This window comes from Paenibacillus sp. IITD108 (assembly GCF_036541265.1).
Taxonomy (GTDB): Bacteria; Bacillota; Bacilli; order Paenibacillales; family Paenibacillaceae; genus Pristimantibacillus.
In genome coordinates this window covers 1-57671 of the sequence record NZ_JAZHCT010000028.1, presented here as the reverse complement: position 1 = coordinate 57671, position 57671 = coordinate 1, and the positions used below count along the sequence as shown (strand labels likewise).

The 57671-nt window shown below is 44.9% G+C and carries 47 protein-coding genes (1 of these 47 running past the window's edge); 38 read left to right on the top strand and 9 right to left on the bottom strand.

All coding sequences use genetic code 11. The features are described from left to right. Positions 1-265, top strand: the end of a protein-coding gene (locus tag V1L65_RS21265; RefSeq protein ID WP_331701266.1) for a sugar phosphate isomerase/epimerase family protein. Its footprint begins 560 nt before the window's first position; only the last 265 of its 825 coding nucleotides appear in the window; the start codon falls outside the window, past its left edge; the stop codon is at positions 263-265. Between the two features lie 119 nt (positions 266-384). Here the strand turns inward: V1L65_RS21265 and V1L65_RS21260 are convergent, their stop codons facing one another. Continuing rightward, positions 385-1308, bottom strand: coding sequence for a DMT family transporter (locus tag V1L65_RS21260; RefSeq protein WP_331701265.1), 924 nt, complete (start codon positions 1306-1308; stop codon positions 385-387). Between the two features lie 972 nt (positions 1309-2280). On the opposite strand from V1L65_RS21260, the gene V1L65_RS21255 reads away from it, so the two are divergent. Beyond that, a complete protein-coding gene (locus tag V1L65_RS21255) occupies positions 2281-2712 on the top strand; it encodes an SRPBCC family protein (protein WP_331701264.1) in 432 nt (143 codons plus the stop codon). Then, a complete protein-coding gene (locus tag V1L65_RS21250; protein ID WP_331701263.1) occupies positions 2712-3065 on the top strand; it encodes an ArsR/SmtB family transcription factor in 354 nt (117 codons plus the stop codon). Before V1L65_RS21255 ends, V1L65_RS21250 begins: the two co-directional genes overlap by 1 nt. A gap of 19 nt (positions 3066-3084) precedes the next feature. On the opposite strand, the gene V1L65_RS21245 is transcribed toward V1L65_RS21250, so the two are convergent. After that, positions 3085-3702 carry an NUDIX hydrolase gene (locus V1L65_RS21245; RefSeq protein ID WP_331701262.1) on the bottom strand — a complete coding sequence of 206 codons (618 nt, stop codon included), beginning with the start codon at positions 3700-3702 and terminating at the stop codon, positions 3085-3087. A gap of 216 nt (positions 3703-3918) precedes the next feature. Between V1L65_RS21245 and V1L65_RS21240 the strand changes: the two genes are divergently transcribed. The 7 genes from V1L65_RS21240 (at position 3919) to V1L65_RS21210 (ending at position 11995) form a co-directional block, all read left to right on the top strand. Beyond that, entirely contained in the window at positions 3919-4377 is a 459-nt protein-coding gene (locus V1L65_RS21240) for an OsmC family protein (RefSeq protein WP_331701261.1), read from the top strand. A gap of 788 nt (positions 4378-5165) precedes the next feature. Then, complete coding sequence (locus tag V1L65_RS21235; RefSeq protein ID WP_331701259.1) at positions 5166-6920, top strand: cache domain-containing sensor histidine kinase; 1755 nt, start codon at positions 5166-5168, stop codon at positions 6918-6920. Then, positions 6917-7705: a response regulator transcription factor gene (locus V1L65_RS21230; protein ID WP_331701258.1), complete on the top strand. Its 789-nt coding sequence runs from the start codon at positions 6917-6919 to the stop codon at positions 7703-7705. The genes V1L65_RS21235 and V1L65_RS21230 overlap by 4 nt, the downstream gene beginning before the upstream one ends. Positions 7706-7841: 136 nt before the next feature. Then, a complete protein-coding gene (locus tag V1L65_RS21225) occupies positions 7842-9152 on the top strand; it encodes an extracellular solute-binding protein (protein ID WP_331701257.1) in 1311 nt (436 codons plus the stop codon). Between the two features lie 126 nt (positions 9153-9278). Continuing rightward, a complete protein-coding gene (locus V1L65_RS21220; protein ID WP_331701256.1) occupies positions 9279-10160 on the top strand; it encodes a carbohydrate ABC transporter permease in 882 nt (293 codons plus the stop codon). A 13-nt stretch (positions 10161-10173) separates the two neighbouring features. Further along, positions 10174-11055, top strand: a complete 882-nt coding sequence (locus tag V1L65_RS21215) for a carbohydrate ABC transporter permease (RefSeq protein WP_331701255.1) — start codon at positions 10174-10176, stop codon at positions 11053-11055. Positions 11056-11686: 631 nt separating this feature from the next. After that, positions 11687-11995 carry a hypothetical protein gene (locus V1L65_RS21210; RefSeq protein ID WP_331701254.1) on the top strand — a complete coding sequence of 103 codons (309 nt, stop codon included), beginning with the start codon at positions 11687-11689 and terminating at the stop codon, positions 11993-11995. Positions 11996-12503: 508 nt separating this feature from the next. Here V1L65_RS21210 and V1L65_RS21205 read toward each other — a convergent pair. Further along, complete coding sequence (locus V1L65_RS21205) at positions 12504-14111, bottom strand: glycoside hydrolase family 43 protein (RefSeq protein ID WP_331701253.1); 1608 nt, start codon at positions 14109-14111, stop codon at positions 12504-12506. A 211-nt stretch (positions 14112-14322) separates the two neighbouring features. Between V1L65_RS21205 and V1L65_RS21200 the strand changes: the two genes are divergently transcribed. Beyond that, on the top strand, positions 14323-15204 hold the full coding sequence (locus V1L65_RS21200) for an AraC family transcriptional regulator (RefSeq protein WP_331701252.1): 882 nt from the start codon (positions 14323-14325) through the stop codon (positions 15202-15204). Positions 15205-15358: 154 nt separating this feature from the next. On the opposite strand, the gene V1L65_RS21195 is transcribed toward V1L65_RS21200, so the two are convergent. Next, positions 15359-15625 carry a hypothetical protein gene (locus V1L65_RS21195; RefSeq protein ID WP_331701251.1) on the bottom strand — a complete coding sequence of 89 codons (267 nt, stop codon included), beginning with the start codon at positions 15623-15625 and terminating at the stop codon, positions 15359-15361. A gap of 227 nt (positions 15626-15852) precedes the next feature. Further along, entirely contained in the window at positions 15853-17001 is a 1149-nt protein-coding gene (locus V1L65_RS21190; protein ID WP_331701250.1) for a GIY-YIG nuclease family protein, read from the bottom strand. Between the two features lie 230 nt (positions 17002-17231). On the opposite strand from V1L65_RS21190, the gene V1L65_RS21185 reads away from it, so the two are divergent. The 8 genes from V1L65_RS21185 to V1L65_RS21150 all read left to right on the top strand — a co-directional run bounded on the left by V1L65_RS21185 (position 17232) and on the right by V1L65_RS21150 (position 31218). Next, positions 17232-19562: a helix-turn-helix domain-containing protein gene (locus tag V1L65_RS21185; protein WP_331701249.1), complete on the top strand. Its 2331-nt coding sequence runs from the start codon at positions 17232-17234 to the stop codon at positions 19560-19562. A 176-nt stretch (positions 19563-19738) separates the two neighbouring features. Further along, positions 19739-21349: an extracellular solute-binding protein gene (locus V1L65_RS21180; protein ID WP_331701248.1), complete on the top strand. Its 1611-nt coding sequence runs from the start codon at positions 19739-19741 to the stop codon at positions 21347-21349. A 107-nt stretch (positions 21350-21456) separates the two neighbouring features. After that, entirely contained in the window at positions 21457-22419 is a 963-nt protein-coding gene (locus tag V1L65_RS21175; protein WP_331701247.1) for an ABC transporter permease, read from the top strand. Between the two features lie 13 nt (positions 22420-22432). Beyond that, a complete protein-coding gene (locus V1L65_RS21170; RefSeq protein WP_331701246.1) occupies positions 22433-23311 on the top strand; it encodes a carbohydrate ABC transporter permease in 879 nt (292 codons plus the stop codon). Further along, complete coding sequence (locus tag V1L65_RS21165) at positions 23308-24921, top strand: amidohydrolase family protein (protein WP_331701245.1); 1614 nt, start codon at positions 23308-23310, stop codon at positions 24919-24921. Before V1L65_RS21170 ends, V1L65_RS21165 begins: the two co-directional genes overlap by 4 nt. Before the next feature lie 35 nt (positions 24922-24956). Continuing rightward, on the top strand, positions 24957-28541 hold the full coding sequence (locus V1L65_RS21160) for an S-layer homology domain-containing protein (protein ID WP_331701244.1): 3585 nt from the start codon (positions 24957-24959) through the stop codon (positions 28539-28541). Positions 28542-28632: 91 nt separating this feature from the next. Beyond that, on the top strand, positions 28633-29949 hold the full coding sequence (locus tag V1L65_RS21155) for a DegT/DnrJ/EryC1/StrS family aminotransferase (protein WP_331701243.1): 1317 nt from the start codon (positions 28633-28635) through the stop codon (positions 29947-29949). A 477-nt stretch (positions 29950-30426) separates the two neighbouring features. Then, positions 30427-31218, top strand: coding sequence for an alpha/beta hydrolase (locus tag V1L65_RS21150; protein WP_331701242.1), 792 nt, complete (start codon positions 30427-30429; stop codon positions 31216-31218). Between the two features lie 124 nt (positions 31219-31342). Here V1L65_RS21150 and V1L65_RS21145 read toward each other — a convergent pair whose 3' ends face one another. Next, the gene (locus tag V1L65_RS21145; RefSeq protein ID WP_331701241.1) at positions 31343-32257 is read right to left on the bottom strand and encodes an AraC family transcriptional regulator; all 915 of its coding nucleotides are present in this window, start codon (positions 32255-32257) and stop codon (positions 31343-31345) included. A 205-nt stretch (positions 32258-32462) separates the two neighbouring features. Here V1L65_RS21145 and V1L65_RS21140 point away from each other — a divergent pair, with 205 nt between their 5' ends. From V1L65_RS21140 to V1L65_RS21105, 8 genes are all read left to right on the top strand, one after another. Beyond that, entirely contained in the window at positions 32463-35372 is a 2910-nt protein-coding gene (locus V1L65_RS21140; RefSeq protein ID WP_331701240.1) for an S-layer homology domain-containing protein, read from the top strand. Between the two features lie 85 nt (positions 35373-35457). Further along, positions 35458-37038: an extracellular solute-binding protein gene (locus tag V1L65_RS21135; protein WP_331701239.1), complete on the top strand. Its 1581-nt coding sequence runs from the start codon at positions 35458-35460 to the stop codon at positions 37036-37038. A 12-nt stretch (positions 37039-37050) separates the two neighbouring features. After that, the gene (locus tag V1L65_RS21130) at positions 37051-37950 is read left to right on the top strand and encodes an ABC transporter permease (RefSeq protein WP_331701238.1); all 900 of its coding nucleotides are present in this window, start codon (positions 37051-37053) and stop codon (positions 37948-37950) included. 27 nt (positions 37951-37977) lie between these two features. Next, positions 37978-38853 (top strand): carbohydrate ABC transporter permease, encoded by an 876-nt coding sequence (locus V1L65_RS21125; RefSeq protein WP_331701237.1) that lies wholly within the window; start codon positions 37978-37980, stop codon positions 38851-38853. Next, complete coding sequence (locus V1L65_RS21120) at positions 38850-39746, top strand: amidohydrolase family protein (RefSeq protein WP_331701236.1); 897 nt, start codon at positions 38850-38852, stop codon at positions 39744-39746. Before V1L65_RS21125 ends, V1L65_RS21120 begins: the two co-directional genes overlap by 4 nt. Before the next feature lie 50 nt (positions 39747-39796). Next, complete coding sequence (locus V1L65_RS21115) at positions 39797-41113, top strand: DegT/DnrJ/EryC1/StrS family aminotransferase (RefSeq protein WP_331701235.1); 1317 nt, start codon at positions 39797-39799, stop codon at positions 41111-41113. Positions 41114-41736: 623 nt separating this feature from the next. After that, on the top strand, positions 41737-42138 hold the full coding sequence (locus V1L65_RS21110) for a hypothetical protein (protein WP_331701234.1): 402 nt from the start codon (positions 41737-41739) through the stop codon (positions 42136-42138). 20 nt (positions 42139-42158) lie between these two features. Then, positions 42159-42713 carry a DUF6155 family protein gene (locus V1L65_RS21105; RefSeq protein ID WP_331701233.1) on the top strand — a complete coding sequence of 185 codons (555 nt, stop codon included), beginning with the start codon at positions 42159-42161 and terminating at the stop codon, positions 42711-42713. Positions 42714-43270: 557 nt separating this feature from the next. On the opposite strand, the gene V1L65_RS21100 is transcribed toward V1L65_RS21105, so the two are convergent. After that, positions 43271-44017 (bottom strand): sugar phosphate isomerase/epimerase family protein, encoded by a 747-nt coding sequence (locus V1L65_RS21100; protein ID WP_331701232.1) that lies wholly within the window; start codon positions 44015-44017, stop codon positions 43271-43273. A gap of 186 nt (positions 44018-44203) precedes the next feature. On the opposite strand from V1L65_RS21100, the gene V1L65_RS21095 reads away from it, so the two are divergent. The 5 genes from V1L65_RS21095 to V1L65_RS21075 all read left to right on the top strand — a co-directional run bounded on the left by V1L65_RS21095 (position 44204) and on the right by V1L65_RS21075 (position 51509). Further along, on the top strand, positions 44204-45733 hold the full coding sequence (locus tag V1L65_RS21095; protein ID WP_331701231.1) for an ABC transporter substrate-binding protein: 1530 nt from the start codon (positions 44204-44206) through the stop codon (positions 45731-45733). Positions 45734-45878: 145 nt separating this feature from the next. Further along, positions 45879-46820, top strand: a complete 942-nt coding sequence (locus V1L65_RS21090) for an ABC transporter permease (protein WP_432503762.1) — start codon at positions 45879-45881, stop codon at positions 46818-46820. Positions 46821-46838: 18 nt separating this feature from the next. Next, complete coding sequence (locus tag V1L65_RS21085; protein ID WP_331701230.1) at positions 46839-47726, top strand: carbohydrate ABC transporter permease; 888 nt, start codon at positions 46839-46841, stop codon at positions 47724-47726. A gap of 539 nt (positions 47727-48265) precedes the next feature. Then, the gene (locus V1L65_RS21080; protein WP_331701229.1) at positions 48266-49957 is read left to right on the top strand and encodes a sensor histidine kinase; all 1692 of its coding nucleotides are present in this window, start codon (positions 48266-48268) and stop codon (positions 49955-49957) included. Beyond that, the gene (locus V1L65_RS21075; RefSeq protein WP_331701228.1) at positions 49935-51509 is read left to right on the top strand and encodes a helix-turn-helix domain-containing protein; all 1575 of its coding nucleotides are present in this window, start codon (positions 49935-49937) and stop codon (positions 51507-51509) included. Before V1L65_RS21080 ends, V1L65_RS21075 begins: the two co-directional genes overlap by 23 nt. A gap of 96 nt (positions 51510-51605) precedes the next feature. Here the strand turns inward: V1L65_RS21075 and V1L65_RS21070 are convergent, their stop codons facing one another. Both V1L65_RS21070 and V1L65_RS21065 read right to left on the bottom strand, forming a co-directional pair. Beyond that, the gene (locus V1L65_RS21070) at positions 51606-52964 is read right to left on the bottom strand and encodes a sensor histidine kinase (protein WP_331701227.1); all 1359 of its coding nucleotides are present in this window, start codon (positions 52962-52964) and stop codon (positions 51606-51608) included. Further along, positions 52961-53647 (bottom strand): response regulator transcription factor, encoded by a 687-nt coding sequence (locus tag V1L65_RS21065; protein WP_331701226.1) that lies wholly within the window; start codon positions 53645-53647, stop codon positions 52961-52963. The genes V1L65_RS21070 and V1L65_RS21065 overlap by 4 nt, the downstream gene beginning before the upstream one ends. Before the next feature lie 167 nt (positions 53648-53814). Between V1L65_RS21065 and V1L65_RS21060 the strand changes: the two genes are divergently transcribed. The 6 genes from V1L65_RS21060 to V1L65_RS21035 all read left to right on the top strand — a co-directional run bounded on the left by V1L65_RS21060 (position 53815) and on the right by V1L65_RS21035 (position 57617). Further along, a complete protein-coding gene (locus tag V1L65_RS21060) occupies positions 53815-54015 on the top strand; it encodes a DUF5957 family protein (protein WP_331701225.1) in 201 nt (66 codons plus the stop codon). A gap of 40 nt (positions 54016-54055) precedes the next feature. Next, positions 54056-54442 carry a DUF6220 domain-containing protein gene (locus V1L65_RS21055; protein ID WP_331701224.1) on the top strand — a complete coding sequence of 129 codons (387 nt, stop codon included), beginning with the start codon at positions 54056-54058 and terminating at the stop codon, positions 54440-54442. Between the two features lie 229 nt (positions 54443-54671). Continuing rightward, a complete protein-coding gene (locus V1L65_RS21050) occupies positions 54672-54989 on the top strand; it encodes an NUDIX hydrolase (RefSeq protein WP_331701223.1) in 318 nt (105 codons plus the stop codon). A gap of 62 nt (positions 54990-55051) precedes the next feature. Further along, positions 55052-55333 carry a hypothetical protein gene (locus tag V1L65_RS21045; protein ID WP_331701222.1) on the top strand — a complete coding sequence of 94 codons (282 nt, stop codon included), beginning with the start codon at positions 55052-55054 and terminating at the stop codon, positions 55331-55333. Between the two features lie 52 nt (positions 55334-55385). After that, positions 55386-56270, top strand: a complete 885-nt coding sequence (locus V1L65_RS21040; RefSeq protein ID WP_331701221.1) for a hypothetical protein — start codon at positions 55386-55388, stop codon at positions 56268-56270. A 390-nt stretch (positions 56271-56660) separates the two neighbouring features. Further along, a complete protein-coding gene (locus tag V1L65_RS21035; protein ID WP_331701220.1) occupies positions 56661-57617 on the top strand; it encodes an acetylxylan esterase in 957 nt (318 codons plus the stop codon). Positions 57618-57671: the final 54 nt, after the last annotated feature.

Here is a 57671-nt window from a genome sequence, read left to right as displayed (position 1 = left end):
AGTGCTTGGCAAGTGGATTGAATATGCACATGTGAAGGACTCCTTGCCAGCGCCGGATACAACGTTAGGCTTCCGTTATTGCTTGACGGGAGAAGGGGATGTTCCTCTTGAACAAATCTATCGGCTGCTCACACAAAACGGTTATGATGGCTATTACGCGCTGGAATGGGAGAAAAAATGGCTGCCAGACCTGGCTGAGCCTGAGATTGTCTTCCCGCAATATGTAAGCTTTATGCGTGCATTGCGCAGCGGACAAGTTGTATAAGTTTAGTTGAAAAAGCCTGCATTTTAAACCGATACATCGGCTTATATGCAGGCTTTTATAATTCGCAACAATGTTTTTTTCAGCGGATCTTGGGCAGCGTCCTTGCATTTATCGAGAAACTATACGTTTTTGGACAAGGTCGGTGTAACGCGTTCCTTTTTACGGTCAATCGTTATCCATATCAATCCTACAGCCATAAGCGCTGCGCCGGCAATTTGCATCATGGCGATGCTTTCATCGAACATAAAATACCCTGTAATAACGGCGCTGGCAGGAACGGCATAGCGGAAAAAGTTAGAGCGCGTCGCGCCTACTCTGTACATCGAAGCATTCCAGACAATGAAGGCCAGAACGGTACAAATCAGCACATTGTAGAAAATGATGCCGTACTGTTCAAATTGCAGCCGGCCCCAATCCGTTTCACCCCATCTGCCTATTGTAAATGGAACAATAAAGATCGCGCCGAAGAAGATCGTCCAAGTGCTTACTCTTAGAGCAGAAAATTGTCGCATAAGCGACATGGAGCTTAAGTTGAACAGCGGTCCTATTATACTAATGGATAATGCCATCGCATTCCCGATCATAAGGTCAGAAGATAGACTGAAGCCTTCCTCGCCGCCTAGTATGACAAAGCTGACTCCGAATAGACAAATAGCTCCGCCAATAATAAGCTTTGGCGTAATTGCTTCTTTTATAAATAGGGGAGACAACAAGGCCGCAAAGATGGGCCATGGCGCCACGTTAAGCAGCGAAGCATTGGCAAGCGTTGTAAACTTGATTGCATACATAACGATAATTTCAAGCGCGGTTACGCCCAGCAAGCCGACAAGCGCGATTTTTGGCACAAGCCGCCAAGGTATGCCGATGCTCCCTTCCTTCCATTTTAATAGAATAAAGAAAAAAGGAACGGCAAGACCGAACCGCAGCAAGGTGAATACGATCGGATGGAAGGATTCCATCGCCAGGCGCGATACTCCAAAATTAACGCCCCACGAAACCGCAACTAAAATAAGTCCACAATAGCTTAGCCACGCTTTATTCATTTCTGCTCTCTCCATCACTCAAATTATGTATCTGCTAGAACACTAGAGATGATTATACATCAATTCCAATAATGAGCAATGGGATAATTATGCGTGGACCTGAAAAGAAGTGTACAATTTTTTTCTTAAGCAAAATTTAGCCATGGTGAACGAGAGGACTGGGTATCAGATGCGGAATAACTATTTTTGCCAATGCACGTCTATATAGATATATTGTGCATTGTTACTCAGAGAGGAAGCATTAGGAAATGCGAATTTTGTTTATTGAAAAGTGCAAATTAAAGGGAGAAATTGAAATGAGATTTTAATTATTATATTAGTGAGTTCCATAGGATTAACGGGATGTGAAAAGAAGGTACTTTATTATTATGACGTCTAATCATTACCAAAAGTTTTAATATTACCTAAAATAAATGGTAAATACTTATTCAGAAGGTCCAGTTCTGCGACCAAACGATCTACAGACAGTTGTGCCTTCTTATGCTAAATTGCTCTGATATACCCCGGCAGTAACCATGAGTCTCCATCATCAGAGTATCCTTCACCATTTATTTTTTCAAAGGCTAACGGTTGCAGGAAGCGCTAAAGTGTGGAAATTTGCTCATTTTTAATTCTAACGGTTATAAGAGGCCTTATTTGCCTAAATCCCGTCATAAATAGGGCAAAAGTTCATATATAGCGCCTGTCGCAACCGTTAAAATTTCAAAGCCCTCTTTTTTCGCGAAATAGCGCTTCCCACAACCGTTACAGTGTTGATGTTGCCGATTCTTCGCGGTACCGTGCTGGGAGATGCACACTTTGGTGAAGAAAGTACGGCGAAGAGCAAGAGTGGAACTGGAGCGCAGATTCTGCCTTTACAGAATTGACTCCATGGCAGCATATGTAATATAATGGGCAAATGAAACCTTTTGGTTTCATTATTTCAGAAGGTTTTAGTCGAACTAACAATCTAACTAACATCGGAGGGCAATTATGAGCAACGATCAAAGCAATTTTCATGAAATTCGTCAAATAAATGTATTTCGCGCGCCAATTCAAAAGGTTTGGTCAGCTGTAGCAACTGCAGAAGGCCTTTCGGCATGGTTTATGCCAAATGACTTCAAGCCGATTGTCGGCCACAGCTTTCATCTGGATGCAGGTCCGTTCGGCCATTCGCCATGTACGGTAACTGAAGTCGAGCCGCCGAATCGTCTTTCATTCCATTGGGGCAAGGATTGGACACTTACATTTGAGCTGCGGGCAGTCAATGAGCAGGAAACGGAGTGCATCCTTATTCACGGTGGATGGGATGAAGCGAAGGTGACAGAGTTTGGACAATCGCATACGCAAATTCGCGGCAATATGAGCCAGGGCTGGATAGGTCTAATGAAAAAGCTTGGCGGCATGGTGGAGGAAGGGCAGTAATGAACGCTCCCTCCAAAAAGCCTGATGTTTTTCAAGCGATTGCCGATCCTACAAGACGCAAATTGATTCAAATGCTCTCTGAGCAAGAGATGGCCGTCAATACGATAAGCGGCCATTTCTCTATGACTCGGACAGCTGTATCCAAGCACTTGCGCATATTAACAGATGCCGGGTTGCTTCAGGAAACAAAGTTCGGCCGGGAAACAAGGTATAAGACAAGCCATGAGCCGCTGCTTGAGCTGAAGCGCTGGCTCTCCTACTACGAACGATTCTGGGAGAACAAGATGAATATGCTGCGCCATTATGTGGAAAATGACGAGCAGCGGGAAAGCAGCGAGCGCCATACGGAGTAGCTGCTTCTTAACTCCTTGATCAATCAAATAAAACTGCTTTATTGGGGTCCTTTAGATATTCAAACATTGAAATAATCTGTGACTTGGTGTTGCGCGATTGAGAAAGCTCGGGCAAGCTATGCTCGGAGAAAAATGCGACCTCGCTTGTTTCCAGCCCGCCAGTCAGCTCGCCGCCTATTATGGCGCAGTGAATAAATATTTTATAGACATGGAATGGATCAGGCGGGTGTTGATGGCATTTTTTATCCAGAACAGCAAGCAGCTTTATTGGCTCGACCAGCAAGCCGGCTTCTTCCTGAACCTCCTTCATCGCCACCTCGGCAGGAGAGTAGCCGATATCAGCCCAGCCGCCCGGCAATGCCCATGCATTGTCGGATTTTTCGCGTACGAGCAGGATTTGATCCTTATGAAAAATAACAGTTCTTACATCAACCTTTGGAGTAGCGTATCCTGTATCACTTGCGAAAGTAAGTTTAATTTTTTCGTGGCTTATTCCTGTATAGCTGGCAAGTATGTCAACGCTAATATCGCGCAGCTGTTCGTATCTCTCTTTGTCATACGGATCTTTGCAGTAGGTTAATCCGCTTTGAGCAATTGCCTGCAATTGCTTGCTCCACTCCAGCCATTTGTGTTCCATTCGATCCCTCCTATTATTCGTGCATCCCCAATAATTGTAATTCAAAATGGTAGTACTTAGGAAATAAAATTGTTTGACAGTTAAATTAGGCGATGATATAATACTAACTAATCCAAGTGGAAAGCTTTGAATTATCATGTGATACAATTATAGGTTCTTCTCATTTAGGTATATAGACAATAATATATGATTGAAAAATGGATAGGAGTGATTCAAATGGCAGCAGTTCAAACGTTTAAAGCGACAGCGCATTTGCAAGAGGGAGTTCGTGTTGTTACAAAGGCACGTCAATTTGAATTAATTATTGATGAGCCAAAGTCATTGGGAGGAACGGATACAGGAATGAATCCTGTAGAGGTGCTGCTTGCTTCTCTAGGCGCCTGCCAATCTATCGTTGCCCGCGTATATGCTCCAAAGTTCGGCGTTAATCTTGAAGATTTCCAAGTAGATGTTGAAGGTGATCTTGATTTGGACGGCTTCTTCAACCGCAGCGAGGTTCGCCCTGGCTACTCCGATATCCGTTATGTGTTCCGTATCAAGACGGATTCGCCGCAGGATAAGGTAGAAGAGTTTGTAGCCTTCCTGGAAAGCAAATGCCCGGTAGGCGATACGATTGCCAACGCCGTTAACTTGAAGCTTGACCGTATTGAAATTGAACGTCCTTTATTGAAATAATAATATATTTTATACTTATATCGGAGCTCCTTGTTGATCAAGGTCTCCGATTTTTACTTATTGTTAAGCGAGACGATCTTTTTATTTTTGCGACCTAAAGCGGTAAGCCGTCGATTCGTTGTAGTAGTTAAATGTAGATAAATAACCGAGCATAAGTTGTAATGCCTTCTGTTTAGAATTGTAACGGAACTGAGAGGCTCTATTTAGCAATAAAAAGGTGTTTTAAAACTGTAACGGAACTGTGGAGCGCTATAGGTAATCTTTTCCCCGTTCAAGTAGTGAATTTGAGTAAATAAGGTTTCTCAGTTCCTTTAGATTTTAGAATAAGCTGATTTCCGTACAATAGCGTGTCTTAGGAGACTGTCGATTCATTGTGGATAGTTGCAACAAGCAATAGAAAGGGGTATCACTGCGATCAAGATTGGGATTCCGACCGCTGTTGTAGTCTAATTTTTATGATTAAATAACCCCTGTAAAGGAAAAGGCGGACGCTGCCGCTTCTCCATTCCCATTCTTGCTCTCCGTTTCCCCTTTCTCATTGCTTATCAATAGTTGCCCGCAATGAATCGACAGTCTCCTCAGTTCCGTTAGCGTTTTTCAATGCATTTAGATTTCATTTTTCTTCGAGCTTACTAAGGTCGCAGATTCTTAGTTTGGAAGCACCGATATTCGCATCGCGGATAGCGGTGCTTTCTTTTTTTTAAATGAATTGTGTATAGTATAGCTAATTGAACAAAGCTATCCAATAACCTATAAATGTGACTCTGCACAGCAAAAGGGGGGATCATATGCTCAAGCTGGGAAAACTGAACACATTGCGCAATCAGATTTTTTTAGGATTTTTAACGGTCATGTTTATCGTCCTTGCTACGGTTGGCGTTGTCATTTTTGATCAGGTATCTGCCGTGCTGCGCAGCAATGCGGAAAAGCATATTCAGCAAACGGCTGTCCAGGCTACCGGCAAGCTCGATGCGCTGCTGAAGCAAATGGACACTTTAATGGCTCAAATCGCGACGAATGCTTCCACCCAGTGGCTGCTGTCTCAGTCCATGGACGGTATGCAAACCACCTTTCAGCAGCGCCAAGCTCTGCAGCAGGAGGTTCGCAAATTCGAGGCGTTTGCAACAGGCATTCGCTCCATTGATTTATATACACGGGATTATCAGGGCCTGCTTCCGCTCGATACAATTCCTTTGACGAGCCGGATGCCGCAAGAATGGATGGAACAAGTTGAACGGGAAAAAGGTCGGCTTGTATGGTTCGGAATCGATCCTTACAATTCGGATGTGGTTATAGCAGCCAGGAGCATAAGGCTGATGGATCGTTCTTTTTCTCATGGCGGGTATTTAACGGTGCGCATAGACAAAAGCTATTTTGAGTTTATTGATGCGAAAGCCGGTGAGAGCGGAACGAGAGAACTGATGGCGTTGTTCGACAGCGGCGGGCATATGATTGCTTCAGATTTTGTAGCTAAGGTTGATGCAGCTGAAATGTTCGATCAGGAGCAGCAAACGATTCAAGTCGAAGGCAAAACGTATATACCTATACGCCAGGAAGCGGCTACAACGGGCTGGACACTCGTTATTTTGACACCTTCGGATTATGCAGTGGAAGGCATTTCTGTACTGCGAACGGCCATCATCGTTGCGGGCTTGATTGGAGGCTTGCTGTTTTTAATTATGACCTTTATTTTATCAACGATGATTACAAGGCCAATATTGAATTTGATCAGGGCGATGAGAAGCTCTAAAATGGGGACGCTGCAGCCAAGCACCGTTACTACGCAGACGATGGAAATTAACGAGCTTAATAATACGTATAATCAATTAGTTGTTCATTTGAACGAGCTGATTGAAGTGGTGTACGAGAAGGAAATTACACAAAGCCGAACCGAGCTCAAAGCGCTGCAGGCGCAAATCAATCCTCACTTTTTATTTAATACGCTAGAAGCGTTTTATTGGTCGCTGGATGAGAAGGGCGAGGAGGAGCTGGCTGAAATTGTAGTCGCGATGTCCGGTATATTCCGCTACGTCATTAATCGGACAGATGAGGAAGAATGGGTTACGATCGGGGATGAGCTGGATCATGCAGAGCGCTATTTGAAAATTATGAAAATGAGAATGCTCGACCGCTTAACGTGGCATATTGATGTGGATGCAGCATGTCGGCAGACAGCGATTCCGAAGCTGCTTATTCAGCCGCTCGTTGAAAATGCGATATTGCATGGCGTTGAGAAAAGACGTGGTCAGGGCGTAGTAAGACTTACGGTCCGACGATCGGCTAGGGAAGGGTTTATTTATATTGCAGTCAAGGATGATGGTCCGGGCATGTCGGACGAGCAGCTTAAGCAGCTGGATGAAATCGTGAAGGGTGCTAGCAAAACAAGGGGAGAAAACGGAATCGGCATGGCCAATGTGCAGAAACGGCTGCAGCTAAGCTTTCCAGCAGAAACTGCAGGTTTAGTTATAACAAGCAAGTCGGGTGAAGGCACGACCGTATCATTTGAAATTCCAATAAATCGTTTGGGGGAACGGGAGCAATGAAAACCATTTTAGTTGTAGATGACGAGCCGCGTACAAGAGAAGGGGTTCGCAAAACATTAGAGGGCTGGTCAGCGGGCAAATATAATATCGTGCTTGCGGAAAGCGGGGTAGAGGCGCTGGAATGGCTGGACTCCAATCAAGCCAATTTGCTCATAACAGATATAAGAATGCCTGAAATCGGCGGCTTGGAATTGGTGGAGAAGCTCAGCAGCCTTGCTCATCCTCCAGTCGTTATTATTATATCCGGCCATCCAGAGTTTGATTATGCACAGAGGGCGCTGCAATTTGGCGTTGTCGAATATTTATTAAAGCCACTCGATAAGGTCAAGCTAGTAGAAGCCGTAGAGAAGGGATTGCAGCGCGAGCAGGAAATGAACCGGATTGTGCGTATGGAGAAGCTAGTAGATGTCAAACTAATGGAGACTGCTCAAGAGGAAAAGACGTACAGCGCGCAGGTGCGCGAAGCGCTGCAATTTGTGGACAGCCATCTTGGCGAAGCCATCACAATGCGGGAGGTAGCCGAGCATATTCATACAAACGCAAGTTACTTCAGTGTTTTATTTAAAGAGCAGACAGGATTGACCTTCAGTGATTATTTAACCAGACGACGCATTCAAAGAGCGAAGGAGCTGCTGACCAATACACAGTTATCCATTGCGGATATTGCCGAACAGGTCGGCTATCAGACAGCGAAGTATTTCGTCAAGGTATTCCGCTCGCATGAGAATTTGAGTCCTTCACAATATCGCCAAAGCAATAAGGATTCCTCCGCCAGCATCGAATAAGCTGTAAATGAAAGCGAAACCAAAATTAGTGGAATTATACCCAATCCCTATTACCTTATGGCATGCCGGGCATATTGATAAACTGTAAATATGCAGTGCAATGCTTCTTAACTTCAAATGAAATGGGGTTGTAAACGTGTTCAAAAAAAAGACAATGGTGACGTTAGCGCTTGCTTTATGCCTGGCTCTTGTAGTATCCGCATGCGGCAGCAAATCCAGTGAAAATGGCGGAAAAGCAGATAACAACACGGTGACGGTTAAGTTTATGCACTTATGGCCTGAGGGTGTATCCGCAGGACAAAACAAAATTGTAAATCAAATTATAAAAGATTTTGAAGCTGAACATACGAACATTAAAATCAAACAGGAAGTGCTTGATAACGAGCAGTACAAAAATAAATTAAAAGTGCTTTCTTCATCCAACGAGCTTCCGGATGTAGGGGTAACTTGGGCAGCTGGATTTTTGCAACCATATGTAGAGGGCAATTTGTTCTCGCCGGTTGACGACTTGCTAAGCGGAGAGCTTAACGGCAAATTCGTTGCAGGCACAACCGAAGCTTACGCGATCGACGGTAAAACTTATGCATTACCGCTTGAGTTCAATATCGCGCCTATTTACTATAACAAAGAAATTTTCGCTAAATACAATCTTGAAGTTCCTCAAACCTATGAGCAGTTTCAAGCGATTGTGAAAACGCTGTCCGATAATGGCGTTGCACCTATCACGCTAGGCAACAAAGACCGCTGGACAGGATCGTTGTGGTATATGTATATGGCTGACCGTATTGCAGGCCAAAAAGCATTGGCAGATGCGATTAGCGGCGCGGGCTCCTTTATGGATGAAGGTCTTGTCAAGGCAGCTGGAGATATTCAAACACTTGTTGACAGCAAGGCATTCGTGAAAGGCTTTAATGGCTTGTCCAATGAAGAAGCGAAGTCCGAGTTTCTAAACGGCAAAGCCGCCATGTTTATGATGGGAACTTGGGAGCTTCCTAACTTTACAACCAATGAAGATATTCCAAAAGAATTCCGCGATAGCGTTGGATTTTTTAAATTCCCTACGGTTGAAGGCGGAAAAGGCGATATCAATAGCTGGGTGGGCGGACCGGGAGTTGGCTTGTTCGTAGGTGAAAACTCCAAAGTAAAAGAAGAAGCAAAAACGTTTGTAGAATACTTCGTTAAAAAATGGGGAGAGCAGGCTGTTACAGGTGCAGGTGTCATTCCTGCAACGAAAGTGGACACTTCTACTCTAGAGCTGCCTCAGCTATATATTGATTTGTTCAATGAGATGAATCAAGCCAGCAGCATTACCTTGTTTGCCGACGTTCAAATGAAAGCTAATGCAGCAGAAACCCATTTGAACAACATTCAAGCGCTGTTCGGCAAAGAAGTTGCACCGGAAGCATTCTCGACAAATCATGATACAGCGATTAAAAAAGGAAACTAAACTTTAGCGCGCCCGAATCAAACGGTGCATGATGGAGCCTTATCTATACGCTTATAGGTAAGGCTCCGCTTTTAAAAAAGATGCTTAAGTTTTCTTCTTATGAGGTACGGAAAGGAGTGCTCGCAAGTGGATAAAGTAATGTCCAATAAAAAAGTAATAGCGTTGTATGTACTGCCGGCTTTGCTTCTCATATTGGCTGTTGTCTATATTCCAATCGTCTTAACCGGCTACTACGGCTTGCATAGCTGGAACGGCATTGGAGCGATGAAATTTCTAGGGCTCGATAATTATAAAGAACTGATCGTGGACGCCAAATTTTGGAGCAGCGCTTGGCATTCCTTTTTGCTCGCATTATTTTCAACAATAAGTCTTGTTATTTACTTAGCTATTGCAATGGTGCTTGCTTCGAAAATAAAAGGCGCCAATCTGTTTCGCAAAATTTATTTGATCCCAATGCTCCTCTCGTCGGTAGCCATTGCACAATTATGGCTTAAAATTTATCATCCGACCAACGGAATCGTTAACAATATTCTTGAATCTATTGGTTTCGCAAATCCTCCCGCATGGCTGGCAGAGCCAAAGCTTGTCATGTTTGCGCTGTTTGTGCCTATTCTGTGGCAATATGCGGGCTTCTATATTTTGATTTATTATGCAGCACTTAAGAACATTCCGGCATCCTTAGAAGAAGCAGCCAAAATTGACGGCGCGAGTGCATGGCAAATTGCTTGGAAGATCAAGCTTCCGCTTGTTATGGAAGTAGCCAAGGTTACGATCGTTTTGGCAGTAGTCGGTTCATTGAAATATTTTGACTTGATTTATGTTATGACGGACGGCGGTCCTAACGGGGCTAGTGAAGTAATGGCGTCCTATATGTACCATACGGCATTCCGTTCTTATGATTTCGGCTACGGCAGCGCGATCGGCTTCTTCCTGCTTGTGATCTGTCTCGTAGCTACATGGCTCATACGCAAATTTACAGCATCCAAGGATACGATTCAATACTCATAAGGAGGGACGCTTCATGGTAACTGGAACCGCTGGCCGGCTGCAGGACAATGAAAAGAGCGGCAAAAGTGCTCTTGGCAAAATAGGCATGCTACTGCTGTACGCCGTACTCCTAATTGTCGCGGTCCTGCAATTATTTCCTTTAGTATGGCTTTTGTTTTTCTCGCTTAAAAACAATCAGGAAGTTTTCAACATGCCGCCGCTTTCCTTGCCGATGAACCCGCGCTGGGAAAACTATGCCAAAGTATGGGATGTCGGCAACATTAATATTTACTTTTTAAATAGTGTGTGGATAACGGTAGCAGCTACTGTAATTACAGTTGTATTGGCAAGTCTCGTTACTTACGCGGTAACGCGTATGAAGTGGAAGGGCAGCTCGTTTGTGCTAGGATTGTTCATGGTTGCGATGATGATCCCTGTCCACTCCACCCTCATTCCATTGTTCAACATGTTTAATAAGGCAGGTCTGACTGACCATCCTTTGACGCTCATCATCTCATATGTCGCGTTTAATATGCCGATTACCATTATGATATTGCTGGGCTTTTACATCGCTCTTCCTCGCGAAGTAGAAGAAGCTGCTGTAATTGACGGCTGCTCGGTCAATCGCATGTTTGCTCAAATCGTATTTCCGATGACCAGCTCCGTTCTGGCTACGACCGCTATTATTAATATCATTTATAACTGGAATGAATTTATTTTCGTCAATACCTTTATTAGCTCAGATGTGTATAAGACATTGACAGTAGGCGTGCAAAACTTTATCGGCCAGTATTCTACGGACTGGGGTGCGATCGGCGCTACACTTATGATTAGTATTTTGCCTATTCTAGTTGCATTCCTGTTCCTGAGCGACCGTATCGTGGAAGGAATTGCGGCTGGATCGGTGAAGGGGTAAGGTCAATCCTGCAAAAGTACATGATTTTTTTGGGGGTTAAGATGTTTGCAGGAGAATTCTCAAATTTACAGGAATTTCAAGCTTTTTCGGCAAAAAGAGGTTTATTGCTCATAAATCCTGCATAATCCAGGCCGTTGAAAAATGCTAACGGAACTGAGACACGCTATTGTACGGAAATCAGCTTATTCTAAAATCTAAAGGAACTGAGGAACCTTATTTACCCAAAATCACTACCTAAACGGGGGAAAGATTACCTATAGCGCTCCACAGTTCCGTTACAGTTTTAAAACACCTTTTTATTGCTAAATAGCGCCCCACAGTTCCAATACAATTCTAAACAGATGGCATTACGAATCGACGACTTCCCGCTTACTGCTTTAGGTCTGTTATATTCATCGAGAAGTGGTACCTCCTTAGTCAGAACGTGCAACTTTACCCTCGTTTGTTTCCTTTTGAAGGACAAGCGAGGGTTTTTCGTATTTATTGCGGAGTTTCCTTAAATACAAGTTTTATTAAGCGTATTCTAACCATTAATCTTCGTCAAATTGGTGATATTAGCTATAGAAGTCTATTACTATAGTGAGAGGTATGTTACCATCAAGGCTGGAAGCAAATGGAGGTGAACCAACTGATGAAGAATCAAAAAGGTATCATCGTCGCTATCATTGTTGTAATTGCATTAGCAGGCATTCCATTATTAAGTACATCTTTAGAAACATATCTTATTACAGTTGCAGTCGCCTTGTTAGCGATCCTACTAGCCCTATTTATGAGAAAAAGGATAAAAAACAAACTGATTATGGGCCATCTAGGAGCAGTTATTTTATTTCTTTTTTTATGGTATATGGATCGATTTACAAACTCTAATGTGTCATATTTTGCTGTAGTTTTATATTATTTATTTATGTGGATGTTTTACTTTATGGGCAAGAAAAAGTGAAATCTAACGAAGCTGACAAGCGCTATTTCAACAAAAACAGCTCATTTGAAAATGTAACGAAGCTTAGCAGCGCTATGTGTGAACAAAACACGTTTTTAGGCATCTTTTACCTCAAATAAGGACGCATATCTTCGTTAAATTGTTAAAACGAGCACTTACTGTACAATAACGCTTCTGATGAGGGTAACGATTAATTGTGGATAGGGCAATAAGCAATCGAAAGGGATGTTACTATGATCAAGTTTGAGATTCCGACCGCTGTTGTAGTCCAATTTTTTTGATTACATAACCCCTGTATAGGATAAAGTTGGCCTACAAAGGCGGACGCTGCCGCTTCTCCATTCCCAATCTTGCTCTTCGTTCCCCTTTCTTTTTGCCATTAGTTACCCATAATTAATCGACACCCTCCTGCTTCGTTAAAATTTCTGAACAGTAGCATTATTCTGCACGATCGTATAAGTAAAAGCCTCCGTGAAAAGGAGGCTTTTTGAATATAGAAAAGTAAAGCCTATTTCTCTTTATAGATAAAATAATCAAAGTCTGCTGGCGCGCTTTGGCCTGACGTATCCTGGCACTGCATGCCGACGAAAGCGCCTGTAAAGAAGCCGCCGCCTTTAATATAATCATCGGACAGCTTATAGGACGGGAATGGAATTTCGATGCGAGTCCAGCTGCTGCCGTCCAATGAGTAAGAATAATGATATACATCGTAATCGACATCGACGCGCAAGTATACATATTCTGCACTGTTCGGCAATTCAATTTCTTTGCCCTGCAGCGGCTGCGCGAAAGAGAAGTTATCTGCTGCGACAAGCTCTAATATTCTGCCTTTCTCTTCATTCCACGAAATATGGCAGGCGGTCCAGTTCTGTGTGTTGTAGTAGTTCACAAGCCCAGCGGATTGCTGGAACGTTGTCGGCTGGAACGCGACCTTCGTTTCTGCTGTAAAGTTGAAATGCTGCCAGCGTCTTGCTACGAATGCTTGTGTAAATTTCGACGTTAGCGATTCCTTGCCGTACAGGCGCAAATGGCCAGGGCGATCCTTGAGCGATACAATATGCTCGCCAAGCGGAATGCGCAGGTTTTGAAAATGCAGGTTCAACTGCTCGCTATCGAAGTCATCCTTCTCCGGATAGTCGGGTTCCCATACCGTTTCAGGTATAGCAGGTCCTTCTATTGTCAGCGAAGGCTGATTGCCGCCGACTACGTAAGGCCAATCATTTTTCCACTCCAGGCGCTGAATAGCAGTTTCCCGTCCGAGCGGGCAATAACCGCGCGGATCAAGCAAAGGCTGACCCTCTCTCGATAAAGGTCTGCCCGTCAGATGCACGAGGAACCACTCATCGGTATGCGTATGAACGATGGACGCATGTCCTGCCTTTTGCAGCGGGTTGCGCGGATGCGCAAACGATGAAATAAGCGGATTGTCGGGATGTACTTCATATGGTCCGCGCAAATCCTTGGAGCGGGCAAATGTAGCGCAATGATCATATTTCGTGCCGCCTTCAGCCGTCAGCAAATAATAATAGCCGTTAAGCTTGTATAGATGCGGAGCTTCCGTCAGCATAATATCTGTGCCTTTGAAAATAATGTCCTGCTTGCCAACAAGCTTGCCAGCAGCGGCGTCAAACTCCTGCAATACAATGCCATAGAAGCTGTGGTTGCCTTCACGCTGATCCCATACCATATTGACCAAATACTTTTTCCCATCGTCATCATGGAATAAGGAAGGATCAAAGCCGGAGCCGTTCAAATAAGTAGGCTCAGACCACTCACCGTCAATTGTCGCACAGGTTGCGAGGTAATTATGGCAGTCCTTCCAGCGTCCTTCAACAACTTTTACATCCGTATAAATAAGCCAGAACATGCCCTCTGAATAGGAAAGCTGAGGCGCCCAAATGCCGCCAGAATCAGGATTGCCTGTCATGTTGAGCTGACTCAAGCGGTTAAGCGGCCTAGATACGAGTCGCCAGTTTTTTAAATCCTTGGAATGGTAAATACCTACGCCAGGAAACCATTCAAAGGTCGATACTGCAATGTAATAATCTTCCCCTACACGGCAAATGCTCGGATCAGGATTAAAGCCTGTCAAAATCGGATTTTGAATTGTAGCCATATCGAAGCTCCTTTTCTTTGAAAATAGTAGTATGAGAAAATGTGGGTAATTTTATAAAACATAAAATTTCATTTCTGCTGATTACCCATCTTGTGCACATACAAGAAATGCTTGTGTGGTATGATAATTATATTGTAACAATGGCTCATGACAGATCCTATATCCATAGCATGTCGTTATTTACCCAAATCAAGCAGGAGGGGGAGAAAGTGTGCTGGAGCAAGGCCCAAAACGCATATTCGCAGAATCCATGCTGCCGGACATCGATTCGACGTTTCGTGTATTTGCCGCGCATTGGAGAACGGTTGGCCAGGAATGGAGCTATCCTCTGCATCGCCATCCTCTGTTTGAAGTTAATCTTGTATTGTCAGGGCAGCAGCAAATGACGGTGAATGGAAAAGTATATTTACAAAATCCGGGAGATTTACTGCTGCTGCGTCCTGGCGACAAGCATGAGAGCCGAGCGGTGGGCGAAGCGGAAATGACCTATTATTGTCTGCACTTTGATGTTGATGAGCGGTCTTTTCGAGAGCTGCTTAACCGCAATCCAGACTGCTTTTATCCGTCAAGCAGCAAGCTTACAGGCACCATTCGTCCAGCTCTTGATAAGCTCATATCCTTAACCTCGCAAGAGGCAGTCGTACAGGTCGAGACAAGAATGAGCATTTTATCGGCTTTATTTGAATTATTTTCCGGACTTAGCGGCTCGCTGCCGCGCATCAATAAAGGGAAGTCATCTGCTTCGATCTCTTCAGCAGCTGCCCAGATCGCGTCGATGCTGGAGCAGGCTGTCGAGCAAGGGCCAGGAGAAGGCGGAGAGGAAGGCTCAAAGGAAACAATCGAATCGATTGCCGCCGAAATAGGCTATAGCCCATCGTCCATCAATCGCATGTTTACAAAATCGTATGGCATGTCGCCGAGGCAGTATATGTCCTCTTTGATGCTAAAGAAGGCCAAGCTGCTGCTGCTTGATCCAGAGCTGACAATCGAGGAAATATCGCTGCAGCTGGGCTATCGCAATATTGCCCATTTCAGCAGGCAGTTCAAGCGCTGGACGGGGGAGTCGCCCAGTTCATTCCGTGGGCGAGTCTAAGCTCTTATCGTACAGGTGAATTGCCTGTCTGGCTAAAAAAACAAAATAACAAAGCTCATAGGACCCACCGCCCCCTAATGTTAATTCCAGTATACAGAAAGGTACCCATACTCTAAACGCTTTTTTTCTAGTGTCTAGTGGTATGGGTACCAGTTTAGCGGTTCCTATTTTCTCTATCTTTGTTATGTTGATCTAAAAGCTTTTGTTTATTTGCTTTATACCTTTTTATGGAATAAATAAGACTGATTATTCCTGATGTTATCACAATGAATAGAAGAAAAAATTGAGGTGCTTCAAGTCCATTATTTCTAGGCACACCAGTTTGAGGTTTACTCATTTCTAGTACAACATAAACAACAGTTAATAATGGGATAGTGATAGCAATAATGCTTAATAATATACTCAACTTATCACGATTCATTAAAACTCCTCCTTAAAACCTAGTAGTCTCTCGGCATTCGCTGTGGTAGACAAAACAAGAGATCTCGTTTTCCCATTTAGCTTTCATGTCATGCTGTCAAATTGAATCGAACGATCTGCCCTGCAGGTATTCGGACCTCCATGTCCGACTTCGCAGCAACCTGCAACGATAACACTTATCTCCGCTCCATATATTCCATTCTTTGCAGTACGCTTTGGTACTAACTATCAACTTTCGTAAGCTGAGTTGCTGTTATAGGAATCGCCCAGGACTGTGAGCTTACTAGAATGCTGTTCTATATAATGAAAATAATTGCGTTCTGCAAGCTGCAGCAGTTCGAATTTAACACCCCGCTTGGGAATAGTAAGCGCAGGCTGGCGCTTGATCGCTTCCCGCTTGCGCAGCAGTTTCATTTTATCAAGCAGCAGCTGACGGTTGCCAATCCGGTTGACGATGATTTCATCCGGGCAATGCTCGGCATCATAATGAGCGATAAAAGCGTCTGATAGCTCCGTGCCGTCGTTAGGCTCTTTTTGCAGCTGTTCGATATGAATGCCAGTTATCAGGCCATGCTGAATAGCAAGGATACATACTTCATTTTCGCCAAAATAGAGCACAGCTTGTCTAGTATCCGTTTGGCGTTCGACGATTTGTTTCTCCTTCGCCGCTGCTTCCAGGCTTTGCGCCGTCAGCAGCAGCTTTTGCGCTTTTTCGAAATGCAGCGCATCGGAGCATTTTTGTATTTGCTCATATAAGGAAGCAATAATTTCATCCGCGGGCCTTGAAAGCAGCAGCGCAGCCTCTTCAGCCTGCTGCTGGTATTGCTCTTTGCCGATCAGCCCTTCGCAAATGCCGCTGCAGCGGTGGATATGATAAAGCAAGCATACTTTTTTTGGCATGGCTTCGCAGGAGCGCAGGCCGAATTGTTCCGTTATGTAGCTTGCCAGCTCGTCACGGTAACGGGAGCTTTTGAATGGGCCGAACTTTTTGGCGGCTGCCGGTCTGGAAGATGAATCATCACGATTTCTATAATAAACAGCTAGACGTGGAAATTCCTCCTCTGTCAGCTGCAAATAAGCATATCCGGTTTCCTCTCGTATCAAGGCGCGATTAAAGGGAGGCTTGTGCTGTTTAATGAGATTATTTTCGAGGAGCAAGCTTTCGGCTTCATTATTGACGAGCATTACATCTATAGAAGCAACCTGCTCAACCAGTTGTATTAACTTGCGCTCTGTGTGCTGACGGGTGAAATAAGAACGAAGCCGGTTTCTAATGTTTTTTGCTTTGCCGATATAAAGCAGCTCGCCTTCCTTATTTCTCATTAAGTAGCAGCCAGCGCTTGTCGGATATTGATCAGCCTGAAAGTGAAACGGCATCGAGCCTCCCCCCCTTGGTTATTGCTTAATAGCAGAGAGCCTCTAGAAATGGCCCATGCTTTTATCGTAATAAATAAGAGGATGCTTTACAATATGAATTATTTACATTTCTTGTCTTGCCTGGGCCCACGGCGGTTTGTACATCTACCGACTATAGATCCCGAGGTGGCTTGTCCAACTGATTGGAATTGAGATATGATGAAACTACTTTACGGCCGGAGGTTAATGTCATGAAGTTGTTCCGCAATTCGATGCCTAGAAGCGGTTTATTCCTTACTTTGCTATGTTCATATATTTCGATTTTCATGTTGCCCATGCTCATCGGTGTATTTATGTTTCAGCAAATCCAAGGAAATATGATTCGTGATTCCAATCGGGTGCATCTAGCCATGCTTGAGCAGGTGAAGATTGCTGCGGAAAGCCAATTTAACCAGCTGGATAAGCTCATGCTGCAAGTTGCTATGAATCCTAGAGTGCAATGGGTGCTAGGTGAAGGTATAAATGATTATTACGGCAGCAGACAGATGGATTTTTTAAGTGTAATTCAGGAATTGGGTACGGTTCAGAATCTGAACCTATTTGTCTGGGATGTATTTGTTTATCTGAAAAATACGGATAGTGTGTTAACGACAACCGGAAAAGTGGATGCGGATACATTTTTTAATGAGTTGATGATCTATGACGGTAAGAATGCCGAAACAATTCGTGCTGATTTATTCTCAGGAACGCGCTTTCGGCAGTATTATCCCAATGTATCGGTTGCGAATCGGGATGGCACGAAGCGAGTGTTAGCGTATGTGCAATCGCTTCCACCGGGTGAAGGGACTCAGCCCAAGGGCTACTTTGTGGCCTTCATACACGATCAGGAGTTGCGCAGCTTGTCCAAACAAGCTCAGCAGATCGACGATGGGGACATCTATATTGTTAATGAACATCAGCAGGTACTCTTCTCCACGGCCCCAAGTGATCAATGGGAAATGGACTTCATGATCGACTTGCCTAACGGAAGCGGATCAAGAGAAGAAATCATTAGCGGGGAAGCGAGGATGCTTTCCTATACGACGGATCAGAAGGGATGGGCCTATATCTCGGTGGTGGACAAGGAGTCATTACTGGCTGATGTCCATATTATTAAAGAACGCGCTATGTTGCTTCTGCTGTTATGTCTAGTAGCTGGCGCTTTCGGCTCATATGTATTGGCCTATCGCTATTACAGTCCCTTGCGAGAGATGGTTCGCTCGATTAGGCATTCAGACGATCAGATCAAGCAAGAGGGAGTCAATGAACTTGATATTATTCGCAAATCGATTGTTCGTTCGTTTGAGGAAAACAGCAGGTTGAGCCGCACCTTATCCCAACATATCCCTGCATTTAAGTCTAACTTTCTATCCCGGTTATTGGCGGGTCAAGTCACCCTGAATACGATAGACGATGAATCCTTGTCATTTATGGATGTTCGATTCGAACATGACTGCTATGCGGTAATAATTGTACATATCGATGATTGCCGACAGTTTGTAACAGAAGATACGGAGAAGGAATGGACACTGGTTAGATTCGTACTATCTAATCTAAGCAGTCATCTGCTTTCGGATGATGGATATACGATAGAGCTGGGGCGGAATCGCTTAGCGCTGCTAATTAACTGCGAAGAGCCTTTAGAAGATGTCGTGCAGCGATTGGATTCATTCATTCGTGAGTTGAAGCAAGCTGCCAATGAACGCTTTCGGATGCAGATTACGATCGGTGTGAGCGATATTCATCAGGGACTGGATGCTCTTCCTGCATGCTATCAGGAAGCGCTGGAGGCTTTAGACTATCATCTGATCTATGGACAAGATGTAATCATCTACTATCGGGACGTTGCCCAGCTTCAGACCCTATATTATCATTATCCTCCCGAGCAGGAAGCGCAGATGATTAATCTGGCTCGGAGTGGAGATGATGCTGCTGCAGACCAACTGCTTGACGATATATATCAAGTGAATATGGCCGCAGGAGCTTTATCTCCAGATATGGGGAAATTGTTGTTCTATGATTTAATGGGGACTTTGATGAAGATCGTCAAGGGACTGACGCTAAGCGAATCCGAGCGAGCTGAGTTAACCGCGGATTCATTGCGGCAATTAGCGGAGTGCTCTACTGCAGAGGACATGCTTGTTCACACGAAGCAGATGTATCAGAAGGTATGCAAGGTTGTGCTGGAAGCAAAAACCGATCGACGACATCAGTTATATAACAGTATGACAGTGTATATCGAACAACATGTTCAGGATAGCAATTTAAGTCTTACTTCCATGTCGGAGCATTTTCAGTTAACGCCGCAATATTTATCTACCTTCTTCAAAAAATACAGCGGCCAAAATGTAACAGATTTTATTAGCCGGCTTCGAGTGCGTAAGGCGAAAACATTATTGCTGACGACCACGTTGACCGTCTCTGAGATTGCTCAGAAGATTGGTTATGCGAATGAAGTCGGATTTATTAGGTTGTTTAAAAAAATGGAGGGCGTAACGCCCGGCAAGTATCGCGATATGGCTGAAAACGAGCCAAATCCATAGATTGTATAGGTGAGATTTAAATTGTATAGTCCGAATTATATAGATCGGACTGTGCATCCATAGTAAAGATTCTGTCTTTGCCAGGCTAGCGGAAGTATAGTTGAACCGTTGCCTGGCTACTTTGTATATTCAGGCTGCAAATTCAAATTACAAATTATACAAGGGAGGTACTAGTTATGCAAAAAAAGAGAAAGATTACCGTGACGCTGTTGGCGACAGTGGTAGTCGCGGCCCTGGCTGCTTGCAGCCAAAAAGATTCTTCGCCTGGCAACTCGGCAGCACCATCAGTTGATCCTACGTCGACAGGCGAACAGAATGCGTCGACGATTGGATACCCGGAAGCGTTTACCTATTGGGTGACGAAAGGTTCCACTACATTAATGAACAATAGTGAGATGGCGATGTATAAAGAGATGGAACGAATCACAGGCACAAAGGTGAAATTCGAGCATCCGCCAACAGGCCAGGAACTAGATCAATTTAATCTGATGATGGTATCCGGTAAAATGCCAGATGTTATTTTTTATGACTGGATCAATCATTATCCGGATAAAGCGATCACGGAGAACAAAATTTTGCGTTTGAATGAGTTGATTGAAGAGCATGCGCCGAATTTATCGAAATTATACGAAGAGCGTCCGTATATTAAGAAAGCTGTGATGAGCGCGGAAGGCAATATGTATGTGTTTCCACTGATTGGCGACGATCCGCGATTAACAGTCTTTAATGGTCCGATCATTCGACAGGATTGGTTGGATAAGTTAAAACTGGATGTTCCAACTACGATTGATGAATGGGAACATGTCTTAACAGCTTTTCGCGATGAAGATCCCAATGAAAATGGCAAGGCCGACGAGATCCCGCTATTGTACAATATCGTGAATACGGAGTACAGCTATGCATTTATGGGAGCATTCGGCATTACTTCTGGTTTTTTTAAAGATCAAGATACGATCAAGTACGGTCCTTTTGAGTCGGCTTATAAGGACTTCTTAACGGTCATGAATCGCTGGTATAAGAATGGTCTGATTGATCAGGATTATGTGACGGTCGATGGCCAACTGATGGACGCAAAAGTAACGGGCGATCAGGTGGGAGCATTTGTCGGCTGGTTGGGAGGCAACTTGGGACGGTATACGAATCTGATGGCGGATAAAGGTACAAGTTTTAAACTATCAGGGACGCCATTCCCTTCGCTGAGCCAAGGAGGGACCTCACTTGCTAATCATGATCCTATTTTCTACGGGCAAGGTGCAGCGATCTCGGCGACTGCCAAAGATCCCGAGAAAATTGTGAAGTGGCTGGACTATGCGTATGGAGAAGAAGGACATCTCTTGTACAATTTTGGGATTGAAGGAGAAAGCTACACGATCGTAGATGGAAAACCGACCTTTACAGATCTGATCATGAACAACCCGAGAGGGCTGAGCATTCCTGAGGCATTGGCGGAGTATACAGTAATGGGCACCCAAGGTCCATTCGAGTTTAATGCCGATGGATATGAGCAATACATGACGCTAGCGGAACAGAAAGAAGCTCAGGCCCAGTGGTCCAAGGCAGATTTTAGCAAATTAATGCCAACTCTGTATATGACGATTGAGGAGCAAACCCGATTTAGTGCTATTATGGCTGACCTGGAAACTTATCGTCAAGAAATGACGAACAAATTCATTATGGGCGTCGAAGCGCTCGACAAGTTTGAGGATTATATCAAGACCTTGGAGAGTATGGACATCAAAGAAGCGATTCAAATTCAGCAAGAAGCGTATAACCGATATCTGAAGTAATCATCTGCGATTCACGAAAACTATAGAGCTGACGCTTGCAGTTCAGCTCTATAGCGGCTCGTTTTAACAATGTAAACCTATATAATGGATTAAAAGGGGGTATTTCCTTGAAGGGTTCGGTAGAACAAACCCATAAATGGATAACAACGAGACGGGATACGTACCGAGCTCGACTAGTTCGGGATATCCGCTTGCATCGCTATGTTTATATGATGCTTGTGCCGGTTGTGCTCTATTATGCGATCTTTCATTATGCTCCGATGCTTGGCCTCCAGATTGCATTCAAAAACTATTCGCCGATGACCGGTATAGCAAAAAGTGAGTGGATAGGGCTTGCTCACTTCTACGATTTTTTCTCGAGCTTTTATTTTTGGCGACTCTTGAAGAACACCCTGTTACTTAGCTCGTACGATCTGGTTTTTGGCTTTACCGCACCGATTATTCTGGCGTTATTATTGAATGAATTGCGAAGCATAGCGTTTAAGCGGATCGTTCAGACGATTACTTACTTGCCGTACTTTGTGTCATTGGTTGTGATTGCAGGACTGATTGTAGATTTTCTGGCAAGAGATGGTCTGATTAATAATGTCCTAGGCAATCTGTTCGGTATGGAGAATCGCGCTTATCTATTGGAGGCTAGTTCCTTTCGTACCATATTTATAAGTTCGGGGATTTGGCAGACAGTCGGCTGGGGCTCGATTATTTATCTGGCAGCGATGTCTGCGATCGATCCATCTTTGTATGAGGCGGCCAAAGTAGATGGGGCCAATCGTTGGAAACAAGTCTGGCATATCACGCTTCCAGGTATTATGCCGACCATTATTATTTTGTTGATTTTGCAGATCGGCAATTTAATGGCAACCAATACAGAGAAGATTCTGTTGTTGTACAACACATCGACTTATGAGACAGCTGACGTGATTGGGACATATGTGTACCGTAAGGGCTTGCTGCAAGCCAGCTTTAGTTATAGCGCTGCTATCGGCATGTTCAATTCTGTAATCAATTTCGCCCTGCTGATAGCCGCTAATTCTGCCAGCAAGCGATTGTCAGGAACTAAACTGTGGTAAGGGGGAGGAGCGGATGCGGCATATTTCGTGGAGTGGAAAAACGTTCGATCTATTTAATTATCTAGCATTAACGTTACTGATGTTAGTCACACTATATCCCTTTTGGTATGTATTGGTTTCATCGCTAAGCGACCCTCTTTGGGTGACCGCTCAGCGCGGGCTGATTTGGTGGCCGGAAGGCTTTCATCTGGAAGCTTACAAATCCGTTTTTAAGAATCCGGTCATCAAAAGCGGATATGTTAACACGTTAGTTATTGTGCTGGCGGGCACCGCGCTCAATTTGGTACTGACTTCACTGGCTGCCTATGCCTTGTCACGACCGAATCTGATGCTGAAGAACGCGATCACGTTTTATATTGTGTTTACGATGTTTTTCAGCGGAGGCTTGATTCCATTTTATATTGTTGTGTCGGAGCTGGGGATGATCGATAGTCTATGGGCATTAATCATTCCGAATGCAATGAGTACGTTTAACTTTATCATTATGCGAACTTCGTTCCAGGCCATACCTGTCAGTATGGAAGAGTCGGCTCGCTTGGATGGAGCCCATGATTGGACAATCCTGCTCCGCATCGTCTTGCCGTTGTCGTTGCCGGTTGTCGCTGTGATGATCTTGTTCTACGGCGTAGCCCATTGGAATTCCTGGTTTAGCGCCGCGATTTTCTTGCGTAGCCGAGAGTTATACCCCTTGCAGCTTGTGCTGAGAGAAATATTAATTAACAACAATACAGAACAGATGATGAGCGGCATTTCCGCCAACAATCGTGCGATGGTAGGGGAAACCATCAAGTATGCCACGATTATTGTGGCAACGGGGCCGATCCTGCTTCTGTATCCATTTCTGCAGCGTTATTTTGTCAAAGGCGTTATGATAGGAGCGATTAAAGAATGAGCGACCATTTAATTGAAACGGACAGCTTAGCCTATTTCGATTGCAATGCTTTCGTTGGTCAATACGGCTATAAGCATCATCGTCAAGTATGGCGAACAGAGGATGTTGTCAGCGAGATGGAACGCTGCGGCATCGCCGGCGCGATTGTCCATCATGGACTGTCTCGCACGCATGCACCCGACTACGGAAACAGGCGATTGGCTGCGGAACTCGACAAAAGCCCGCGGCTATTTGGCTGCTGGGCGGTCTTGCCGGATCATGCGACGGATTTTGCATCACCAGCCGAGTTAATAGAAGCGCTGCGGGAACATGATATCCGTGCAGTCACGATGTTTCCGCGCACGCATCAGTTTGAACTGGACAACCGGACAGTCGGCGCTTTACTGACAGAGCTGGAACGTGCACAGATTCCTTTGTTTATTCAATCCGATGAGATTTCGTTTGCTCAACTTGACGGGATCTTAGACCGGCATCCCCATCTGTCGGTGCTTCTGCTAGGATGCTGTTGGGGACAAGAACGCCGGCTATTTCCGCTGATGGATGCTTATCCGCGGTTAGGGATTGATCTGTCCAGTCTGCAGAGCAATCGAATCATAGAAACACTCTATCAGCGTTATGGCGCCGAACGTATATTTTATGGAAGCGGCATGCCGTATAAAAGTCCGGGTGCAGCCCGAGCGATGATTGACTATGCCGATATCCCCTACCGTGCCAAGCAACTGATCGCTGGCGAGAACTTGAGCAAACTGCTGGGAATTAAGCCGCCAACGGCGGTCTTTCAGGCTGATGCCATTACATTCCAAGCTGCCAAGGGGGTTGCGATCGATGCAGTGAATGTACTTGATTCACATACACATCTGATTGAAGATGGCGGGCGTACGGGGAGCGGGCTGCCGATGCTTGGCGGGGATATCGATGCAATGATGGCGATGTATCGAAGGCTGGGGATCCGCTCTATGTCGATCGCTCCTTGGGCAGGCATCAACGGTGGTGATGCTGCAGCCGGCAATGTGATAGCCGAACAAGCCCGCAGCCGCTATCCGCAAGAGGTTAACTGCTACGCAGTGATAGATCCGAACTATACGCGTGATGTAGCCGCAGAAGCACGCAAGTGGCACTTGGAAAAGCAATTTGCAGGTATGAAGCCTTATTATTATTTGTCGCATACAGCGTATACGGACCCCGTATACAAGCCTTGGTGGGAACTTGCTAATGAACGGCACTTATACGCGCTGGTAGATCCTGCGTTGATTGCCGACCAGCAGTATGTCGAATGGATTGATGAGTTGGCTACTTGTTACCCGCAAGTCCAGATTTTCATGGATCATGCGGGACGCAGTTTTGAGATTGCAGATTTGTATGCCGAGGTAGCTCTGCGTCATGACAATGTAACCTTGCAATTAACCTATACATCAGTCCCACTGGGCGTAATCGAATATTTGACCGAACAGGTAGGCGCTCGCAAAATCCTGTTCGGCACGGATTCGCCTATGCGTGATCCACGGCCGCAACTGGGATGGTTGGCCTATGCCAACCTATCACTGGAAGATAAGCGTCAGCTATTTGGAGATAATTTTCGTCGGATTTTGCAACGTTGCAAATTGAAATAATCCATTCATTAGGACGGAAGGGGCGCTATATCACGATGAATTCAGGAAAACGAATGATCTCGATTTGGATGTCTTTGCTTCTGGCAATTAGTTTTTATCTCCCGTCAGGAATTGCATGGGCAGGAGAGGAAGAATTGACTGAACCTGTTATCCGAATGTCATTTGAAGGCGATCTAACGAATTCAGGCAGCAGCGGGCTGACGCCTGTTCTCGCAGGAGGAAATTTAACATACGAGACAGAGGGTGTATCTGGTCAAGCGGTTGCATTCGCTAATCGATTTCTGGATGGTGATGTGCGCACGGCCTATATCGATCTTGGTTCGGAGCTGGGATTTGGCGAGGACGTCGATTTTACAATCGCCTTCTGGATCAAGGCTGGCGAGTTGGATAGGTGGCCGGCGGTCATATCCAATAAACTGGCGATGGATGATACGGGACTTCAGCTTTTCCTAGATGTAAATGGTCAATTGAGGTGGCAATTGACGACAGAGGGAAACGAAAAGTTTACGGATGTGTATATGGGGCAGGTAAATGATGGGTTCTGGCATCATGCTGCGGTTACGCATGATCGGGATGGATTTGCTCATTTTTATTTCGACGGTGTCAAACTAGAGAATAAATCTGTGGATCTGTCCCAACGGCCAGGCAGTGTGGATTCAGAATATTCGTTCAAGGTTGGCGCGTCAGGTGCAGGCACAATGGTGAATTACATGGATCAGTTAAATATTAGCCTTGATGAACTGCAGATTTATCGCAGGGTGCTAAGTTCTGAAGAAGTGGAGGGATTGACCAAGTTGCCCGTTCAATTAGAGCTTGATCATCTTGGCGCCATTGCAGTGGGAGATCGTATCAAACAGGGTGCTGCTTTTCTGTACGGCGACAAAACTATGGCCTATGCAGCCGGCGGGGTGACCTTTCAAAGTAGTGATAATGCAGTAGCGGAGATCGAACCTTATACGGGAATGATTACGGCGAAAAGTGCTGGTGAAACAGTGATCTCAGCCCATTATGGCTCTTTATCAGCCCAGTATACGCTTGAAGTGAGCGTAGACGCAGGCAATCCAGATTGGCTGAATCGTCTATCGAGCCAGCATCCACGCTTGATGGTTACCGATGAACTATTGACTGAATTCAACACCAATCTGTTGACGGATGCGCATCTGCAGTTATGGTATGAAGATGTGGAAGGGCAAGCTCAGAATATCCTGGAAGACGAAGTATATGATCCTTTGAATATTAAGCGGATTGAACTACTGGCATTTATGTATCAAGTAACAGAAGATCAGGTCTATGCAGAGCGGGGATATGAAGAGCTTGCCAGTCTGGCTGCGAAAGCTGGATGGTCACCCGATTACTTCCTGAACCATGCAGCCTATCTAATCAGTGCAGCAGTCGGGTATGACTGGTTTTATCAGGCCTGGACGGAGGAGCAGCGAATGGTGATTCGAGATGCGATCATTACGAAGGGTTTACTGCCAGCTCGAACCATCTATCGTTATGAAACAGCATCGCCTTATCTCCAAGCTGAATGGCCAGGTAGAGTCGATAACTGGAACGTCGTAGGCAACAGTGGTGTGATCATGGCGGCTCTTGCCGTGGGCGAACACGCTCCGGCACTAGCGGATGAAGTGCTTGCCTATGCGTTAAACTCGCTTCCTGTCGCACTGGCTAAAACAACGCCGGATGGTGGTTGGTATGAAGGTATTTCGTACTGGAGCTACATGTGGAATATGCTGGTTCGGGCATTGGCAGCTCTAGATACGGCGCTGGGCGAGGGTTATCATAACCTGACTGAGATCGCAGGTATGGCCGATACAGGCAACTTCCCAATTTATATGACAGGCCCGACACAACGAATGTATAATTTTTCGGACAGCTACAGCGGGACGTCAGACTTTTATCAGATGTTCTGGTTGGCGCGGCATTATGACAAGCCGGAATTCACGCAGTATCAAGCGTTATACACAGATATAGCAGCTAATACCTGGGGTGTATATCCACTTTCATCGCTTTGGTATCAGCCTGAACACATGACACCATCGATCTTAGGCCAGGTGCCGCTCGATCGATTATTTTCAGATTCTCAAGTTGCTTCAATGCGAAGCAGTTGGGAGGATCCTGAAGCTATATTCGTAGCATTCAAGGCGGGCGACAATAATGGATCTCATGCCGACTTGGATCTAGGTTCTTTCATTGTTGAGGCGGCGGGGGAGCGCTGGGCAGAGGATATGGGAATGGGTCGCGATGATTGGACTTATTATTATAACAACGGTCCGAACGGATATCGTTGGCAATATTATATTAATCGTGCCGAGGGTCATAACACACTAGTTATCAATCCTAAAACGACAAATGACCCATGGCAGTCTGTCCCCGACCAGAATCCCTTGGCATCGACAGCCCTGACTGAATTTGAATCTAGATCGGATCTGGCATACGGCATCATGGATTTGAGCACGGCCTACAGTTTGCATGATGCGGTTGATGTGAAGCGAGGAATCGCACTCCTGAACGATCGAAAACAAGTGCTTGTGCAAGACGAAATCATGCTGGATGAGCCGGGAGAGATCTGGTGGTTTATGCATCTGAATGGAGAAGTGACGGCTGAGATAGCGTCAGACAAACAATCTGCCATCTTACAGAAAAATGGTAAACGGCTGTGGGTAGGGCTGGCCGAAGCGGTAAACGGCGCCGAGTTCGTTGTGCAGGATGCCAAACCGTTTCCAGGTTCGCCAAACCCATCGGATCAAATAACGAATCCGATTACACCTGATCAGAGTTCACACACACCTTCGCAGAAATTGTCGCTCCATCTGAGCGATACAAAGCAAGCGAGATTGCCAGTGCTGATGCAAGTGCTTCAACCGGGGGAATCGGCGCCGGCCAAGAAGGATCGGCTGACCGCTGTAGCGTTATACGACTGGGCGGAGGCGTTGGGTCAGCCAACTGAGGAACCAGGGGTTCCGGTGGAGCCTGCACAGCCGCCTCAGTCTGAAACTTCATCTGATCCGACGGAGCCCGCAGATGTGCAGGAAGAGAAGGAAGTGCGAGATGGGAGTCAGACGGGATATGAACAAAGCCGATTTCTGGATATTCGAGGACATTGGGCCGAGGAAGCGCTGAGCAAAGCACTTGAGTTGAACTGGCTCAAAGGATATGAAGACGGGCTGATGCGGCCAGATCAGGCAATAAATAGAGCACAGTTTGTAGTTTTATTATCGAGGGCATCGGCTTGGCCCAATGAAGCCGTCAGGCTGAGCTTTACAGATAAACAAAAGATTCCCGCATGGTCGGTTTCGGCGGTCTCCACAGCAAGTCGGTTGGGAATTGTTGTTGGTTATGAGGATGGCAGTTTTCGACCGTCCAACGCCATCACAAGGGCTGAAATGGCAGCGATGATCGCCCGTGCCATTAAAGTCCCAGCGGCCGGCAGTCCGACAACTGGATTTGCCGACGATGCTGCATTTCCGAATTGGGCTAGAGGCTATATCGCGGCTTTGGTTCAGGCTCATCTCATCCAGGGACGGGAAGGGAACCGGTTTGCAGCACATGAAATGGCTACCAGAGCAGAAGCAGTTGTTATGCTGCTTAGAGCACAGAGCGGCCAGCCAGTTTCATGATATATGCAGGTAATTCATTGAAACTTGTTCCCTTGAAATAGTATGGCGAAGGGCAAAATGCTATCTAAATGTATAAATGGAGGCGGAGAAAATGCTGGCTTTGCTAGGTGGTACAAAAACGATTAAAGAAGAACATGTGGAAATGTTCAAGTGGCCCATTATAACAGAGGAGGATGAGATTGCAGCTTTGGCGGTCATTCGCAGCGGAGCGATGTCTGGAACCGACATTACGAAGCAATTCGAGAAGGAATTTGCCCAGTGGCTCGGTATGCAGTATGCTCTTGGTTTTAATAACGGCACAAGCTCCTTATTGGCTGCCATGTATGGCTGTAAAGTGGGAGTGGGCGATGAAATTATTTGTCCGAGCGTCACCTACTGGGCTTCGGCATTGCCAGCCTATGCCTTAGGGGCGACGGTTGTATTCGCCGAAATTGATCCAACCACGCTATGCCTTGACCCGAATGATCTCGAGCATCGTATTACAGAGCGCACCAAAGCAATCGTTGTTGTACATTACTTGGGTCATCCGGCTGATATGGATGCGATTATGGCCATTGCCCAAAAACATAATATTAAAGTGATAGAGGATGTCTCTCATGCAATGGGAGGCTATTATAAGGGCCAAAGAGTGGGGACGACCGGTGATGTTGGAGCAATGTCGCTTATGTCGGGCAAATCACTTGCGATTGGAGAAGCTGGTATTTTTGTAACAAATGACAGGGAAATTTATGAACGTGCTATCGCATTTGGCCATTATGAGCGATTTAACGATGATATCCAGACGGAAGAGTTAAAGCCGTATGCCGGCCTGCCATTTGGCGGTTACAAATTCCGCATGCATCAAGTCAGTTCTGCGATCGGCAGGGTTCAATTGAAATATTATGATGAAAGAATTGCAGAGATTGACAAAGCGATGAACTATTTCTGGGATTGCTTGGAGGGAGTTCCGGGGATCAAGGCGCATCGGCCTGCCAAAGACTCGGATAGCACGATGGGAGGCTGGTATGCGGTTCGCGGCCATTATATCCCTGAAGAGCTGGACGGACTATCCGTCACTCGGTTCTGTGAAGCAGTCCGGGCGGAAGGAGTCCCTATTGATGCAGGCTGCAATCTGCCTCTTCATCTGCACCCACTACAGCATGTGGTCGATGTGTATGGCCACGGCAGACCGACGGTGATTGCTAATAGCGTGCGTGATATTCGCCAACCAGCAGGCAGCTTGCCTATATCTGAAAATATTGCGTCGCGCGTCTACACCGTTCCGTGGTTTAAACAGTATAAGCCAGATATTATTGATCAATATGTGGAAGCTTTTCGCAAAGTTATTGCAAACTACAAAGAGTTACTGGACGGGGACACAGGTAATCCGAAGCGGATTGGCAGTTGGAACTTTTTTAAACAAAAATAACGGCGGACTATGAAAATAACAAGCACAGTGAATTGGATGGTCCATGGCGCTGTGTTTGTTGTTTGTGCCATAATGGCAAGGGAATGAGGATGGGAAGCGTCTAAAGGATTTATGCAATTGATGTTCACAGGAAGATAAAGTATATTAATTGATATATTATTTATATTAAAAGGCGAAAGCAACAATATTAACCGGGTTGTCCGTTGATGCAATCGCCGCAGCTCGGATGGGAGATTTCGATTAATTGTGGACAATGATATGTGAAGCAAGGAAAGGGGAAGCGGAGAGCAAGATTGGAACTGGAGAAACGGTAGTGGCCGCCTTTGTATCACAATTTTACCCTTTAATAGGGCTTATGTAACCTGAAAATTGGCGTACAACAGCGGTCTTAAGTCCAGTCTTGATCGCAGCACTGTCCTTTTCCAGTGCTTGTTGTCTTATCCACAATTATTCGACGTTTCAACGGGAGGGGTAAAGATGGAGATATTTACGCATTTCTATGAGCAAGAGGAGGTTGCAAGACGCGCCATAGATATAGCATTGCCTGGGGAACTTGCGCATAAAACCGCGCTGTTCTACATCCATGGCGGAGGATGGTCAGCGGGCGAAAGGGAAGCCTTTCATACCCATTTGCAATATTTCGCAATGAAAGGGTATGCATGTGCAACAGCAGGGTACCGGCTTGCTCCAACTGTTCAATTGGCTGATCAAATGGGCGATATTGTTGTCGGTTATCGGTTATTTGTTAACTGTTTGAGAGATCAGTATGGGAATGAGATAGAACGGATAATTGTGCTCGGTAGCTCTGCCGGTGCACATCTTGCTTCACTATTGGCTATGACAAAGCCTGATGAGTGGGTTATTGAGACTGATCTGAGGAGAAATTGGCAGTATCCCGCTGCTTGTGTGTCCATCAATGGGCCGGGTACGTTAGAGGAATGGAAGGATATGAATGAAGAAATTAAAGTGAGCATTGAGCAAGTTATAGGTGCGCGCTATGGAGAAAACGAGCAGCTATTTCGGCAAGCGTCTCCACTAGCTCGAGTTCACCCAGATGTGCCCGATTTCCTTTTTCTTATTGTCGGCAAGGAAGAGTATTTTCCGCATAGTTATATTTATGAGTTAGAGAAAGAGATTAAGCAGCATGGTTCATATGCCGAGACTGTTTTATTTCCTGAGGCGGAACATGGTTTCTTCTATGGGGTAACGAGTAAGCAGCAGCAAGAAGCATTAAGCATCTTGGAAGCATTTCTCGCTCGATACGAGTAGGGGAATAAGTCAACAGCTTTTGACAGCATCAAAATACGCGTTTCCAAATTTATCTTGTATCTCAATCTCAGGATAAATTCCGAAACGCGTATTTTCGTTGGGCGGATTGCCAGAAATATAATTCTCAGTATTGTTTATGACTTCGGTCATACCGCAAGCGAAATTCGTTGGGAGTAAGGCCTGTAGTTGCAGTAAATTGACGGGAAAAATGTCCAGGTTCAGCATAACCCAGCAAATCCGAAATCTGGCGCAGCGTAAGCGGACCGGATACAAGAAGCTCTTTCGCTCTTTCAATTTGCGATTCCTTTACAATTTGTTTGAAGGATTTCCCATAAAGCTGTTGGATGACACGATAGGTTTGTTTGACGCTCAAATGCAATTCTTCAGCCAGTTGCTCAATATTTAATGGTTGTTCGATGATTTTTTCAAAGAACAAATCAATAATTTGTGTACGGCTGTCATCTTTTGTTCTTAGCGGAAAGCGGGGCTGTTGCTGCAAAAAAGAAGTTTTGTACATTGCCCTCAACAGCTCTGCGAACAGCTGCATAAACAGTCCCTGCACCTTTACGTAGCTGCCGAATGAGTGTTCATGCAGTTCGTTGCTGATCAAGTCTTTCAGTCGAAAGATAGAAGTTGCCTGTTGAATCAGAACAACGGTTTGGACAGATGACAGCGCTTGCGAAAAATCATTGGCTTCAGCTTCCGGAAACAAGTCGTCCGAAGATTTGCGAATGGAATAAGTGAATTGCATGTAGCTCCTTGCCAAATCTTCGCATCCGTTGAATTTATGGTAGACATGTGGAGCAATTAATATGGCGTCTCCGGCTGCAATTGGCACCGTTTGACTTCCAATTGTGCATAATCCGCTGCCTCTTGTAATGAATTGCAATTCATAAGCCGGGTGGGTATGAGTGACGGTTGCAGAGAAATGCCGCACATCGGCAGAGAAGGCTTTGTCCAGCAAAATATCAAACAAAATAGGTCCAATGCCAACTTTAATGTTTATATTTTCCAAAGGAATCAGATCATTTGCTCTCATTGACTGCCTCCGATCATACCGTGATCTAGCCTTTATAATATCATATCGGCCAAGACTGCGTAAACGGGACAACATTTCGCATAAGATGTCCTTACCGTGCATTTTCATGTTAGAAAGATTGACTATACTTGGAGTTAAGCCTGTTGAATACATCTATTGTTCGGCAAGGCTGAAAGCTTAAATTGAGTAGATTGGGGGATACGGGATGAAGATGCGAATGAGATGGATGTGGCTGTTGATCATTGCAGTATTGGCGACAAGCGCTCCGCAAGCCGTTTTTGGGGATGGGGATGCCAGTAATAGCGGCGGGAATTTGGTAAAAAACGGCGGTTTTGAACAACAGCTTTCTTTTTGGAATATTCCGCAAGGTACGGCGTCAGTTGATTCTAACGTATTCAGAAGCGAGGGCAACAGCTTGTTCTATGAGAACAATGATGCCAATAACTATGAACTGTTTATGCAAGATATTCCGGCTAATCCTGGAGAAACGATTCAATTCAGCGTGTGGATCAAAGGGGAGGATATCGAGCAGCAGACTGGATTGCCACCCACTTCTGAAGATGGAGCTGCGGTATTTGTTCAAAGCTATGATGCAAATAACAAATACATCGATGGGGTGTTTCCCGCAGCTTTGCTTGGCACATTCGATTGGCAGGAAGTAAAGGGCAAGGCGATTATTCCTCCCAATGCCGCTCGTGTCGTCATAGGCCTCTATTTGCGGCCGCAAACGGTTGGCAAAGTGTGGTTTGACGATGTAATCGTGCAAAGGGAAATGCCGCAGCTGATGAAAACGTATTTGACTTATCCCAATTATCGTCAAATTGCGTTAAGCAGTAGTACCGAACCATGGAAAGTAGATTTAATTAACCGTCTGTCAGCTAATGAAACGGGTTTTTCTATTGGTCATGAAGTACGGGATGAGAACAATCAATCCGTATTTATGGAAACGCTTCCCGCAACGAACGGCAATTCAGAAATACAATTTCAACCTGCTGCTCCTTTGTCAGCAGGCAAGTATGTATGGCGAATTGAGCTGCTGGACAGCGAGCAGCAAATTAGACAAAGTGAGCAGTATGAAATTACAGTGCAGCAGCAAATGCCTCAAATTTATATTGATCGAGATGGTTTTACAGTAATTAATAATGAAAAGTTTTTTCCGCTGGGAACTTATCTGATTCGTGATTGGTCGCATAGCAATGAGAACCTGCAAAAAATAGCGGATGCCGGGTTTAACACATTGTTATCCTACACTTACGGCGAGGCAGCGGATGCCGTGCAGTTTTTGGATCGCGCCCACCAGTACGGCTTTAAGGTGATCTATAATCTGGTTGATATTTATTTGGGAGATGAAGCGAAAAACAGGAGTGATGGCCAAGATCCTTTCGAGGTTGCTGAGCAGTATATTACCGATTTGAAAGACCATCCGGCATTGCTCGCCTGGTATATAAACGATGAATTCGATTTAAGCTGGATGCCTGAATTTGAAAGAATGTATCAGCTTATTAAAGAGCTGGATCCCAACCATCCGGTCCTGCAAGTATCCAACACAATGGGCATATTGGAGGAGTACTACCCTGTAACGGATGTGCTGGCTACCGATCCTTATCCGGTAGGAGATCACAACGGCGAGGATACCGATCTGACGATGACGTCCACTTTTGCCAAACATACGGCTAATGTTACACGGGGCGCCAAAGGAATGTGGATGGTAGCGCAAATGCATGATCTGTCCGTTTATTACGATTGGCGTGCGCCCAATCAGCCTAATGCCGAAGAAATGCTCAATCAAGCCTATCAGGATCTGATTCATGGCTCAAAAGGTTTAATCTTCTATTCCTTCTTTGATTTGTGGTTCCCGGACAGGAACCGACTGCCGGATGAAGATACATTTTTGCAAAATTGGCCGTATGTCCTGCAAATGATGGAGCAGCTTGAACCGGTCATTCCTGTTATTATGACTAATCAACCCGTTGATTTGAACGTGCTGGATACAGATCCGGCAGTGGAAATTGCCGCTTTCGAGCATAGTCAGCAATTGCATCTGATCATGGCTAATCCTTATTACGAGGCAAAATCTGTGACGGTTGCCATGCCGCAAGGATGGAAGGTGCAAAATCAGACACAAGGCAGCATTGCCAGTGTTGTTCAATCAAATGCCATTACTTTTCAGTTGCCTGCAATAGGCAGCGGCGTCTTTGTTCTTGAAAAGGATTTGCCAAATAATCCGGGCTCTTCGCATAATCCTGTTTATACGTTATCTAATAATACTAATTTAAAATCGCTTGAACTATGGGCTGGCGGCGAATCTATCGTCATCAATCCTACCTTCGATCCAAAAGAAACTGCTTATCAAGCAGATACAAATGCGTCTAGGATTGTAGTAAAGGCGAGCAGTGAACATGCTGCGGCGCAGGTGACTTATCAGGATCGATTATTAGGGAGCGAAGAGGAAATTGAATTGACGGAAGGAGTGAATCTATTGACTTTTACCGTTCATGCGGAGGACAAAAGCCGAAAAACGTATACACTTACTGTTCATAAAACAGAGAATGCCGGGGGCAGTACAAACGAGGAAGAGACCCCGTTTGATGATATTCGGGGACATTGGGCGGAAAGCTTTATCAAGCGAGCAGCAGCGGCAAAGCTTATCCTCGGTAATAAAGAGAGAGCCTTCAAGCCTGATCATGCAATAACTCGCTCCGAGTTTACCGTAATGCTGATTAATGCCTTACAGCTGGAGGAAAAAGAGGGGGTGCTTGTATTTACGGACAGCGGACAAATGGATAGTTTGGCAAAGAAAGCCGTAGCACAAGCGGTGCAGTTAGGTATCGTAAACGGTTATAAGGACGGAAGCTTCCGGCCGGATCGTCCGATCACCAGAGCGGAGATGGCCGTTATGATGGCAAGAAGCTTTCATATCCAGCAAACGGCCACAAAAGCAGCAAAATTTGCTGACGAGGACAGCTTTCCAAGCTGGGCGAAGGATGCGATAGAAGCCGGCAGAAGTGTTGGCATTTGGCATGGACGGAGCAATAACAGATTTATGCCGGATGCTCAAGCAACCCGCGCTGAAACGGTAGTGCTGCTGTTAAGAGTGCTTGATTTGCAAAAGTAGTCGGACATATGGTCTAAGGGGGGATTATCGAGACAAAATCCGATCAATCCACCCCCCTTAAAATAAAGAAAAAGGAGACGTTTAAATGATTAAAAGGGGTAAGTTGAAGCATGTGGGCACCATTGCTGCTGTTATTTTAGTTTTATCATCCTTATTGTCTGCGTGCGGCAGTAAAAACAATGAGAACGGCGGGGAAGCTGAGGGAGATAAGCCGCCGCGCATTGATTTCTTGCTCTCGCATATTATGTCGCCTTATGCCATGCAGTATAAGGATGATAGCGACATCTATAGAGAGGAACTGTCAAAGTTGTCCGGTTATGATCTGCATTATGAATTTTTAGGTCATGGCAATGATTACACGCAGCAGCTGACGGTTCGTTTCGCTTCGAGTGATTTGCCTGATGTGATCAGGACAGACAGCATTATTTCGACTATGCATCCGGGAGCGGTTGAAAAAGATATCTTTACGGATCTGACCCCGCTATTGGAGCAATACGGCCAGAACATATTGAAAAATGTGCCGCAAAGCGCCTGGGAAAGTTCGAAGGTATCGAAAGATGGAAAAATATACGGTATTCCCTATCTGTCCGCTGTACCTGCTTATCGCGTCGTATATATCCGACAGGACTGGCTGGATAAGTTAAATCTGCCGCAGCCCAAAACACTGGATGAATATTTGGAATTTTTTGAAGCAGTTAAAAACAATGATATGAATGGTAATGGCGACCCTAGTGACGAATATGGTTTTTACGTCAGAGAAAATCTTGATTACGGCAGTGATCTGTTTTTTAAAGAATTTGGCGTTCATCCGGATGAATGGATATATCGCGACGGTCAGTTTGTTCCAGGGTTAATTCAACCGGAGATGAAGGAGAGTCTGGCATTTTGGAAAATGCTATACGACAAAGGCTATATCAATCCAAATTTGTTCACCAACAAAGGGTCGGATTGGCGGGCGGGAATCAAGCAAGGCAAAGCTGCCATGTGGACACACGACGTTCCGGAATATAATACCGAATGGCATTCGGATCTGTTTGTAAACGAGAAAGATGTGAAAATAGCAATGCTGCCAGGGCCTGTTGGTCCAAAAGGGCAGGGGCTTACGCCGCAGCACGAGCAGATCGGTTATGTATATGTGATTCCGTCCTCCAATAAAAACCCGGAGAATGTGATTAAATATTTGGATTGGGCATGGTCGTCGGAAGAAGCAGAGAAATTTTTTGCCTATGGTATTGAGGGACACAATTACTCGATAGAAGAAGGCAAGGTGAAATTTGATCCTACCCGTTATGCAAATGCAGAGATTGATGAATCTGAGATGTTCCGCACGGTGATTAATCCGCGGAGGGATGGAAGGCTGGAGCCGCTGGTGCTTGATGTAGATCCGAATGCGGAGTTGTTGAAACAAGGTCTTGAAGCGGCCAATCAATCGATATATCAGAACGAAGCGATGCATATGCCCGTACTTGAAGCGATGAAAGCTCGTCCTGAACTGGGACGGGGAGCGGGGACATTATTTCTGGATATGTTCGCCAAAGTGGTAACGGGCAAGGAAGAGATAGATAGCAGCTTCGATAAATTTGTGGCGGAGTGGAAGAAGCATGGCGGCGATGAAGCGATACAAGAAGCGACAGAATGGTACAAGAAGTCGAAGGGTATGCAATGATAGGAGGATTTCATGTTTAGAAAAGTCCGTCAGAAAGACGCCGTCATCCTGTTTTTAATTGCATTGCCGGGGATTTTGCATTTTTTGGTGTTCAATTATATACCTCTTGGCGGGAACATAATTGCTTTTCAAAAATACAGCATCTTTGACGGGATCGTCAAAAGTCCGTGGGTAGGTCTGGACAATTTCAAAATGATGTTCTCTATTCGAGAATTTTATCAAATTTTAGAAAACACACTTATCCTTAGTTTTTTATCTATTGTATTTGGCTTTCCTGCTCCGCTAGTGCTGGCGCTGTTATTGAATGAAATGCGCAGAATGTGGCTTAAGCGCTCCGTTCAGACATTATTATATTTGCCCCATTTCCTTTCATGGGTTATCGTAGGCGGCATTTTTATTAATTTATTGTCGCTAGACGGGTTTTTGAATACCATTTTGAGCAGTATCGGGGCAGCGCCCAAGGATTTCATTACGAATCCAGATACGTTTCGCGGCATGCTGGTATCGGTTGGAATTTGGAAGGAAGCAGGCTGGGGAATGATTATTTATTTGGCAGCGCTTGCCGGCATAAACCCGAGTCTGTATGAAGCGGCGATGGTAGATGGAGCTGGACGTTGGCGGCAGATGTGGTCCATTACGCTGCCCTCGCTAATGCCTGCCATTATTGTTTTGTTCCTGCTCCGCATTGGCAGTGTGCTGGATACGAATGTAGAGCAGGTGTTGATTTTTATTAATCCGCTCGTACGTCCCGTAGGGGAAGTAATTGACACCTATGTGTATCGCATCGGTCTGCTGGGCGCTCAGTTCAGTCTTACTACAGCGATCGGGATATTCAAGTCGGTTATCGGACTGCTATTTATAGTAGGGGTAAACTACCTTAGCAAAAAATCGACAGGTGAAAGTATCTATTAGCCTGTTGGTCTCAAGGAGGAGATTTTCATGCCGACTTATCGGTCCGATCGCTTGTTTCACTCTATTAATGACGTGTTATTAGTGATCCTTAGTCTGTCTATGCTGGCTCCGCTTATTCATTTGTTTGCGGTCTCTCTCAGTTCTCCCAAATATGTCGGAGCCAAGCTGGTTTATTTTTGGCCGAAAGAATTCAATATCGAAGTATACAAAACAATCTTCAATACGGATTCAATGTGGAGAGCGATGGGGGTTAGTGTTTATATTACCGTTGTTGGCACTTTAATTGCTCTCTTATTTACATCGACAATAGCCTATGCTCTTTCCCGGCCGCAAATGCCGTTTCGCGGTCTTGTATTGAAAGGGATTATTGTAACGTTTGTATTCTCTTTGCCGCTTATTCCAAGTTATTTATTAGTCAAATCTCTGTATATGGAAAATACATTATGGGCGCTTATGCTGCCTGGCGCATTGTCCGCCTTCAATGTCATCATTATGAAAACATTCTTTCAGGGTCTCTCTGGAGAAATTTTGGAAGCGGGAAAAATTGATGGCTGCGGGGAGTTTGGAAACTATTGGAGAATTGCGATTCCGATGTCCACTCCCGTAATTGCTACCATTGCATTATTTCATGCCGTGGGGCAATGGAATGCCTATTTTTCAGCGTTAATCTATATTCGAACCAAAACGTTGCTTCCCATTCAAGTATTGCTGCGAAACTTGGTAATAGAAGACAATTTGCAGACCATAACAACACCGGGAACAATGGATATCGTAAGACCAGCTACGCCCGAGATGATGAAAGCGGGAATTATTTTGTTCGCCACGTTTCCGATATTGATTGTCTACCCGTTTTTGCAAAAGTACTTTGTCAAAGGTGCAATGCTTGGTTCGTTGAAGGAATGAAGAGAGACAATGTTTTTAGAGAGGAGCAGAAACCATTTATGATTATCGATTCACATAATCACCCGTATTATCAGATGATGAATCTGGAGAAGACGCTGGAAAATATGAAACGATTCAATATAGACCGAACATGGCTGCTTTCATTGGAGACGCCTGAGCATGAAGCATGGCCTGTTTATCACCCGAAGACGTTTGGAACGGAGGATGCAGCCATACCTTTTGCCCATTGTTTGGAGTATGTCAGAAATGCCCCTGATAAATTTGTATTAGGATACGCGCCTGACCCGCGTCAGCCCCATGTTATTCAAAAGATGGAGGCGGCTATTGAGCTGTACGGTGTTCGGGTGTGCGGTGAAATTATGCTCCGGATGACATATGATCATCCGGATGCGATAAGTTTGTTTCGTTATTGCGGCGAGAAGGAACTGCCAGTTATCGTTGAAGTTAATTATGGCGTGGAGGAGGAAGGACCTTTCGCACAGCCAGGTTATTGGTATGGCGGAGGAATTGAGGCTTTTGAGCGGCTTGTCAGAGCTTGTCCCGATACAGTGTTTCTTGGCCATGGTCCTGGTTTTTGGGCACATATTTCCGGTGATGATCTCTATCAAACTATGAGTTACCCTCAAGGTGAAATAGTTTCCGGTGGCAAAGTGATTGAAATGATGCGCACATACGATAATTTGTACTGCGATTTATCGGCTTATTCCGGTTATAACGCCTTGACCAGAACACCTTCCTTTGGAAAAGAATTTTTGCTGGAATTTCAAGACCGTGTCCTTTATGGACGCGATTGCTGGGATAATAATTTGCAATTGTTTTTGAACGGAGCCGGATTTACTGAAGAAGTACTTTATAAAATATATGCAGGTAATTCGTTGAAGCTTGTTCCTTGAAATAGTATGGCTAAAAGATAACTCACTAGATAAAAATGGAGGCGGAGAAAATGCTGGCTTTGCTAGGTGGTACAAAAACGATTAAAGAAGAGCATGTGGAAATGTTCAAGTGGCCAATTATAACAGAGGAGGATGAGACTGCTGCTTTGGCGGTCATTCGCAGCGGAGCGATGTCTGGAACCGACATTACGAAGCAATTCGAGAAGGAGTTTGCCCAGTGGCTCGACATGCAGTATGCTCTTGGTTTTAATAACGGCACAAGCTCCTTATTGGCTGCCATGTATGGCTGTAAAGTGGGAGTGGGCGATGAGATTATTTGTCCGAGCGTCACATACTGGGCTTCGGCATTGCCGGCTTATTCCTTAGGGGCGACGGTTGTATTCGCCGAAATTGATCCAACTACGTTATGCCTTGACCCGAATGATATTGAGCACCGTATTACAGAGCGCACCAAAGCTATTGTTGTTGTGCATTATTTGGGTCATCCGGCTGATATGGACGCGATTATGGCCATTGCCCAAAAACATAATATTAAAGTGATAGAGGATGTCTCTCATGCAATGGGTGGCTATTATAAGGGCCAAAGAGTGGGGACGATCGGTGATGTTGGAGCAATGTCGCTTATGTCGGGCAAATCATTAGCGATTGGGGAAGCTGGTATTTTTGTAACAAATGACAGGGAAATTTATGAACGTGCTATCGCATTTGGCCATTATGAGCGATTTAACGATGATATCCAGACGGAAGAGTTAAAGCCGTATGCCGGCCTGCCATTTGGCGGTTACAAATTCCGCATGCATCAAGTCAGTTCTGCGATCGGCAGGGTTCAATTGAAATATTATGATGAAAGAATTGCAGAGATTGACAAAGCGATGAACTATTTCTGGGATTGCTTGGAGGGAGTTCCGGGGATCAAGGCGCATCGGCCTGCCAAAGACTCGGATAGCACGATGGGAGGCTGGTATGCGGTTCGCGGCCATTATATCCCTGAAGAGCTGGACGGACTATCCGTCACTCGGTTCTGTGAAGCAGTCCGGGCGGAAGGAGTCCCTATTGATGCAGGCTGCAATCTGCCTCTTCATCTGCACCCGTTGCAGCATGTGGTCGATGTATATGGCCACGGCAGACCGACGGTGATAGCGAATGCCGGGCGTGATATTCGCCAACCAGCAGGCAGCTTGCCTATATCTGAAAATATTGCGTCGCGCGTCTACACCGTTCCGTGGTTTAAACAGTATAAGCCAGATATTATTGATCAATATGTGGAGGCTTTCCGCAAAGTTATTGCAAACTACAAAGAATTGCTGGACGGCGACACAGGTAATCCGAAGCGGATTGGCAGTTGGAACTTTTTTAAACAAAAGTAACGACGTGAAATAAACAAACACAGCGCAGTGGATGGTCCATGGCGCTGTGTTGTTGTTTATACGGAACCACGCAATCGCTTGTTCTGGACGATGAACGAGATCCTCCTTGGTTAAATTTTATTAGTAGACAGCCTCTAGGTTTGGCCCATTTTTGTATCGTAATAAATAAGCAGATGCATTACAATATAAATCGATAGGAACTCAACACTAGAAGCTTGATTTTCTTATTAACGGGTACGTAAAGAAAAGTGGGGGCATAAGGGAAATTGTAACATGCTGAGACCTTTTATAGCCTAATCCTGCAAAAGTACATCATTTTTTGGGGATTTCGTACAGTTTGAAGGGGAATCCTGCAAATATACAGGATTTTCAAACTTTTCGGCTTAAAAAAGGGACTACTGATCATAAATCCTGCATAATCGCAGGATTTTTCAAAAATAGCAATAAAATTGGGGAAAATAATGTATTTTTACATCATTTTTAGGTTTTGGCAATGAAATAGTCAGCCGCGTAAGGCAGACTTGTCTATTTCGATCTGCAAAAGTTGAGTTAAGAATGTTGATTAGCGGTAAGTAACCTGAAGTAATAGAAAAGAGATCGTAGAGCAAGATTAGTATTTTCGAATGATTGGATTGACGAGAAAAATGAAACCAAATACCCCAAGGCAAAAAAGAATGAACAGGCAAGGGAGGGTACAATCGGCTAGAACTTGGATTAATTCATATACGGGAAAAAATATTGTAAGAGGTTATAGTAAAAGATATGGCGTTGATCTGCTGTGTGCTGTGAAGGAACTGGAGATATTAGGCGTCAAAACGGAGAAAAAATATATCGAGCAATTAAAAAATCAACAGAAAGCACATATAAAAATGAAGGAAAAACGCAAAAGAAAAGAGGATCTGGATTACGATCTTCCTTTTGAGCAGGACAACCGTTATTACTTCATTGCTGGGTACACTCCTAACGGATTTGCTTGTGGCATTACCTGGGAAGAATATGAGAAAATAAAGGAAGAGGAATATTAATACGAATAAAAGGAGTCGTCATGAAAGATTCAATGAAGATGTCAGTACCCGAAATTAAGAAAGCATTGAAGAGCTACGATCCTGAAACTTTAATTTCGATTATCCTGGATTGTTACAAAACGAGCAAAGAAACCAAAAATTATATACATGTTTTATTAAAGCCTGAAGAAGCTATTGCGGCGTTATATGATGAGTCGAAGCAAATAATTGAAGAAGAGTTTTTCCCGCAGCGAGGATATGCGAAATTGCGATTAGCACGTGCCAAGAAAGCAATATCAGATTTTAAAAAATTAAGTAATGATGAAATTTTAACCATTGATTTAATGATATGTTATGTTGAGCAGGGCGTTGATTTCACTAATGCGTATGGAGACATATCTGAGCCATTTTATAATAGTATGGTTTCAATGTATGCGAATGTCTTGAGGATGATTAACGGGAACGAATTGTTATTTTTAAAATTAAAGAAAAGACTTGAACGTATTGTGACCAAAACTTCCGGAATCGGATGGGGATTTCATGATGATCTTGCTTATCTATATACTGAATTGGAAGCAGAATTTCAGCACCAATAAAAACGTTATTAAATTTAATGTAGAACGTGAAAGAAGAGTTGCAACGTATCTATGGGATACGTTGCAGGAATAAAAGCTCCATGATATGATTAGGATAGAAATAAGGAGCCGGAATGCCATCCGACTCCCAGCACAACATTTTGGGTGGGAAACCTCCAGAATGTATCTAGAGCAAAATAACCCGTTCCCTTGGCGACAACCTGGGCGGGTTATTTTCGTGTTTTCAGATAAGTAAGGAGCGCGATTAGAAACAAACCGAACACCATTAAATCCTGAAATGAAAATAACATAAGCACCACCTCCGCTCTGGAGGCAATACTTTTCCACCCAAGTCTGTTGTACATCTGCATTATATCAAAACTGTAAATAGATTCATAGGCGCAGGCGAGTCTAACCTAGCTAATCTCTTATTTTTTTAACGACAAGCGGTTCGCCCTTAGTTAAGATGAACCGTTTCTTTCTGCTGTTCAATATAATAAAATAAGCAAGTTTGGGACTGGAGAAACGGCCCTCCACCCAAACTTGATCGCAGTGCTCATTCCTAGCAGCCGAAACTTCTACAGTAGCGCTTTTACATTCTCCAGCGACATTTTCACACTTTCATATCCATCGATTTTGATTCTGTCCTGCTCTACGACGACCCATTCATAACCTGAAGCTTGGGCTTTTGCCAGAATGCCTTTCAGGTCGAGGACGCCTGTTCCAAGCTCGGTCATTTCTTTGTCCTCTTTATTGACCATGTCTTTCAAGTGGACGGTTTTGCAGCGCGAGCCGAATTGCTCCATGATCTGAACAGGTTCACGGCCCGCATGCGTCGTCCAGAACATGTCGAGTTCAAAGTTGAACTCCTCTTCTGTTGTTGCTTCCTTCAGCATCTCCAATATTGGTCTATCGCCAAACTCATTGTTGAATTCGTGATAATGATTATGATAAAGAAGTTCCATACCGGCCGCCTTGATTTGAGGTCCGATTCGTTTCACGAGGGCAAGCAAGGCTTGAACGTCTTCCATCGATTCCATCTTATAGTAAGGGATTACGATATATGAGGTGCCGATAACTTGATTGTATGCAATGACTTCATCCGGGTTATCCAGCAATTCCTCAATCCGCGTATGGCTGCCCATCGCCGTCAAATTGTTTTTCTCGAGCATACCCTTCATTTCTTCTGCTGGAATATTTTCAAAGCCCGCAAATTCCACTCCGTCATAGCCAGCCTCGCTTACCTTCTTTAGCTTCAATGCGAAATCTTCCTTGTCATAATCACGCAGTGTATACAGCTGCAGCGCAACTTTTAGATTTGTCATGCTTAGTTCGCCTCATTCCTGTTAATAGTAAAATTTGTAGCCCTATCATAGCACCGCAGGCTCTTCTATGGTGTCTTCAGTCATAATAAGTCATTTTTCTGATTATTTAAGACATTATTTTTACAGATATGCATGCCTCTATTTGCTAAGATAGATCTAGTTCAAAATGGGAGGCTACAATAAATTATGAAACGATTGTTGGCAAGTATGCTGCTTATGGTTATGGTGCTTTCTTTGATTACTGCTTGTGGAAGCGCAAACAAAAATAATTCTGGCAGCGAAGACAATAATAAAGAAGCGGCTGCTGGCGATTTGAGAGAAAAAGATCTTGTCAAGCTGAACATTGTAATGATGAGCACGAATAAGGATGACAAGGACGAGGTTATTGAAGCTATAAATAAAATTACTAGAGAAAAATTGAATATTGAAGTTGATATTACGTTTATCGCTTACGGCAACTACGTGCAGCAAACTACGATGATGCTTTCATCAGGAAAAGGCGTTGATATATTACCTGTTTACATGACGCCGCTGGCTACTGTTGCGAACAATGGACAGATAATTCCGCTTACGAAATTACTCGATAAGTATGGTCAAGATTTAGTGAAGGCAATCGGGCCTGATTATCTTGAGAGCGGCCGTGTTGGCGATGATATTTATGGTATTACAACAGGACGCGACCTGGCTAAAGCTTACGGCTTTCAAATGAGAAAAGATCTGGCGGACAAATACGACATTGACTATGCAAACATTAAAACGTTGGATCAGCTGGAAGAAGCGCTGATGACGATTCATAAAAATGAGCCGAACATTATCCCTGTCGTTCCGCCTAACGGCGAGCTTGTTCGCAACTGGGGCTGGGATACGCTTGGCGACGATATGACAAACCTTGGCGTACTAATGAACTTCGGTAAAGAGCTGGAGGTTGTTAACCTGTATGAAACAGATTTCTATAAAGACTTTGTTACCCGCATGAACAGATGGTATAAAAATGGTCTGATTATGAAGGATGCCATTAACAATACAGAAATTACCGGTACGTTATTGAAAGCAGGCACTGCATTCGGCGGCTTCGCCAACTTGAAGCCTGGCTTTGATGTTCAGGAATCAAGAAACTACGGTTTAGATATCGTAGTATCAGAAATCGTCCCAGCTTACTCGACTACATCCGATGTGCAAATGACGACTTGGGCGATCAGCAACGGTTCCAAAAAACCTGAAGCGGCAATGAAGCTTCTTAATTTGATGTATACCGATCCGGAAATTGTTAATTTGATGATCTATGGTATTGAAGGCAAGCACTACGTTAAAGTAGGCGATGCATCTAACGGACAAGCCATTATCGACTATCCGGAAGGATTGGATGGTTCCAATACCGGTTACAGGCCAAATGGCGGCTGGATGTGGCCTAACCAGACGATCGGTCACGTTTGGAACGGAAACCCTGCGGATTACTGGGAAGCTCAAACGAAATTCAACGATACAGCTGTCCGTTCTTCGGCCTATGGCTTCACCTTTGATTCAAGTCCTGTTCGGAATCAGATGACAGCTTGCACCAACGTCGTTGCGAAGTACCATGATGCCTTGATGACAGGCATGCTTAACCCGGAAGAAACGCTTCCGATCTTCCAGAAAGAGCTGAAAGCTGCTGGCATTGATGACATTATCAAGGAAAAGCAAGCTCAACTCGACAAGTGGGCGGCAAGCAAGAAGTAATTTGATATTACAGTTCATATAACGGAGCTAAGAAACAGCGAAAAGAAAGAGTAGGAAATGGATGAGCGACAGCAGCAGAAAGTTCCACTCTTTCTTGAAGCTGTCGCTTATGCTTTATTGATTTTTCAATAAAAGGAGGGCGACAATGATGACTGCTCTTAAAGCTAAAAGAGCTGGACGAAAACACAATTACAAACGTTTCCTTCCTTTATATGTCATGATGATCCCAGGTTTGCTATACTTGCTCATCAATAACTACATACCTATGTCTGGTATGATTATTGCTTTTAAGCATATTAACTGGAACAAAGGAATTTTTGACAGTCCATTTGCGGGGTTTAGCAATTTTGAATATCTTTTCAAAACGAAAGAAGCGTGGATTATTACCCGCAATACGCTCGGATATAATATTGTATTCATTATTTTAGGGACGGTATTTGCAATAGCCATCGCTATTTTATTGAATGAAATCCGGTCAAAGTTTTGGAAGAAGAGCTATCAAACGATTATCCTGCTTCCTTATTTGATTTCTATGGTTGTGGTGAGCTATCTCGTATTCGCAATGTTCAGCGCAGAGTCCGGGTTCATGAATCACAGCATATTGGAGCAGCTTGGACTTGAAGATGTGTCGTGGTATACGGAACCGAAATATTGGCCGTATATTTTAACGGTTGTGCATCTTTGGAAGACGATCGGGTACAGCTGTATCATCTACTATGCGACAGTGGTTGGCATCGACCGCGGCTATTATGAAGCTGCTGTAATCGATGGAGCAAATCGTTGGAAGCAAATGGTTAATATTACGCTGCCAGCTTTGAAGCCGACGATGATTACACTCGTGCTGCTGCAAATCGGTACGATCTTCTATTCCGACTTCGGCTTATTCTATCAGGTGCCGATGGATTCCGGTCCGTTATATGATGTGACGAATACGATCGATACGTATGTTTATCGCGGATTAATTAAGCTGAACGACGTAGGCATGTCTTCGGCGGCAGGCGTGTATCAGTCTCTGGTTGGCTTTACGCTCGTCTATATCGCTAACCGGATCGTTACCAAATACAGCAAAGAGAATGCTCTATTCTAAAGTAAAGGAGAATCGGCAATGGTTCAGAACGATAGAATGTTTCAATTGTTTGCGAATGCCATCATGTTTTTGTTGATGATATTTTGCTTGTTTCCGTTCTTGCTTCTGGTCGTGTCTTCCTTTACAGAGGAGGGCACGCTCATTCGCAACGGCTACTCGCTATTCCCTGATAAGCTCAGCTTAGAAAGCTACACTTATATGTTTCAAAGACTGTCTACGATTGCGCGAGCTTACAGTATTACAATTATTGTAACGGTTGTAGGTACGGTTACCAGCTTGCTGCTTACTGTATTGCTCTCGTATCCTCTTTCGAGGAGGGACTTGCCGCATCGCGGAAAATTCGCTTTTTTCGTCTTTTTCACCATGCTGTTCAATGGCGGGCTTGTACCTACCTATATTATGTATACCCGTTACCTCAACCTCGACAATACGATTTGGGCTTTGATTGTTCCGGCGCTGCTCGTTAACGCCTTCTATGTCATTATGATGCGTACGTATTTCGCGACCAATATACCGGAAGAAGTTATTGAGGCGGGCAGAGTGGACGGAGCGGGAGAATACCGTATTTTGTTCGGTATCGTAATGCCGATGTCGCTGCCGATGGTTGCTACACTATCGCTGCTGATCGGACTTAACTATTGGAATGATTGGAGAAACGGCCTATACTACCTGACCGACCCGAGCTTGTTCAGTATACAAAATATGTTGAATACGATGCTGCAGGATGTCAGATTTCTTGCAAGCGGCGGGGCAGGAAGCAATGCTAGCGAAATTGCCGCCAATATGCCGAGCGTAGGCATTAAAATGGCAATTGCTGTAGTTGGCGCTGTGCCGATTATGGTCATTTATCCGTTTTTCCAGAAATATTTCGTCAAAGGCATTACGGTAGGGGCAGTCAAAGGATAGCTAGCCAACCATATAAATGATAGGACAAGAAATGCAGCGTGGAAGAGAATTCCTTGCAGGCATCTTGTCCGTTTTTTAAATATAAGAGTGTATAAGTTTTGCACACTTTACTGTTGGGAAAGGCTGATTCCAGTAAGTGGCAACGATAGCGTTAGCTCTTTCTTCTTGATAAATGTATAAAGCTTCTTTTAAAATATAGGGACTCAACGAAACCGACGATCCATTGCTGGAGCCGAGCTGACTTTCTTCGTCGCAGAGTATACTAAGCAATGATGAATTTCTAAGGGTTGCCACAAACGCTATTCGTGCAAAAATAACGGTTTAAATTTTCTAACGGTTGCTGTTGCGCTTAATTACCCAAAAAGCACTGATTTTGCTCGAGAAAGGGTACAATAGCGCTCGTGGCAACCGTTAAAAGCTCAAATGAGCTAAAATAATCGAAATAGCCTCTATGGCAACCGTTAGGCAATTATGGCAGTTGATTATAGGGTGAAGAATAGGGATAAAACATGATAAAAAAGTATAGCACTTCATTTAAAATGAATGTATTACGTTCATTATTGCTTATTACGTTTCCGCTTATTGGGATGCTTCTAGTTTACAACTTCTATTCTTATCACGAGTTCAATGATAAGTTCATCGAATCCAATCAGCAATCCCTTTCACTTTATGCTCAAAATATGCATAATGACCTAAATGCATTAGATACATTTTTGTTCAATGTTACCGTTAACGATTATAATTTCCGCACTCTAAACAGCTCCGTTAATTCGTTGCAGGCTCATATTGCGTCCCATGAAATCATGATTCAGTTCAAAACAGCACTTAATTCTTATCAAAACGTGGATGCTTTTTTTATTTACAGCACCGTTAACGATGTTTATCGCGATATATTTGCGAGCGGATACAGCTATGAAACGAAAGAAAACATTCGGCAGAAATTACGCGATTTGACATACACTTACGATAATTACTATCAAACGGGTTGGATTTCCCTGGAAGTGAATGAGAAATACTATCTTTTCCGGCTGCTGGGAAAGGATGGCACTTATGCTGCAGTTATGGTCGATTTTGATCATATTCAAATGAATGAGCTTGTGCAGAAGGGCACGGAAGTGATTTATGCCGACAAGGCAGGCATTCCGCTCACGAATAAAGCATTTGTTGCAAAGCAGAAGCTTAGCTTGCCTAGCCAAGTTCAAGACCGTTACGCGATTGAAAAAAATGATAAATATATCGCCGTCGGAGCTCCGATTCAGAATAGCGATCTGCAATTAATATTTACCGTTCCGAAGCCGAGTGTATTCAAGGGGAGCTTTGCAGTTTTGTTTTCTTTATCGCTGTTTACAGTAGCGCTCGTTCTGATTAGTCTGTTTTTCTTAAATCGCTCGCTGCTTTCACCATGGCAGCGCCTCGTCAACAATATAGGCAAAGGATCTGGACAGGAGCAAAAAGAAGAATACCGCATTGAAGAATTCAAGCAGGTTGACGCTGCTTTTACGCAAATGTCGAACGAAATCAATCAATTGAAAATCGTTGCCTATGAGCATGAAATTGAACGGCAGAAGGCTGAGCTGCAGCATTTGCATTTGCAAATTCGCCCGCATTTTTTTCTCAACTGCTTAAAGAGTTTGTACGGTATGGCGGAGCAGCAGAGCTATAAGCGCATTCAACATATGATTTTGGCGATATCCAATCATTTGCGCTATAATTTCAAGGATAATTTGCAGCTAGTCTCGCTTCAGCAAGAGGTTGAGCATGTACAAAACTATATTCACATACAGCACATAGCGCATCACATTCCGCCTGTATGCGAAATTAGCATAGATAACGCGCTTAAGGGTTTCACGATACCGCCTTTATCTATCCAGGCTTTCGTAGAGAACTGTGTCAAGTATGCAACGAAGCCGAATGAACAGCTTCATATTCGAATTAAAGCCATTTTGCTGGAAAGTGATGATGGCGACTATGCGGATATAACGATTCAGGATAATGGGGAAGGGTTCGAGCCGACCATTCTGAATGAGCTTAATTGCGGTGACAATACGATCTATACCGATATTCATATCGGCATCAGCAATGTGCGGCATCGCTTGTCCATGCTGTATGGCGAAAGAGCAATGCTTGCCTTTTTCAATACACAAGAGGGAGCTGTTGCTGAAATTATACTTCCGATCAATTCCAGAATAAAAGGAGGGGAGGAGAACAATGAACGTTCTGGTCGTGGATGATCAATATGATGTTGTACAGGGAGTTATAGCCGGAGTAGACTGGCAGGCGCTTCAGATTAGTCAGGCGTATGCTGCTTATGGCGCAGATGAAGCAAGAACAGTGCTGCGAACGCACGAAATCCATATTATGCTGTGCGATATTGAAATGCCCTTGGAAAACGGCCTGGAACTGTTCAAGTGGGTGAAGCTTTATTACCCTGCTATTGCGTGTATTTTCCTATCCTCCTATTCGGAATTCGAATATGCGCAAGAAGCGATCCAGCTTGGATGCTTTGACTATATCCTTCAGCCCGCCAGATATGAAGATATTCAGGCCTCGGTTGAGCGGGCCATCCATAAAATTCATACGGATGCCGAAATGCAGCAGATTTATGAGTACGGTGCTTATTGGCGGCAAAATGAAGAAGTTTTGCTCGAAAACTGCGTACGCAGCTTTATGCTAGATTCAGGAGAGCACCATCAGCAGTTGCTTAGAGACTTGAATAATTTAAACATTTGTATCTCAGAGGATACGCGGTTATGTTGCATTTTGATCCAGCTTACCAATCCTAACAAGGAGCCTGCCAAACAAGAGCTGAGAACTATATTATCCAAGGTTATGGAGCCGCACAAGCTTGCGTTTTTATTCGTACAGCTGGATCGCGGCAATTATATGGCTCTTGTTTATACAGAAGGAATATTCGAGGTTCATTTCGAGAGCTTGATGATGCAGTTTATTGCAGACGCTCAGAAGGAGCTTGGCTGTTCGACGGCTTGCTATATATCGGATACAGGGCATCCCGAAAAATTGAAGAAGCATTATAAAACTTTAAGCCATATGCGCCAGCATAACGTTGCTTTGTATAGCAAGGTTTTTACAATGCAGCATATGAACGATATGAAGGAAAGCTCTTACTCTAACCCGGATATGCAAAACTGGTCTATACTCATTGCACATGGCAGCAGCAAGACTGTACGCGACCAGATTCATAGCTATCTGCTTCAACGAAAGCAGCTTGGCATTATCTCAGCTGAATTTTTGGCAAGATTCCATCAGGACTTTATTCAGATTTTCCTTACTGCAGCCAAGCAAATGAAGCTGGATATAAGTGAAATCTTTTTTGAAAAATACCCTTATACCGATTATATTGAGGCCTACACATCACTGGATCAGATGATTGACTTGGTCGACTTCGTGCTTGATTATGTCGATGAGCATGCAGCAGAAGACCGCCAGGCGCAATTACCGATTGAACGGGCGATTGCATACATTAACCAAAATATAGAGAAAAACTTCAGCCGCGCGGAAATTGCCGAGGCCATTTATTTGAATCCGGAATATTTGTCCCGACTGTTCAAAAGGGTGAAGGGCATATCCTTGAATGATTTTATCTCAACTCAAAAAATGGAAATTGCCAAATCGCTGTTAACGAATACGAATATTCCTGTTCATCTCATCGCCTCTAAGGTAGGATACTCCAATTTCTCCTACTTCTCGCAGGTATTCAAAAAGTACTGTGGACTGACTCCGCTGGAGTATCGAAGCAAAGTCATTGCGGATCCAGCGGAGTGATGGGGAGGATCGAACTGATGATTAATATAGTGGGCGCAGCCAAAAAAACCGGCCATTTTTGAAGATGTCCGGTTTTTTTGGCTTGTTCGGCTGCGCCTAGCGCTCGTGTCCGTACGGCAGCTCCACTACGAAGACGCTGCCTTGGCCGGGTTCGCTTTCGGCTTCCAGTGTGCCGCCATGCGCGAGTACGAGCTCCTTAGTAATCGCCAGCCCCAGTCCAGTGCCGCCGCCTTCGCGCGATCGGGCCTCGTCTGTCCGATAGAATCGATCGAAGATTCTCGCCAGCTGTTCGGGCGTCATGCCGACTCCCGAATCGGATATTGTAATCCTCAGCTTCGTATTTTCTCCGGCCGGCGAAGGCAATTCACGAATGGTCACCTTCACGGAACCCAGCGGCGGCGTATAACGGATGGCGTTGACGAGCAAGTTGAGCAGCACTTGGGTCAACCGGTTCGGGTCGACGGCGATCGGCTTCCCGTCCGCTTCAATCTCGAGCGACAGGGCAATGTTCTTCTCCGCGGCGTCCGGCTCGACATGGTCCATGACCCGGCGAACCAGATGGGTCATGCTTATCGGCTTCTTCTCCAGCTGCAGCTTGCCAGATTCCGCCAGGGAAAGCAGCTGCAAGTCGTCCACGAGCCGGGAGAGCCGGATCAGCTCGTCTTGCAGCGGCAGCAAGCTCTCCGGCGGGATGGATGCGCCCGCCTGCTGCAGCCCGTCCAGCTTTCCGCGAACGATCGTGAGCGGCGTTCTTAGCTCATGGGCTACGTCGGCTACGAGATGGCGCCGCGTTTCTTCAGTTTTGCGCAATTGGTCGGACATTGCGTTGAACGCAAGCGCCACCTTGCCGTACTCGTCTTTTGACAGAACGGGCGCCTGTACGCCCAGCTCTCCACGCCCCAATCTGTCAATGGCCGGAATCAGCCTGCGAAGGGGGGCTGTGATTCGCTTTGCGATCCAGTAAGCCGCGAGGAGCGAGATCAGCACAAACAAAACTGCAAAGAACGACAAGAGAAGCGCGACCGAAGTCGGGATGCCGATCCTTAATTTAGACATGTCGGCGATTTCGGCGTCATAATAAACCAATCTTCCAATTTTCCGTCCTTCCCAATAGAGATTGCGTTTCAGGCCCAGATTTTTAACCATGCGGGAAACAGTCGGCCCTTCGGCGTACACCTGCTCGCGATCATTGGACAATACGATCAAGCTCGCATCCGAATAATTCCTCCACTTTGCACCGTCCAGAACGATTCCCTGAAACCCTTCCCAGGAACCATTTTGGCCATAGGCCTGGACAACTTGTTCGGATATTGCGTCGAGTGCTTCTCTCCGGTTTTTCTCCGCCATCGTTTCAAACGATTGTTGTATGATCAACTGCGTCAATAAAACGAAGATGACGGCAAGCGACACGACGAACGAGGCGATCGCAACGAAAATCTTGCGGCTGACCGTCATTTGCTGTTACCGAACCGGTAGCCGAATCCGTAGACGGTCTGGATATAGATCGGATTAGCGGGATCGTCCTCGATTTTTTTGCGGATGCGGCTGATATGAGCATCGACTGTTCGTTCGTCGTTCAGGATATCATCTTCGAGCGCCGCCTGCAGAAGCTGAAGCCTGCTGTAGACGATAGACGGCTTTGCAGCCAGCGTGAGCATGAGTTTAAATTCCGTTGGGGTTAAGGGAACCTCTTCTCCACGCTTCCATACCCGGTATTGCGACTCCGAGATAGACAGCTCGCCGCGCTCGATCGTTTGAGTGGCGCTGTCGATTCCATCGATACGCCTTAGTACAGAACGAATCCGCGCCGCCAGCTCACGAAGCGAGAAGGGCTTCGTCAAATAATCGTCGGCTCCGACCTCCAGCCCGATGATCTTGTCGCTTTCCTCCGTCCGCGCGGTGACCATGATAATGCCCATTCCACCCAGCTTGCGAAGCTCCCGGCACACCTCGATTCCGTTCATGCCCGGCAGCATCCAATCGAGCACGACAAGCGAAGGTTTGGTCTCCTTAGCCTTCAGCAGAGCATCACGACCTGACATCGCTGTTTCGATGCAGTAGCCTTCCTGCCGTAAGAAAGACGCCATGAAGTGGATCACACCAGCTTCATCGTCGACTAACAGTAACGTATGCGACATGTTTTGCACCTTCTTTCTCACGAATTATTTTCTATAGTATAACGGCTAATCCGGCCCAAGGGGAAAATTTCACGGAAACCGTAACGCTTTGTCAAGAGTTCGCAACATTTTGTTGATAAGATGACGGCAAAGCCATCAATAACAGGAAGAGAATGGGGGATACCTTAATGAAAAATAAAGGTGCAATACTGCTTGGAGCGGTCGTCGGCGGAATCGTTGGAGGCTTCGTGCTCTCCGGGTTGATCGGGATCGCGGGTATGCTGCTGCTCGATCGGCCAGTCGGGATCAAATACCTTCCAATCATTCTGCCGATCATATGTGTGCTCGTCGCCCTGCTGTTTGTAAACATATGGACCCCGCGCAAATAACGGCCGAATTCAAAATCACTTATTTTGGAGGGACTTTATTATGGAAAATAGTAAACTGAGCGGGCGCGTAAGAACGTCGAGACTCACATTCATCATTCTCGCATGGGGATTGGTCGCCTGTATCGTAGCGCAAACCTTGCTTGCAGGCATGGCTCTGTTCAACGATCCGAAGCATTGGAGCCATCACGTCATCTTTGTGCACATCTTTGAATTTATTCCGCTTCTTATGATCATCTTCGCATTTGCCGGCCGGCTTCCAAAAGGAACAGCATGGCTGTGCCTCGCGCTGTTTGCGCTCATCTATGTCCAGTATTTTACGGCTAATTTGCCGGCTGCGGGCGCACTTCATCCTGTGATGGCGTTAGCACTTATCATTTTGTCCTTGCATGTCGCCAAGCGTGCGCATGTATCGTACGGAAAGTTATAAAAATTCACCGAATTAACATTGCAAACGCCGACTCTGCGGAGCCGGCGTTTGGCATCAAGTTGGCACTAGGTCACGATGACGATATATGTACCCAAAAATACATGTGCTTTTTGAAAATATAGGTAAGTATAAGTTTCCACCTGACGCGGAACCGTTTATCCTTGTCGAGCAGGAAAATACAGGAACAAAGTTGAAAAGAAAGTATATCTGATAAATGGGAGGTTATGAAATGGCATTCCCGACACATATCGTATCTGCAGGCGGAATTGTAGAGGATGGGAAAGGAAATATCCTTTTGGTAAAAGCTCATAACGATGGCTGGGTATATCCTGGCGGAATTACTGAAGTTGGGGAAAATCTGATCGATGGTGTGATTCGAGAGATTAAAGAGGAAAGTGGAATAGATGCGACCGTAAGCCATTTGATTAACATAGTTTCTAGTACAGTGGTACATAAGTGGTATGACGGCGTAACTGATGTGCCGACCCTCACTTTGTATACTCTGTTTCTCTCACTAATGATAATGAAAGCTCAGGATTTTTTGTAAGAAATGAAGGTATCAGTTTTCCTTATAACCAACAATGGGCAGATGACGAATTGCCATGCTTGATGCTTTCATTCCCCAAAGGTTTTCAGATTGATATAGAGGATGAAAAAGGAAAGTATTATATTTATGAGGATATACGGGAGCATCGGCCGTTAACCTATGCGTTTTTTAATGAAGTAGCGAACGATATCAAAAAAATGACGAAGCTGCTTCGCTTTTCAGTACCTGTAGCAGATGCTTTGCAAGAGCAAAAACCATCCGTTCGCATAAGCAAAGATACGCTAAATGACATGTGCAATTCTTGGATTTTTAAGAAATATAAGCTTGTTATAAATAACAAATAGGATCTTTTATAGTAAGTTTGCGTTGTTTATTCTGAGTCAGGGGAGATGCGATATGCAGAACGTTTATAGTAGGGATACAATCGAAGATCTAGTCGCCTATCTGCTGAACAAACCGGATACAGATAAGTTTCGACAGACCTTGTTGACGGAATTTGACCGTTTGTTTACCTATTCCAATAGTGCGGAATGGAACCAATTGGTGCGAATTTGCGAAGCACTGCGTATTGTAGGTTGGGGAGAGCGGGAACCGGTAGAAGCCATTTGTGAAAAATGGATCAGTGGCTCCTATTATTCACAGCTGCGGACGAAGACCTTTGCAGCGGTACCGGCGAGTGAACGCCGATGGGCAAGACAAGGCGACACCTTTGTTCTTGATGATGGAAGCGATCGGCACGACTATGGTATTGCGGCACTGGCCTCACAGCGCAATCCGCTGCCTAAAAACCCGGTTCGTTTTATCCGTTCGGGTAATTACCAGTTATCCGTACAACCTTTTGTCGATTGTTTACAGGTATTGCGTACGCGTTTAGACCAGCATATGCGCCAGGAGGAGTATGGGGATGATTTTGGCTACCTGGGCATCCATTGCAACTTTAGCCACCATGATGATCCGTCACCGTCCATGCGCTATGAGTACTTTCACGCCGAAGAGGATGTGCCGGAAGATTTGACAACCGGCTATTATATTCGTCCTCGGCTTCATTTTGGAAGGCTTGACCTCAAGAAGGGCCAGTTGAAGCTTGAAGTAACCCGCCATTATACACGAGCGGAAGGTGAATTGCCGCTTAATGAGCAAAAGGAGCTGTTCGCACAGGACCATCTTGAAATGGCAGGTGTATTGGCTCAAAAACTGAAGAAGAAAAAAGTGCAGTATCGCATCGAGCTGCTGGAAGCGGATTTGCTTGATTTGTTGACGCAATGGCAAAGAGAGGACTGACCTAAACACACTAGGAGGCTGTCGATCATTGTAAGCAACCTATGGTAAGCAAAAGAAACGGGTAACGGAGAGCAAGATTGGGACTGGAGAAGCGGCAGCGTCCGCCTTTGTATGCCAATTTTAACCATTATATGTTTGATAAGTGCCAAAAAATTGGCATACAACAGCGGTCGGAAGCCCAAACTTGGTCGCAGTGCCACCTTTTTCTAAAGCTTGTTGCATCATCCACATTGAATCGACAATCTCGCATGTTTCGTTAAATGGCAGCACAGCATGACACAGAAAAAATGTGACCGCAAATCGTTTTTAGCTTGGACATGGAAGTCGTCCTGTCGTATTCTAATAATTAGCACCAATAAAAACGTTACCCATAGGAGAGGAAAGCTTTTTATGAATGCTATTGAAAAAAGAATTCAAGATTTATATCAATTGCGCCCCGATCTTACAGCGCAGCCGGATATCGATCAGTTTTGGGAGCGCGCTCTGGAAGAAGCGGGCCAGCATCCGCTGCCGATTAGCAGTGAACGGGTGGAAGTGCCGTTTGATGGAGTGACCGCACATCGGATTGCTTATCGCGGTTTTGATTCTACACCGATTTACGGCTGGTATTTGATACCTGAATTTAAAAAACAGGACAAGTATCCGGCTGTCGTCATTTACCATGGCTACCATGGCGATAAGCTGATGCCGGAGCAATATTCATCATGGCTGCTGCTTGGCGTTGCTGTTTTGGCAGTAGATGTCCGCGGCCAGAATGGAGATACCGGCAACGAGCTGCCACAGGTCGGCGGCAAGGTCGGCGGCTGGATGACTCAGAATATTATGGATAAAGACAATTGCTACTATAAAGCAATTGCAATCGATGCTGTGCGTGCGGTAGACTGGCTGACGGAGCAGCCGCAAATCGATACTTCCAATATAGGAGTTGTCGGAGGCAGTCAAGGCGGAGGCTTGTCACTCTTAACAGCTATTTTGAATAAAAAGGTAGCCTATTCCGTGGCCGATATTCCGAATCTGTGCCATATGGATTATGGCGTGCTGCATTCTACCGGCTCGTTGACGGAGGTAGCAGCCTATATCAAGCGAAATCCTGATAGACTCGACAGTGTGCTGAAAACACTGAGTTATTTTGATCTGATGAACCTGGCTGACCGCTTGACCGTTCCGGTTATGGTTTCTGTCGGTCTCAAGGATACCGTTTGTATGCCGGAGACGATATTCGCAGCCTATAATCGAATAGAAGCGCCGAAGGAAATACATATTTACCCGTTCAATGGACATGAGCTTACGGTGCAGCATACACGCAAAGTGCTTCAATTTGTAAAAAATAAAACAGCTAATTCCTAGCTAGAGCACATAAAGAAACTCCGCCTTCCTTATTAATAGGGAGACGGAGTTTTT

Excerpts from the sequence above, each read along its gene's own strand:
- V1L65_RS21130 (WP_331701238.1), top strand. The coding sequence starts at position 37,051 with ATGTTTAGAAAAGTCCGTCAGAAAGACGCCGTCATCCTGTTTTTAATT.
- V1L65_RS21260 (WP_331701265.1), bottom strand. The coding sequence starts at position 1,308 with ATGAATAAAGCGTGGCTAAGCTATTGTGGACTTATTTTAGTTGCGGTT.
- V1L65_RS21230 (WP_331701258.1), top strand. The coding sequence starts at position 6,917 with ATGAAAACCATTTTAGTTGTAGATGACGAGCCGCGTACAAGAGAAGGG.
- V1L65_RS21065 (WP_331701226.1), bottom strand. The coding sequence starts at position 53,647 with ATGTCGCATACGTTACTGTTAGTCGACGATGAAGCTGGTGTGATCCAC.
- V1L65_RS21165 (WP_331701245.1), top strand. The coding sequence starts at position 23,308 with ATGAGCGACCATTTAATTGAAACGGACAGCTTAGCCTATTTCGATTGC.
- V1L65_RS21245 (WP_331701262.1), bottom strand. The coding sequence starts at position 3,702 with ATGGAACACAAATGGCTGGAGTGGAGCAAGCAATTGCAGGCAATTGCT.
- V1L65_RS21135 (WP_331701239.1), top strand. The coding sequence starts at position 35,458 with ATGATTAAAAGGGGTAAGTTGAAGCATGTGGGCACCATTGCTGCTGTT.
- V1L65_RS21080 (WP_331701229.1), top strand. The coding sequence starts at position 48,266 with ATGAATGTATTACGTTCATTATTGCTTATTACGTTTCCGCTTATTGGG.
- V1L65_RS21160 (WP_331701244.1), top strand. The coding sequence starts at position 24,957 with ATGAATTCAGGAAAACGAATGATCTCGATTTGGATGTCTTTGCTTCTG.
- V1L65_RS21085 (WP_331701230.1), top strand. The coding sequence starts at position 46,839 with ATGGTTCAGAACGATAGAATGTTTCAATTGTTTGCGAATGCCATCATG.
- V1L65_RS21185 (WP_331701249.1), top strand. The coding sequence starts at position 17,232 with ATGAAGTTGTTCCGCAATTCGATGCCTAGAAGCGGTTTATTCCTTACT.
- V1L65_RS21035 (WP_331701220.1), top strand. The coding sequence starts at position 56,661 with ATGAATGCTATTGAAAAAAGAATTCAAGATTTATATCAATTGCGCCCC.
- V1L65_RS21070 (WP_331701227.1), bottom strand. The coding sequence starts at position 52,964 with ATGACGGTCAGCCGCAAGATTTTCGTTGCGATCGCCTCGTTCGTCGTG.
- V1L65_RS21125 (WP_331701237.1), top strand. The coding sequence starts at position 37,978 with ATGCCGACTTATCGGTCCGATCGCTTGTTTCACTCTATTAATGACGTG.
- V1L65_RS21255 (WP_331701264.1), top strand. The coding sequence starts at position 2,281 with ATGAGCAACGATCAAAGCAATTTTCATGAAATTCGTCAAATAAATGTA.
- V1L65_RS21045 (WP_331701222.1), top strand. The coding sequence starts at position 55,052 with ATGCTTTCATTCCCCAAAGGTTTTCAGATTGATATAGAGGATGAAAAA.
- V1L65_RS21205 (WP_331701253.1), bottom strand. The coding sequence starts at position 14,111 with ATGGCTACAATTCAAAATCCGATTTTGACAGGCTTTAATCCTGATCCG.
- V1L65_RS21095 (WP_331701231.1), top strand. The coding sequence starts at position 44,204 with ATGAAACGATTGTTGGCAAGTATGCTGCTTATGGTTATGGTGCTTTCT.
- V1L65_RS21195 (WP_331701251.1), bottom strand. The coding sequence starts at position 15,625 with ATGAATCGTGATAAGTTGAGTATATTATTAAGCATTATTGCTATCACT.
- V1L65_RS21250 (WP_331701263.1), top strand. The coding sequence starts at position 2,712 with ATGAACGCTCCCTCCAAAAAGCCTGATGTTTTTCAAGCGATTGCCGAT.
- V1L65_RS21155 (WP_331701243.1), top strand. The coding sequence starts at position 28,633 with ATGCTGGCTTTGCTAGGTGGTACAAAAACGATTAAAGAAGAACATGTG.
- V1L65_RS21105 (WP_331701233.1), top strand. The coding sequence starts at position 42,159 with ATGAAAGATTCAATGAAGATGTCAGTACCCGAAATTAAGAAAGCATTG.
- V1L65_RS21235 (WP_331701259.1), top strand. The coding sequence starts at position 5,166 with ATGCTCAAGCTGGGAAAACTGAACACATTGCGCAATCAGATTTTTTTA.
- V1L65_RS21120 (WP_331701236.1), top strand. The coding sequence starts at position 38,850 with ATGAAGAGAGACAATGTTTTTAGAGAGGAGCAGAAACCATTTATGATT.
- V1L65_RS21215 (WP_331701255.1), top strand. The coding sequence starts at position 10,174 with ATGGTAACTGGAACCGCTGGCCGGCTGCAGGACAATGAAAAGAGCGGC.
- V1L65_RS21090 (WP_432503762.1), top strand. The coding sequence starts at position 45,879 with ATGATGACTGCTCTTAAAGCTAAAAGAGCTGGACGAAAACACAATTAC.
- V1L65_RS21075 (WP_331701228.1), top strand. The coding sequence starts at position 49,935 with ATGAACGTTCTGGTCGTGGATGATCAATATGATGTTGTACAGGGAGTT.
- V1L65_RS21040 (WP_331701221.1), top strand. The coding sequence starts at position 55,386 with ATGCAGAACGTTTATAGTAGGGATACAATCGAAGATCTAGTCGCCTAT.
- V1L65_RS21060 (WP_331701225.1), top strand. The coding sequence starts at position 53,815 with ATGAAAAATAAAGGTGCAATACTGCTTGGAGCGGTCGTCGGCGGAATC.
- V1L65_RS21050 (WP_331701223.1), top strand. The coding sequence starts at position 54,672 with ATGGCATTCCCGACACATATCGTATCTGCAGGCGGAATTGTAGAGGAT.
- V1L65_RS21055 (WP_331701224.1), top strand. The coding sequence starts at position 54,056 with ATGGAAAATAGTAAACTGAGCGGGCGCGTAAGAACGTCGAGACTCACA.
- V1L65_RS21180 (WP_331701248.1), top strand. The coding sequence starts at position 19,739 with ATGCAAAAAAAGAGAAAGATTACCGTGACGCTGTTGGCGACAGTGGTA.
- V1L65_RS21210 (WP_331701254.1), top strand. The coding sequence starts at position 11,687 with ATGAAGAATCAAAAAGGTATCATCGTCGCTATCATTGTTGTAATTGCA.
- V1L65_RS21170 (WP_331701246.1), top strand. The coding sequence starts at position 22,433 with ATGCGGCATATTTCGTGGAGTGGAAAAACGTTCGATCTATTTAATTAT.
- V1L65_RS21150 (WP_331701242.1), top strand. The coding sequence starts at position 30,427 with ATGGAGATATTTACGCATTTCTATGAGCAAGAGGAGGTTGCAAGACGC.
- V1L65_RS21240 (WP_331701261.1), top strand. The coding sequence starts at position 3,919 with ATGGCAGCAGTTCAAACGTTTAAAGCGACAGCGCATTTGCAAGAGGGA.
- V1L65_RS21190 (WP_331701250.1), bottom strand. The coding sequence starts at position 17,001 with ATGCCGTTTCACTTTCAGGCTGATCAATATCCGACAAGCGCTGGCTGC.
- V1L65_RS21100 (WP_331701232.1), bottom strand. The coding sequence starts at position 44,017 with ATGACAAATCTAAAAGTTGCGCTGCAGCTGTATACACTGCGTGATTAT.
- V1L65_RS21110 (WP_331701234.1), top strand. The coding sequence starts at position 41,737 with ATGATTGGATTGACGAGAAAAATGAAACCAAATACCCCAAGGCAAAAA.
- V1L65_RS21140 (WP_331701240.1), top strand. The coding sequence starts at position 32,463 with ATGAAGATGCGAATGAGATGGATGTGGCTGTTGATCATTGCAGTATTG.
- V1L65_RS21145 (WP_331701241.1), bottom strand. The coding sequence starts at position 32,257 with ATGAGAGCAAATGATCTGATTCCTTTGGAAAATATAAACATTAAAGTT.
- V1L65_RS21115 (WP_331701235.1), top strand. The coding sequence starts at position 39,797 with ATGCTGGCTTTGCTAGGTGGTACAAAAACGATTAAAGAAGAGCATGTG.